At 56.5% G+C, this 57671-nt stretch carries 33 protein-coding genes, 1 tRNA gene and 1 CRISPR repeat array (1 of these 35 running past the window's edge); of the genes, 12 read left to right on the forward strand and 22 right to left on the reverse strand.

Features of this window, described 5'->3' with window-relative positions; all coding sequences use genetic code 11:
* Positions 1 to 122: 122 nt before the first annotated feature.
* The 7 genes from zapE (at position 123) to RWL87_RS05930 (ending at position 15732) form a co-directional block, all read left to right on the forward strand.
* The gene (gene zapE / locus RWL87_RS05900; protein WP_049354809.1) at positions 123 to 1178 is read left to right on the forward strand and encodes a cell division protein ZapE; all 1056 of its coding nucleotides are present in this window, start codon (positions 123 to 125) and stop codon (positions 1176 to 1178) included.
* Between the two features lie 375 nt (positions 1179 to 1553).
* Positions 1554 to 3391: direct repeats of the CRISPR family, unit length 36 nt; unit sequence ATTTCCCTTCCTTTTCGGAGGGACTTTCATTGAGGG.
* Between the two features lie 1713 nt (positions 3392 to 5104).
* Positions 5105 to 6715: a CRISPR-associated endonuclease Cas1 gene (gene cas1 / locus RWL87_RS05905; RefSeq protein ID WP_313969223.1), complete on the forward strand. Its 1611-nt coding sequence runs from the start codon at positions 5105 to 5107 to the stop codon at positions 6713 to 6715.
* Entirely contained in the window at positions 6715 to 7014 is a 300-nt protein-coding gene (gene cas2, locus RWL87_RS05910) for a CRISPR-associated endonuclease Cas2 (RefSeq protein WP_313969224.1), read from the forward strand. Before cas1 ends, cas2 begins: the two co-directional genes overlap by 1 nt.
* A 1970-nt stretch (positions 7015 to 8984) precedes the next feature.
* Entirely contained in the window at positions 8985 to 10283 is a 1299-nt protein-coding gene (cas7u, locus tag RWL87_RS05915) for a type I-U CRISPR-associated RAMP protein Csb1/Cas7u (protein WP_313969225.1), read from the forward strand.
* Between the two features lies 1 nt (position 10284).
* Positions 10285 to 11874: a type I-U CRISPR-associated protein Csb2 gene (csb2, locus tag RWL87_RS05920; RefSeq protein ID WP_313969226.1), complete on the forward strand. Its 1590-nt coding sequence runs from the start codon at positions 10285 to 10287 to the stop codon at positions 11872 to 11874.
* Complete coding sequence (gene cas3u / locus RWL87_RS05925) at positions 11867 to 14668, forward strand: type I-U CRISPR-associated helicase/endonuclease Cas3 (protein ID WP_313969227.1); 2802 nt, start codon at positions 11867 to 11869, stop codon at positions 14666 to 14668. Before csb2 ends, cas3u begins: the two co-directional genes overlap by 8 nt.
* The gene (locus RWL87_RS05930) at positions 14668 to 15732 is read left to right on the forward strand and encodes an aldehyde dehydrogenase (protein WP_313969228.1); all 1065 of its coding nucleotides are present in this window, start codon (positions 14668 to 14670) and stop codon (positions 15730 to 15732) included. Before cas3u ends, RWL87_RS05930 begins: the two co-directional genes overlap by 1 nt.
* Positions 15733 to 15899: 167 nt before the next feature.
* On the opposite strand, the gene RWL87_RS05935 is transcribed toward RWL87_RS05930, so the two are convergent.
* A complete protein-coding gene (locus RWL87_RS05935; RefSeq protein WP_313969229.1) occupies positions 15900 to 16652 on the reverse strand; it encodes a nicotinamide mononucleotide transporter in 753 nt (250 codons plus the stop codon).
* A 492-nt stretch (positions 16653 to 17144) separates the two neighbouring features.
* Between RWL87_RS05935 and RWL87_RS05940 the strand changes: the two genes are divergently transcribed.
* From RWL87_RS05940 to RWL87_RS05955, 4 genes are all read left to right on the forward strand, one after another.
* Positions 17145 to 18224 (forward strand): S-layer homology domain-containing protein, encoded by a 1080-nt coding sequence (locus RWL87_RS05940; protein WP_313969230.1) that lies wholly within the window; start codon positions 17145 to 17147, stop codon positions 18222 to 18224.
* Between the two features lie 369 nt (positions 18225 to 18593).
* A complete protein-coding gene (locus RWL87_RS05945; RefSeq protein WP_313969231.1) occupies positions 18594 to 21704 on the forward strand; it encodes a DUF5074 domain-containing protein in 3111 nt (1036 codons plus the stop codon).
* A gap of 572 nt (positions 21705 to 22276) precedes the next feature.
* Positions 22277 to 24469 carry an LPXTG cell wall anchor domain-containing protein gene (locus RWL87_RS05950; RefSeq protein ID WP_313969232.1) on the forward strand — a complete coding sequence of 731 codons (2193 nt, stop codon included), beginning with the start codon at positions 22277 to 22279 and terminating at the stop codon, positions 24467 to 24469.
* Positions 24470 to 24766: 297 nt separating this feature from the next.
* Positions 24767 to 24839: transfer RNA gene (locus tag RWL87_RS05955), tRNA-Glu, on the forward strand.
* A 205-nt stretch (positions 24840 to 25044) separates the two neighbouring features.
* On the opposite strand, the gene RWL87_RS05960 is transcribed toward RWL87_RS05955, so the two are convergent.
* The 10 genes from RWL87_RS05960 to msrA all read right to left on the reverse strand — a co-directional run bounded on the left by RWL87_RS05960 (position 25045) and on the right by msrA (position 33996).
* Positions 25045 to 25890: a DUF6318 family protein gene (locus RWL87_RS05960; protein ID WP_313969233.1), complete on the reverse strand. Its 846-nt coding sequence runs from the start codon at positions 25888 to 25890 to the stop codon at positions 25045 to 25047.
* A gap of 163 nt (positions 25891 to 26053) precedes the next feature.
* Positions 26054 to 26764 (reverse strand): DUF6318 family protein, encoded by a 711-nt coding sequence (locus tag RWL87_RS05965; protein ID WP_313969234.1) that lies wholly within the window; start codon positions 26762 to 26764, stop codon positions 26054 to 26056.
* A 207-nt stretch (positions 26765 to 26971) separates the two neighbouring features.
* On the reverse strand, positions 26972 to 27682 hold the full coding sequence (locus tag RWL87_RS05970) for a DUF6318 family protein (RefSeq protein WP_313969235.1): 711 nt from the start codon (positions 27680 to 27682) through the stop codon (positions 26972 to 26974).
* Between the two features lie 206 nt (positions 27683 to 27888).
* The gene (locus tag RWL87_RS05975; protein ID WP_311450174.1) at positions 27889 to 28656 is read right to left on the reverse strand and encodes a DUF6318 family protein; all 768 of its coding nucleotides are present in this window, start codon (positions 28654 to 28656) and stop codon (positions 27889 to 27891) included.
* A 98-nt stretch (positions 28657 to 28754) separates the two neighbouring features.
* Entirely contained in the window at positions 28755 to 29543 is a 789-nt protein-coding gene (locus RWL87_RS05980; protein ID WP_313969236.1) for a DUF6318 family protein, read from the reverse strand.
* A gap of 40 nt (positions 29544 to 29583) precedes the next feature.
* Positions 29584 to 30312, reverse strand: coding sequence for a DUF6318 family protein (locus RWL87_RS05985; RefSeq protein ID WP_294642908.1), 729 nt, complete (start codon positions 30310 to 30312; stop codon positions 29584 to 29586).
* A gap of 258 nt (positions 30313 to 30570) precedes the next feature.
* Positions 30571 to 31305 (reverse strand): DUF6318 family protein, encoded by a 735-nt coding sequence (locus tag RWL87_RS05990; RefSeq protein ID WP_313969237.1) that lies wholly within the window; start codon positions 31303 to 31305, stop codon positions 30571 to 30573.
* Positions 31306 to 31574: 269 nt separating this feature from the next.
* A complete protein-coding gene (locus RWL87_RS05995; protein ID WP_313969238.1) occupies positions 31575 to 32345 on the reverse strand; it encodes a DUF6318 family protein in 771 nt (256 codons plus the stop codon).
* 140 nt (positions 32346 to 32485) lie between these two features.
* The gene (locus tag RWL87_RS06000; RefSeq protein WP_313969239.1) at positions 32486 to 33262 is read right to left on the reverse strand and encodes a DUF6318 family protein; all 777 of its coding nucleotides are present in this window, start codon (positions 33260 to 33262) and stop codon (positions 32486 to 32488) included.
* A 212-nt stretch (positions 33263 to 33474) separates the two neighbouring features.
* Positions 33475 to 33996 (reverse strand): peptide-methionine (S)-S-oxide reductase MsrA, encoded by a 522-nt coding sequence (msrA, locus tag RWL87_RS06005; RefSeq protein WP_005507518.1) that lies wholly within the window; start codon positions 33994 to 33996, stop codon positions 33475 to 33477.
* Between the two features lie 98 nt (positions 33997 to 34094).
* Here msrA and RWL87_RS06010 point away from each other — a divergent pair, with 98 nt between their 5' ends.
* A complete protein-coding gene (locus RWL87_RS06010; protein ID WP_313969240.1) occupies positions 34095 to 35027 on the forward strand; it encodes a Nif3-like dinuclear metal center hexameric protein in 933 nt (310 codons plus the stop codon).
* Positions 35028 to 35174: 147 nt separating this feature from the next.
* Here the strand turns inward: RWL87_RS06010 and RWL87_RS06015 are convergent, their stop codons facing one another.
* From RWL87_RS06015 to RWL87_RS06065, 11 genes are all read right to left on the reverse strand, one after another.
* A complete protein-coding gene (locus RWL87_RS06015) occupies positions 35175 to 36803 on the reverse strand; it encodes an S-layer homology domain-containing protein (RefSeq protein ID WP_313969241.1) in 1629 nt (542 codons plus the stop codon).
* Between the two features lie 345 nt (positions 36804 to 37148).
* Complete coding sequence (locus tag RWL87_RS06020) at positions 37149 to 38720, reverse strand: gluconolactonase (protein ID WP_313969242.1); 1572 nt, start codon at positions 38718 to 38720, stop codon at positions 37149 to 37151.
* Positions 38721 to 38996: 276 nt separating this feature from the next.
* Complete coding sequence (locus RWL87_RS06025; protein WP_313969243.1) at positions 38997 to 40565, reverse strand: S-layer homology domain-containing protein; 1569 nt, start codon at positions 40563 to 40565, stop codon at positions 38997 to 38999.
* A gap of 367 nt (positions 40566 to 40932) precedes the next feature.
* Positions 40933 to 42468 (reverse strand): S-layer homology domain-containing protein, encoded by a 1536-nt coding sequence (locus tag RWL87_RS06030; protein ID WP_313969244.1) that lies wholly within the window; start codon positions 42466 to 42468, stop codon positions 40933 to 40935.
* A gap of 365 nt (positions 42469 to 42833) precedes the next feature.
* A complete protein-coding gene (locus tag RWL87_RS06035) occupies positions 42834 to 44795 on the reverse strand; it encodes a gluconolactonase (protein WP_313969245.1) in 1962 nt (653 codons plus the stop codon).
* A gap of 317 nt (positions 44796 to 45112) precedes the next feature.
* Positions 45113 to 47059 carry a gluconolactonase gene (locus RWL87_RS06040; protein ID WP_313969246.1) on the reverse strand — a complete coding sequence of 649 codons (1947 nt, stop codon included), beginning with the start codon at positions 47057 to 47059 and terminating at the stop codon, positions 45113 to 45115.
* 376 nt (positions 47060 to 47435) lie between these two features.
* On the reverse strand, positions 47436 to 48320 hold the full coding sequence (locus RWL87_RS06045) for an S-layer homology domain-containing protein (protein ID WP_313969247.1): 885 nt from the start codon (positions 48318 to 48320) through the stop codon (positions 47436 to 47438).
* A 452-nt stretch (positions 48321 to 48772) separates the two neighbouring features.
* Positions 48773 to 50608 carry an S-layer homology domain-containing protein gene (locus tag RWL87_RS06050; protein ID WP_313969248.1) on the reverse strand — a complete coding sequence of 612 codons (1836 nt, stop codon included), beginning with the start codon at positions 50606 to 50608 and terminating at the stop codon, positions 48773 to 48775.
* Between the two features lie 420 nt (positions 50609 to 51028).
* The gene (locus tag RWL87_RS06055; protein ID WP_313969249.1) at positions 51029 to 53146 is read right to left on the reverse strand and encodes an S-layer homology domain-containing protein; all 2118 of its coding nucleotides are present in this window, start codon (positions 53144 to 53146) and stop codon (positions 51029 to 51031) included.
* A 334-nt stretch (positions 53147 to 53480) separates the two neighbouring features.
* Complete coding sequence (locus RWL87_RS06060; protein WP_313969250.1) at positions 53481 to 56819, reverse strand: S-layer homology domain-containing protein; 3339 nt, start codon at positions 56817 to 56819, stop codon at positions 53481 to 53483.
* A gap of 262 nt (positions 56820 to 57081) precedes the next feature.
* Positions 57082 to 57671: the 3' end of an S-layer homology domain-containing protein gene (locus RWL87_RS06065; RefSeq protein ID WP_313969251.1), read on the reverse strand. The gene runs 1474 nt beyond the window's last position; only the last 590 of its 2064 coding nucleotides appear in the window; the start codon falls outside the window, past its right edge — the gene reads right to left on this strand; it ends in the stop codon at positions 57082 to 57084.

Consider the following 57671-nt stretch of genomic DNA (forward strand, 5'->3'; position numbering starts at 1 on the left):
GCCACATCCCACCCCCCCATGCCCGCAATGTGGCGGGCAACTCATGCGGCTCACGTGGGGTGTTAGACAGTACTACACTTAAAGCGGAAGTCACATCGCCGTCACTGAAGAAAAGAGTTTTTGTGCCCACCACGACCGTACATTTGACCGACCGCATCCCTCGCGTTTCTGCTGATGAGTTGCTGGCGGGTTTCCGCCCGTCTGAGCGTTTTGGTGAAGTGTCTTTTGATAGCTACATTCCTGATCCGAATCAGCCGTCGCAGGCTGAGGCTGTGCAGAAGCTGAAGGATTTTGGCGACAAGATTAATGGTGGCGGCGCTGGTGCCGGTTTCTTTGGTCGCCTGTTTGGTGGCAAGAAGAAGGATTCGACGAAGGCTGGCCTGTACCTTGACGGCGGTTTTGGTGTGGGTAAGACTCACTTGTTGGCGTCGCTGTGGCATTATGTGGATGGCCCGAAGGCGTTCGGTACTTTTGTGGAGTACACGAACCTGGTGGGTGCGTTGACGTTCCGTAAGACGGTTGAGGCGTTGAGCAGCTATAAGCTGGTGTGTATTGACGAGTTTGAGCTGGATGATCCGGGTGATACTGTGCTCATGTCTCGTCTGATGCGTGAGCTGGCGGATGCTGGCGTGAAGCTTGTGGCGACCTCGAATACGTTGCCTGGTGCGCTGGGTGAGGGCCGTTTCGCGGCTGAGGATTTTAAGCGTGAGATTCAGGTGCTTGCTTCGCAGTTTGAGGTGCACCGTGTGGATGGTGAGGATTTCCGTCACCGTGGCCTGCCTGCCGCACCGGAGCCTGTTGCAGACTCCGAGTTTGATGCGAAGGTTGAGGAAGTGTTCGGCGGCCAGACTGTTGGTGTTGATAACTTCGCTGACCTGGTGGAGCATCTGGCGAAGGTGCACCCGTCGCGTTACCGTCAGTTGATTGATGGCCTGGATGGTATTGCGTGGCGTGATGTTCACCCGATTACTGAGCAGTCGGTGGCGCTGCGTTTTGTGGTGTTGGCTGACCGCCTGTATGACAAGGACTTGCCGATTGTTTCTTCGGGTGTGCCTTTTGACAAGGTGTTTACTGAGGAGATGCTGGCTGGTGGTTATCAGAAGAAGTATTTCCGTGCGGTGTCTCGTTTGACTGCGTTGGCTCGTGAGGGCATGCTCGGCGAGGAGGCGGAGCGCTAGTTCCGCTGTTCGCCGGGGCCGAGCTTTGGCCGGCTCGGGTTTTGATGCGCTGTTCTTTCTAGTCCCGTGAGACTCGAAGCTCGCCCGGTTTGCATGGTTAGCTTGGTTAGTCTGGTTTACCTGAACCGCGCCAACCCCTCTCATACGTGAAGACCCTCGCCGGGTCGCTTAGGAAGCACCCGGCGGGGGTCTTTGTGTGAGCGAGAACCTGGTACGTGACGGGAACATGGCGTGTCGCTCGCATGGTTTCTTCCCTTGCCAGGGAGTTATGCGGGGGTAGATGTGGTTGGAGTGTATAATTTTGCGTGTAGCCTCCGCGAGGTTCTCGCGAAGCACCCGTTTCTGCGCATGGTTGCGGGCTATTTTCGGGTAGCTATTTCCCTTCCTTTTCGGAGGGACTTTCATTGAGGGCTAGCCAAGCCGAAAAGCTGGAATACCTGGGTATGCATTTCCCTTCCTTTTCGGAGGGACTTTCATTGAGGGGACAAGCCAGGCGACCGCCGCGCTAAGATTGGCCAGATTTCCCTTCCTTTTCGGAGGGACTTTCATTGAGGGATGAGCCCATCATCAGCGAAGACTTACCATCGGCAACATTTCCCTTCCTTTTCGGAGGGACTTTCATTGAGGGCAGTCCAAGGATTTGTCGCGCACCTACGCGGATGTGAATTTCCCTTCCTTTTCGGAGGGACTTTCATTGAGGGATTCCGTATGGAACACCGCGCCCGTGAAAATGTTCTTATTTCCCTTCCTTTTCGGAGGGACTTTCATTGAGGGGAGTAACCCCCTGGTGGAATCGCCCGCCGGGGGTTACATTTCCCTTCCTTTTCGGAGGGACTTTCATTGAGGGACCCAAAGATATACCCATGAGGTCTTAAAAGAGTGGCATTTCCCTTCCTTTTCGGAGGGACTTTCATTGAGGGACATCCGGTTCCTGATGCCCGGCCTTGCACTCAGCGAATTTCCCTTCCTTTTCGGAGGGACTTTCATTGAGGGTAAGACATACCGAGAGACCATTTTCCCGGTGTTCTGGATTTCCCTTCCTTTTCGGAGGGACTTTCATTGAGGGCCTTCGTTTCCTGTTTGCCAGCCAGGAACTTCAAAAATTTCCCTTCCTTTTCGGAGGGACTTTCATTGAGGGCGAAGATATCCGGCGGGGGCATCTTGACTGCTCAGATTTCCCTTCCTTTTCGGAGGGACTTTCATTGAGGGCCCCTCACCGGCCCGCTCAGGAACATGCATGACAGAGATTTCCCTTCCTTTTCGGAGGGACTTTCATTGAGGGCACGCCAGCGATTGCTCGACGCAGGACAACAGCACATTTCCCTTCCTTTTCGGAGGGACTTTCATTGAGGGAGTGCTTTGGCATGCCCACAGGTGGTGTGGTCTGCTATTTCCCTTCCTTTTCGGAGGGACTTTCATTGAGGGATGTAAGGTTGAACGGGGCGGGAAACCCCGAACCTTAATTTCCCTTCCTTTTCGGAGGGACTTTCATTGAGGGCATGCGTTCACCTCAGAATGTTGGCGAAGGTGCAACATTTCCCTTCCTTTTCGGAGGGACTTTCATTGAGGGCTACAGGACGTGCCAGACCAGCATTACGAGCTCAATTTCCCTTCCTTTTCGGAGGGACTTTCATTGAGGGCTGACTAATGTCAAGTTTTATTAGTGTGAAGTGCAATTTCCCTTCCTTTTCGGAGGGACTTTCATTGAGGGAAGTTACCTATCATCATCCGCGCGTGAGGAACCTATTTCCCTTCCTTTTCGGAGGGACTTTCATTGAGGGTGATCATCGGTCACGACATCGTGACGAATGCTTCCGGATTTCCCTTCCTTTTCGGAGGGACTTTCATTGAGGGTCTGCGTTTTCTGAGGTGTTCCAGCCGCCAGATTGTATTTCCCTTCCTTTTCGGAGGGACTTTCATTGAGGGATGCCGGTCACGGGGTTTGCAGCTTCGGCGTAACCATTTCCCTTCCTTTTCGGAGGGACTTTCATTGAGGGCTCAACGCCACGGGCTCCCCGCTGGCCATCTTCAATTTCCCTTCCTTTTCGGAGGGACTTTCATTGAGGGCCGCTACGCCTGGGTGGGCGGTGTCCATGATCGCGGCATTTCCCTTCCTTTTCGGAGGGACTTTCATTGAGGGTCAGATTCGCCGAGCATGCCCTCACGAGCCAACGCAGATTTCCCTTCCTTTTTGGAGGGGCTTTCAATAAGACAAGCTGTTGTGATGGCCCAGGATGACTGATAGACTTCTTGTTCTACAGCTTGAGATGTAGACTTTCATTGAGGCTATCGAACACTGCCGGGCGGTCCATCGCCAAACGTATTTCCCTTCCTTTTTGGGAGGGCTTTCATTGAGGCCATGCCGCGTTCTGACCGGGGGAGTACCACAGCTATTTCTCTGCCTTCGGGTGGGGACTTTCATTGAGGCTATGGCAAGTCGTTCTATATCCACGGTCACAAAGACATTTCCCTTCCTTTTGGGAAGTGCTTTCATTGAGGTGAGTACAACCTGGTCGTTGAGGGCACTCCGGTTGAATTTCCCTTCCTTTTTGGAAGGGCTTTCATTGAGGCGGCTACATCGAGAACAGCTGGTCGGGCATGATGGGTAATTTCCCTTCCTTTTTGGAAGGGCTTTCATTGAAGCGAAGATGCGGATTCGTTGGGGGTTGAGTCCGCCGCCATTTCCCTTCCTTTTTGGGAGGGCTTTCATTGAGGCTTTGGGCTTTCCTGAATGCCAAGCTGAACAAACAGCATTTCCCTTCCTTTTTGGAGGGGCTTTCATTGAGGCGGCTTCGCCTTTGAAGAATTGAAGGGCGGCGACGGATTTCCCTTCCTTATCGTAGGGGCTTTCATTGAGGCAATTGATGACGTGAAAGCTCACCCCGATAAGTACCAGATTTCCCTTCCTTTTCGGAAGGGCTTTCATTGAGGCTTCCTCGAGCGCGTACAGGCTCACCGCAACGGCACCGCCAATTTCCCTTCCTTTTCGGAAGGGCTTTCATTGAGGCTACGGTGCGCCGCATGTGATGCCGAGGTTGCAGGCGGATTTCCCTTCCTCTTCAGAGGGGCTTTCATTGAGGCCTCAAGGTACAGAAAAAGCGGTCCCGCGGTCATCTTGATTTCCCTTCTATTTCGGAGGGGCTTTCATTGAGGCTCACCGTAATTCTCACCAGCCAGCACACGCACCGTATTTCTTCGCTTTCTAGCGGAGACTTTCATTGAGGCTGGTCTATGGAAGCTCGCCAGGCGGATGCTGCAGGCTACATTTCTCCGCCCTGGGCGGGGACTTTCATTGAGTCATCGAGCGGCGGACCATTACGGGTGCGCTCGCGCGTATTTCCCTTCTTTTTTGGAAGGGCTTTCATTGAGGCGCTGAGCCCCAGACGAGAGACATTCAGACATGCCGATTTCCCTTCCTTTTTGGAAGGGCTTTCATTGAGGCGGCGTAGAGCTTGGAGAAGTGGCGCACAATGCAACTATTTCCTTACGATCTTGTAGGGACTTTCATTGAGGGATTTGGCACAGTGACAAAAGTTGTAAATTAACAACAATTTCCCTACTTTCCATAGGGACCTTCATCGAGGCGGGCTCATCCCTGCTTGCGTGGGAAACACTTCAACCTTCCCTACAATTTTGTGGGGACTTTCCCTAAAACCTCCCTGCTCCGTTCTTGGATCCACCACAGTCCAGGAACGGAGCTTTTCCTTTTTCGCAGCGCAGGAAGCAACCAGGCCAAAACACCAACCGCAAACCCCACCCACCAGCTGCTACCCACCTCCTCCACACCTCCAAGCAGAAAACTCAACACGCCGGAATAGCGTCATAAACTCGCTGATAAGCCAAAACACTCCGCCGCAGTGCTACCCTCAAAACCAAGCAGCCAAAGCTGACTGCCCACCATATTCGCTCACACCAAGGAGACACCGATGTCTACCCCTTACAGCGCAGGCGACGAACTTCCTATCTCACTCGTCATGCACACCGTGTACTGCCCCCGCCGCGCATGGATCGAATCCAATGGCGAAAAGACCGACACCTCACAAATGCAAGAAGGGCAATCCGCCCACAAACGAGTCGACGACCCCAAAACATCCCGCGGCACACAACAGCGCGCAGTCACCATCTCATCAAAACGCCTCGGACTCACCGGACGATGCGACGCCGTCGAACCCCAAGAAGACGGTACCACCCGCATCATCGAATACAAAGCGACACCCGTACGCCGCAACGCATCCGTCACACCAGCCCACAGGGTGCAGCTCGCCCTTCAGAAAATCTGCCTCGAAGAAGCCGGTGAAACAGTCAGCGAATGCGCGGTGCACTTCACCAACCACAACAAAACCGTGCCCGTCGACATCTCAGATGAAGACATCCGCACCGCAGAAGAATACGTACACACCACCCGCGCACTCATCGACAACCCGACAGCACCGCAACCCCTCGAAGACTCACCCCGCTGCAGCTGGTGCTCCCATATCTCCGTGTGCCTACCCGACGAATCCCACGGAAAAGAAAACATTACACGCGTCGTCGCCAGCAACCCCGACAGCCAAGTAGCGCACCTCACCACGCAAGGATCAAGAGCGACCGTCCAACAAGGGCGCCTCATCGTGCAGCACCTCGGCGAAACAATCAACAGCGTACCCCTCGAACGTGTGCACAGCCTTGTTGTTCACGGAAACATCGACGTTTCCTCCGCGCTTCTACGAGAACTCATGTGGCGCAACTGCACCATCATCTGGTGCTCCAGCACCGGCCGAGTCTACGGCTGGTCGCAACCCGGCACCGGACCGAATGGACTGGCCCGCGTGCAACAGCATATCCTTTCAGCACAGGGGCACCTGCCCATCGCGAGCGCCATGATTGCCAGCAAAATCTCAAACCAAGCGACCCTGCTGCGCCGCAACGGTCACGCTGCAGACGTATGCCGCACCATGCGAGACATTCAGAAGCACACACCGCAGGCTACCTCAATCCCGGAACTTCTCGGCCTCGAAGGTGAAGCCGCCTCGCTCTACTTCGGCAACTTCGCAGCCATGCTCAAAGAAGACGTGCTCACCGAACTCGGCTGGACCTGGGCCGGGCGGCAGGGGAGAGGCGCCAATGACCCCATCAACATTCTGCTGAACTACGCCTACGGGCTGCTCAGCTCAGAATGTATTCGCGCTATCCTCACCTGCGGGCTCGACCCGCACGCCGGGTTCCTGCACAGCAGCTCACGGAACAAGCCTGCGCTCGCGCTTGACCTCATGGAAGAATTCCGTGCCGTCATCGCGGACTCCGTGGTGGTGTCCCTTATTAACAGGAAGCAGGTCAAAGCGGCGCACTTCACCACGGTTGGCGGAAGCTACCGGCTCACACCCGAAGGACGGAAGACCGTCATCGCCGCGTTCGAGAAGCGCATGGCCACGGAGATTACCCACCCCACCTACGGGTACTCGGTGACGTGGCGCCGCGCTATTGAGGTGCAAGCCCGCATGCTCCTGGGCGTAATTAACGGAACCACCCGCGAGTACACGGGGGTGACCGTACGATAATGCGTGACGACGCCCGACGAACCCTCATCGCTTACGACGTGCCCAGCGACCGGCGGCGCGCCAAACTGGCCAAGCTCATTCTCAGTTATGGGGACCGTATTCAGTACAGCGTCTTTATTGTGGATGCGGCCCCCGCCAAGGTGCGGCGCATCAAAGACGAGGTTCAGGAGCTCATCGATCCGGACGAGGACTCAGTGCTCTTCTGCGACCTGGGGCTGCTGGCCCGCCTTGACGAGCCGACCTTCAGCTACATTGGCCGGGCGCGCGAGGTGACCGAAGCGGATGCGCTCATTCTCTAGCCGCGGGCTGCTCATTCGCTAGCGACGCGCGGCAGGGGAGCGGAGGAATGACGAGTTCGATTGCGGACTGGTAGTAGAGGTGGGGATAATGGCCTTTGGAGGCTTTGTCTGTCTCCGTGAGAACCTGGCACGTGACGTAATGTTGGCGTGTCGCTCGCGTGATGTTTTGGCTTGTCAATAGTGTTTAAAGGCCTGATTGGCTGAATGCTTGTTTGGGTATACGTTTATTTCCCCGCCTTCTGGCGGGGACTTTCATTGAGGCTTGGTTGCAGTCGTCACAGTCGCACCTGCTTCCGAATTTCCCCGCCTTCGGTCGGGGACCTTCATTAAGGTGACCGAGTAATCGACCATTCGATTCGGTGGCGAGAATTTCCCTGCCTTCGGGCGGGAACTTTCATTGAGGTTTTGCTGAAATGGGAAATGTTTAAAGCTGCTCCGGTAATTTCCCCACCTTCGGGCGGGGACTTTCATTGAGGCTTCGATGAGCCAGAGGATGCATCGCTTGCTGAGCATTTCCCTGCCTTTGGGTGGGGACTTTCATTGAGGTCTGGTCGCTGAAGGGCTCCTGCAGCGCTCCATGAACATTTCCCCGCTTTCGGGCGGGGACTTTCATTGAGGCAGAAATAGAGCTAAGCGCAAGCTGGAGACATTCTCGAATTTCCCCGCCTTCGGGTGGGGACTTTCATTGAGGGTGCGGGCTGATGCCTCCTTCAACGATGACCGCAAATTTCTCCACCTTCAGATGACGATGCTGCGGTAGGCATAAATATTGCGTGATGTACACTTTGGATACGTAATCCGCGAGAATCTCGTGCTACAGCAGTCTTTGTTGCGCCGTAACATGCTAGTTTTAGCTAGCTATTTCTCCGCCTTCGGGCGGGGACTTTCATTGAGGCTACAACGTGGGCGCGGTCTATGAGAACCGTCCTGCTATTTCCCCGCCTTCAGGTGGGGGTCTTCATTGCAATTCTGAATATGAATCGGGAAGTCGCACGCGGGTTGCGTAACTCCGGTTTAGAAACCAGATTGGTTTCTAAACCGGAGCTTTTCTCTTTAAAACATGAATATGGGCTGATGTGGCGCCTACTGCCAACTCCTCATGTCAGATGTCTGGGTCTGAAATGACCAAATCGGATGCGCGTAATCTGTAGTAGAGCTATGGTGAAGTCATGAGCAGAGAAGAGAGCCGATTGCGTCGTAGAGGAGAGGTAGGGATAATGGAGGAACAGCTGATATTTTAGAGGCTTCTCATGCTTTTTCCCGAACAAATCTCTACCGCGCTGTATGGTCAGAGCTTTCATTGAGGGATTAAATTTTGTTCTGGAAGCCTTTATCGCTGTTATCTCTCCTGCGATGGAAATCGCTGGAGCCTTCTTTAAAAACTTGGCCCTTCGCTGGTGATTTTACTGGCGGAGGGCTAAATATTTATATATTAAGTTTTGTTTTGGGAGCACGAGGGTATTTGTCTATATGCAATCTTAATGCTATGGTTGAGACATCAATTGGCTCGGAAGTCCACACAGCAACTCCGCTGGAGTGATATGAGCCCTGGATATTTAGGAGGTCTAATGGTAGAAGTACCGCCCCCAAGAAAAAAGCCGTCTACCACGACGGAGTCGCAGTAGACGGCTTTGAAGTATGTTGATACCGCTATAAACGGAAGTCAAGTTTTGCTGCAACAAAACAAGACTTGAATCAGTATATCGGCGACGCGGAGTGGATTTCCAATCCGTATCGAATACTGACCGTTTGTGTGGCATCCCGCCAGCCCCTCCTCCAGCTACGCCAATCTCACCTGAACAATGAGGTGAGTGCGGTGTGGGGAGGGGGGAGCGGCGCTCCGAATCAGCAGCGTGACGAAAACGCGCGCATCATTCGAAAAAGACAGGTAGCTTAAAGCTACACAAGAAAAATCGTGCACAACCCACGCACCGACGCGAGATGTGCACACACTACCTAAGGAGACAATCATGTCCCAGAACAACATCACCCTCGCCGACCTCATCGAGAACGTCAAGCTCGGCGGTGGTTCCGTCATCACCTCCAGCACCGAACTCGAACCCGCAGCAGGCCCTCACGCATCCGTGGCGCCCGCCAAGTATGTTGATGGCAAGGGGCAGGCTGCTAAGTCCGTTTTTGTGTACGAGACCCGCTACATCGTAGAGAAGCCTGAAGACCAGGACGAACCCAAGAAGGAAGAAGCCAAGACTGCTGAGAATGCTGTCAAGGGCAAGCCTCAGACCGTTGTCCTCATCGACAGCAAGCAGTCCGAACTCAACCGCGCAGAAGCCGCCATCGAACAGGGTCGCCAGTACGGCGATGAAGCAGTCGTCAAGATTCCCCGCGCCGTCGTCACCTACCAGACCGAAAACGGCCCCTTCGAATACACCGACATGGAACTCTCCCACCGCGTCTTCGACGGCCACTTCCGTGCCGGTCGCGTCGATGGTAAGCCTATCACCGAAAACGACCACTACCGCGCGTTGCGCAACTGCACCCCCGCAGACATGAGCGCACTGCTCAGCACCGCCCCCGCAGCACTCCTCTTCGGCGCATGGGACTCCACCCGCAAGAGCAACCAGGTCCGCCTGCGCAGCGCCCTCGTTGGTGAAATCATCGGCGTTCTCGCCGATCAGGAGCGTAGTGGCGAAGAGCAGCAGGCACGTCGTAGCGGTGCTCGTGTTGACGCTGTCGCTGCTAGTGTGCAGCTTGCTCCCAAGGATATGGAATCCTTGGTCAACGACCAGGAATCAGAACTGAGCTCGGGTAATATTGGGGCACGTCGTAACGATATCAAGAAGGCCAAGGCTGACGCCCGTATCTCCGCATCCCCTCTCGGTCTGGGTAGCATCCCGCCTTCGGTTGAGGAAATTGGCGGTGTCGCTTGCCGCCGTATCATCCGTTCCTGGGTTCTGAGCCTCGCTAGCCTGCGTCAGCTGCGCTTCGGTCAGGACGAGACCAAGAATGTTGCCGCGCGTGCACTTCTTGCCGCACTCGGCCTCAACGCTATTGCCCGTTCGGAGCGTGAACTCTACATCCGTGCCAACTGTGACCTGATCGAATCTGCCGCACCCGTTGTCACCCTCGACCAGCGTTTCGGCGAGAAGAAGCCCTTCGCACCCCTGACCGTTGAACACACCGACCAGCTGCTCCTCGAGGCTATCGAGAATGCCAAGAAGGCTGGCGTGGCTGACTGGAATGGCCAGACTTTCAAGGTTGAAGGCAACCCCATCATCATTAAGAACGCCACTGCGGAGGATGCTGAATAATATGACGAACCTCGGAATTCTTGCGAGGTTCCCGCTCGGCGTATACCAGGGCCACAAGGCAGACGGAAGCCCCGACGCCTTCCCCGACCCTGCCCGCTTGCAGGCCGCGCTCCTCAGCGCGGCCGCGCAGGGACCTCACGCAATTATCGAAAACGGGCAGCTCGCCCCCTCGGAAGAATCACTCAAAGCTCTCAAATGGCTTGAAGAGAACCCCCCGACCGGGCTACAGCTTCCCGACATGTGCCCCGTGTACCGCTCACCCAACAAGATGAGCCGATTCATGTACCGCGAGGTAGCGCGCTCCACCAAGGATGGGCGGCAGACCGAACGTCGCGCCGTATCCGACGGCTGGGCTGTATCCGACACCATCGGCTGGCAGTACGATAAGGTACCCGCAGACATCGCGGAAACCATCACCCAGCTCTGCGGCGAAGTACCCTCCCTCGGAGAAGCCAGCAGCTTCACCGCCCTCTACACCGGAGACGTGGAACCCACCCACACCATCGACACTAAGTCGGGCCCCTTCGAAGCAGGCGGCATGCCCGTCCGCGTACCCGTACCCGGTCGAATCAACGCGCTCATGCGTGCTCATGCAGAAGCGTACCCCGCCAAGGTTCCCACCAAGGCAGGCGACAAGACCGCAGCGAGCGACACGATGCGCCCCTCATCGGTACCCACCGCAGGCCTGGGATCCATCAAGTACCAGCCTGTGGAGGCTGAAACCTCCACCAGCCCCTGGGAATACTTGTGGCTCCTCGAAGTAGACGGTGAAGAGCTGAAGTCCGAACAGTACGTCAAGGCAAGCTCCCTGCTGCACAAGGCTCTCGTAGCTGCCGCAGGATTCGGGGCGCCCAGCCTCATCACCGGCAGGTACCCCAAGGGCCACAAGCCTGCCAACAGCCTGGCGCTGCAGTACCTGCCTTCCCGCTACCTGCCCGACTATCTGCGTCGTGAGGTGAAGTCTCAGGGAGTCCTGCTCGTCTTGGTCCCGGCAAGCGCCCCGACCGATGAAGCAGTAGAACTCGGTATCGCACTCAGGAGCGTAGAAACCCTCTACGCTCAGGACTTCCCGCGACTCACCGTGAAGCTTCGCCAGAAGCGCCTGCCCGCGCAGGGTTTCTGGGATGCCCCCAAGACCGGGTACAAGCGCCTGTGGCGTACCCTCAGCGCGGCCGTTCCCGAATCGCGCGTTTTCAACCGCCCGAAGAAGACCGAGACGAAGGCCTGGACCTTCGCTGACGCTGCTCTGCTTTCCATGGCTTACGTGTGGCGTGACAGCTTCGAGGCGCCCGAGGCTGAAACCTCACGTGAACGAATCCGCAGCTTGAGGGACCAGGTCGAGGAAAAGGCTGAGGCCAAGGTCCTGGAAGCCCACCGTGTAACCCAGAACCCCGCCGCCTACGCCTATAAGCTGCCCCGCACTCTGCCCGCAGAGCCGTGGCGCGGCATCGTAGACCTCGGCAACCTGGCAACGGACACGACCCTCGTAGCCATCGGCCAGTCCCGCCATATGGGCGGCGGCCTGCTGGTTCCGTTCGACGTGCCCACCGAAGAATACGACCGCCGCAAGAAGGAGGAAAAGCATGACTAGCCCCGCTACCATGCTGCCCTCTATTACTCGTGATGAGTTCGGTGAGTTCTTTGCCGCACTCAATGGAGGGTACGCGCCCTTCAGCTGGCAGGAAGAGGTACTCGACCACATTTGCGAGCACGGCGTATGGCCGGAACGCATTAACGCGCCGACCGGCTCCGGCAAGTCCTCCGTGGTTGATATCCACCTCTTCGCGAATGCGCTCGCAGCGGTTGGCGCCGCGCCGCGCGTTCCCCGTCGCCTCTGCGTGACCGTGGGACGCCGCGCGCTGGTCGACAGCCAGGCAGACCGTGCCCGTGAGATTCTCAAATGTATGGAGGACGCGCTCGCTGATGGATCCGGTGAGCCCGGTATTCTGCGTAGGGTTGCTGAAGCTCTCCAGAGCTTCCAGACCCACAACGACGAGAAGGGGAGCAAACCCTTCGAGACTGGTCACATCCGTGGCGAACTCTCGAACCGCAGCCTGCCGGTGACCGACATTTCGGCCTGCGCAATCATCGCCGCAACCCCGGATATGTACGGTTCGCGAGCGCTCTTCCGCGGCTACGGCAGCACCAAGGCTGCCCGGCCGCGTGAGACCGCTCTGCTGACCATGGACACCGTCATGGTGCTCGATGAAGCACACATGAACCGTCAGCTGCTGCACACCACTCAACGTATTGCCGAGTTGCAGAAGCGCGAGGTCAACCTGGGTGTTCCCACCCTGCAGGTGGTTGAGACGACCGCTACCCCCTCCACTGAGGACAGCGATTCGACCACGCTGGGCGTTGACATTGAGGCTCTCGACAGCCCGAATGATAAAGAGCTGCACAAACGTGTCTACTCGCATAAGGAACTGGTGCTCCACCCCATTGATAAGTGGGATGGTAAGCCCGGTAACGCTGCGACCGTGAACGCCGCTGTGGACGCTATTAAGAAGTTCCTTGCCCACCGTGAGGCGGGTGAAGACTCCAAGAAAGCCCATACTGTCGGTTGTATCGTCAACCATGTGCGGACGGCTATCTCTATCAAGGAGAAACTCACCACGGACAAGGTGCTTGGAAAGGATGAGGTTGAGCTTCTCGTAGGACGCATGCGCCCCTCGGATCTGGAAAAGCTGCAGGAAGATCACAATAAGCTCTTCACTACCGCAGGCGATAAGTCCGTGAAGGTTGTTGTTGCCACCCAGACTCTCGAAGTCGGTATTGACGTTGACTTTGCTGACCTGGTGACCGAGCTGGCTCCGGCTTCCTCCTTGGCGCAGCGCTTCGGACGTGTTAACCGTCTGGGCCACCGTACGGATTCCAAGGTCGTCGTTATTGAGCCTGCCAGCGGCGACTCGGTCAAGAAGGACGCGCCTCCCTACAAGGCGGTCGACCTGAGCAATGCGTATGGTTGGCTCGAGGCTCTCAACGATGCTGAGAGCCCGTCGGTGAACCCCGCCGCAATGGTGAAGAACCCGCCGGTGCAGTCCTCCCCGGAGCGTCTGCTCTACCAGCGCCCGGAATGGCCTGACCTGCTGGAATTCTCGCGTACCGATGAGAACCCCTACGATGAGCCGGACCTTGACCTGTGGCTGCACGACTCCCTGGATGCAGAAACCGCGATGGGTGGTGTTATCGTGCGTGATAACCTGCCGAGCAACTCTTCTGCCGCCATGGAGATTCTCAAGACCAGCTACTTCGCACCGCGCGACAAGGAAACCTTCCCCGCGAATCTGAAGATTCTCAAGGAGATTCTGGACTACCAGGACGAGCACGGCGTGAAGCCGCGTAAGTTCCTTTACCGTCAGGGTGAAATCTCCCTGTGGCAGGACGCTGACCACGGCGATGAGAGCAACCATTCGTTGGCTCCCGGTGACGTTCTGATTCTTGATACGGGTAGTATTCCGTTCACGAACCAGGGCATTGCCGTGACTCAGCGTGAGCTTCCCTCCACGAAGGACAAGGTGGAGGCTGTGCCCTTCCCCGATGGCGCCGAGCTCTACGTGTACGAAAAGTGCGCGGACCGTGAGGAAGACTTCAGGGAATACCTGGGCCTCTCACCCGAAGAGGCAGCAGAATTGCTTGACACCCAAGCTCCGGACGGCGAGAAGAGGATTGCTTCTGAACTTACTACCGAGGCTGAGGACGGTCAGGAAGTTATCTCCTGGTACGCCAAAGTGACCAATGCGACCGAGAAAAAGTCTGTTGAAGGTTCCGATATCGCTCAGGAACTGGTGCTGGCTGCCCCCGTTTTTCTGGACGACCACCAGAACGATGTTGCCGAGCGTACCCGCCAGATTGCCGAGAACCTCGGCCTGGCACCGGAATTCTCTGAGGCCCTGGAACTGGCGGCAAAGTACCACGACGAGGGCAAACGCGACCTGCGCTTCCAGCAGATGCTCGGTGCAGATGCGGAGACGGGCGCGCTCGCAAAGAGCGGCCACCGTTCCGTGGCTGAGGCGTACCGCGCCCGTAGCCGCAGCGCCCTGCCGAGGGGCTGGCGTCACGAGCAGCTGTCCGCGCTCATGGTTGCGGCCTCGCCCGAAAAGGTGGGGGAGCACCGCGACCTGGTATTGCGCATCATTGGTTGCAGTCACGGTCACGGCCGGTTCTCCTTCGCCCACGACGCAGACTTCCTGCTCAAGGAAGGCTACCTGCCCGAGGGAACGGACTATGAGGCGCTCAAGGAACAGGCGACCCGACTCTTTAACGTCGGCTACTGGGACAACCTCATGGAGCAGACGAGCCGCACCTACGGCCCGTACGCTACCGCCTACCTTGAGGCCGTCGAACGCGCAGCAGATGCCCAGATTTCACGGGAGGGACACTAATGGCAACGTTGACTATTGCCGGTGACTACACCTCGGCGCTGACCCATTTTGCCCTCTACGGGCTGTCCCTGATGGTTGAGCAGAAGCACCCCGGAACCGTTACTGTCGGTTGGTCTCAGGAAGGTCAGCCGCGCGCCCAGATGCATGCTGAAGGCGTGTCAGAAGAAGAAATTGCCGAGTGCGTGCACTCCTACGTTTCTTCCCTGGCTGCTGATGGTAGCTGGGTGAACGTTGACCAGTCCTACGGTGTGGGTAAGGAAGCCGCTGTTTTCTCCCCGTTCTCCCCGCGTATTCGCGGAATTGACGCGGAGAAGTACCCGGATGACTGGGCCTCGCACCAGAAGACCCGACAGGCTCATCTGGATGCGCTGATGGAACGTGACGACCTGCTGTCCCTTCTGTGGATTGCTGGCCTGGGCGAACCGGCATACTGGCGTTTTGAAACCAAGGCGCCTCGCCCCGACCACGGTGCATCCCGCTGGGAGATGAAAACTCGCAACAAGGGTCAGGAGTTCGTCAAGGACCGTCTGCGCCTGATGTGTGCGGATCTGGCCACTTGGGAACCTTCCGCGATGCTCAGCGGTATTACCGGGCAGACCCTGCACGACTCGTTGGATAAGAAGCCGGATTCCCGAACCGGAACCGGTTTCACCGTCCCGCAGCCGACGGACACCGCGCTCGCCTTCTGCGCGCTGGTGGGTATTGCGAATTTCCCGGTGATTCACCAGATTCACCGAATTGGTGTAACCCCCGGTGCCTACCCGTACAACGCTTTGCACCCGCGGCTCATGGTGCTTCCGGTACCCTCCGGAAGGGTTACGCCCGCCCGGTTGCGGACCGTGTTGCGTAGCCACCCCTACCGTAGGGTGGTTGACGAACTCGGTAAGGCGATGGACCGCGGTTCTTTGAGCACTGACATTTTCGTGTCTGAGTTGGCGGATGAGAAGGCGATTCTTCGTGAGAAGGGCGTTCAGGCCTTTGTTGCTTTTCCCATCGCGAAGGTGGGTAGTGATTCGGCACCTGAGCGTCAGGTTCTGAAGGGTAGCGCGATTCCGTTGGGCTAACCTAGCCGCTTACCCATACTGGTAAATAACGCCGGCAAATATGCCCGCAAAATGCAGGGGAGGGGCCCTCCGGTTGAATCACCAGAGGGCCCCTCCTGTCTGTATCGTTGAGTGTCTACATATCGCTGAGCGGATATGCGGTAGCTAGTGCGCTAGGGAACCACCCCTTACGCCACCGCCACGGTGCCCTTGGCTGCGGTGCCGCTTCGGGTCCACAGCAGGAGCGCTGCCACGCTGTTGATGATGTAGAAGATGTACTTGCCGACGTTTGCGAAGTTGCCCTGGGTCAGCGCCTTAATGCACTGCACGGTGTTGTACACGGCCCAGAACTGCCACTGCATCGTGAGCTTGAGCGCGTTCAGAATGTTGGCTGACAGGGACAGACCAAACACCACGGTCGTAATCCAGAACAGGAACGAGGTCTTGCCGCCGTAGCCAATGTAGTTCGCAATCAGGGAGAACGCGAACGAACCCGCCACAATACCACCAATAATCAGCTGACCCTTCGCGCCGGTCGGCGGTTCCATTGCCTTGCCGCGTTCGGAGTTCTGCCACCTACGAATCGCGAAGGTGTACACGATGAACGTGACCGGGTAGGTGATGATCGCTGCCTTGTTGCCCATAATGTAGTCAATCGCGCCAGACAGCGCCGTGTTGATAATGCCGAGCACGTTGCCGATGTTTGAGAGGCGGCCGGTCAGGCGGGTAGACATCATTGAAATACCCACGTTAATCACGGAAATTACGCCGAGGGGAATGAGTTTCGTGATTGGGCCCCAGTCGACGTATTTGTCGAGGGTGGTGCTCAGGTATCCTGATGCGACTGCGATGGCGATAACCAGTGCCACGCCGAAGAGGTCGGCGTACTTGGACTTGGCGAAAAAGAGGAGGGCCTTCTCAGAGAATTCCTTGGCCTCCATGGGTAACTCCTTTGTTGAGGATATAGAAACAGTGATAGGGTACCAATAACTATAACTCTTTGAAAAGGGTTCGGAACGGCGTGTCGCACATAAAACCTCAGAATCCCACATATTCCACATCCAGGAACGCCTCGGCGTACAACAACCCGAAGTTACCCCATCAAAAACCCATACCAACTTCCGGCAAACCATGCCAGATAACGCCCCTATCTCGCCGAACACCGAAAATGGGCGTAAAATCACCGCCGTTTCATCTTCGCTTTAACAGAAACCTTAAGGTAGGCTAGATGACTGGGTCAGGGAACTCGTGCCGGTCTCACTCACCGTGCATCCGCCCGACAGACACCCGCACCCCGCACGCTGCGTCTCACTCACGCACGCCAGAGGGGGAGGGAACCCAACGTATCGGCCTCACTCACCGTTTACGCCGCTGTCCGCGCGTCCTGCCACCCGTAACTCACTCAACTCAAACAAGAACTGAATAGGACAATCATGCCCTTGCTTACCCATCGACTCTCACGACGATTCTTCGTAAAGGGTGCTTCCGCCGCTGCCGCTGCAGGCGCACTGACCCTGCAGGCACAGGCCGCTCAGGCAGATGAAGCACCCACCAACATTGCCCCGGCAACTGAGGAAACTAAAGGCCCGCGCCTCGTCATTCAGTGCGCCACCATCACCGAAACCGGTATGACCGTCAACTACACTGCACACGGTCTGCGCGAATTCCTCACCGAAGGCACCACCCTGACCGTACGCCACGGCTACGTTCGTAACGACTCTTTCGAAACTCTGCGCTCCTGGCCGCTCACCCCCGAATTTGACGGTGACGCTGACAGCTTCAGCGGTAGCGACCAGTTCCCCATCGAGCTGCTGCAGGGTGAGGGCGTTGATCACGCCCTGCAGCTGGATATTTGCTCCGACCCGTGGGGTCAGGAGATTACCCACCAGATTGCTGCACGCATCCCCGTGGCTGAGACTAAGATTCTGAAGACTTCTTTCGAGGATGTTCCGGATAACCACCCGTTCGCCGAGGATATCCGCATGGCGAACCAGAAGAAGTGGCTGATGCCGAACCCGCAGACTGGCGCGTTTGAGCCGGACCGCCCCGTGACCCGTGAGGAGCTTATTGCTCTGCTGAACCACGCGGCCGGTCACGCTGGCGTGAGCGAAAACTCTGAGGTTGCACCCTTCGCGGATGCGGCAGGCCGCCCGACCGCGAACGCTCTGCACTGGGCTCGTGACCGCAAGATTACCGAGCCGCTCACCGGCGGCGACAAGATTGACCCGACCGCACCGGTCTCCCACGAGGAGTTGGCGGCTGTGCTGTTCCAGTACAACGCGGAGGTTCAGTTGACCGAGATGAACGAGGCTACCGGTTCTCGTTTCCGCGACGTACTCGGTGCCGGTACCCTGCACCGTTACGTTGCGTGGGCTGGCGCGAACGACATCGTGATCGACGCTTCGGGTGAGTTTAAGCCGACCGCGCCGACTACTCGCGCGGAGCTGGCTCGTTTCATTCGCCGCTACAAGCTGCAGAACCTGCTGTTCACTGACTTCTCGTACGTTTCCTAATTCTCGTACGTCTTCTAAATTTAGCTAACCCCGGCACCGCGCGTGCCTGTTGGGGTTCGTGAAACCCCCGTCTTCTGGCTTTTGCTGGAGGCGGGGGTTTTGTTGTGCGGGTTTAGTGACAGGTTGTGCCTGGCATATGAAATTTTGCGTCATATATACCTGAAATCTTGCAAAATCCTGTGCGCTAAGTAAGTATTACCTAGAAGGTAAATTAATGATTGCCTTACTTAATACTGTGTGAAGACTAGTTTCCTTGCTCGTGGGCCCACGAAACCCACAGCAGAGAGCAAGAAAAACGCGGCGCCTCACCGCCCCTCAAGCAGGGGAGAGGCGCACCTCCACACACCACCCACGAAAAAGGACATACATATGAACCTCGCTTCGAGCAAGGCATTCAAGGGCCTCGCCGTTGGATCGCTGGCACTGGCAATTTCAGGTGTTGCCACCATCCCCGCATCGTTCGCGGCAGAATCCACCCCGGCGGCAAGCCAGAGCACTGACGCTCGCACCATCACCGACAAGGCGATGGCTAAGATCACCCAGGGCCTGCCCGGCCAGTTCCAGGTCGCATATTCCAAGAAGACCAACAAGATTTGGGTTGCGGGCACCGCTGACCGCGACGAGCACGTTTCCACTATTGCTCGTATTGACGCGAACTCCCTGAAGATTGAGGCTGTCGCCGAGTTGCCCATCGTCAAGAACGACAAGGGCTACTCCTACGAGGGTGCGTACGGTATCACCGTCGATGACGAGGAAGGTACCGTGTGGGTGACCAGCACCCGCGATAACTCCGTTGCCGTGTACGATCAGGCGACCATGAAGCAGCTGTGGACCAATGCGGGTCTGAGCAAGGACGACCCGAACTGGATTGAGCACCCCCGCGAGGTGCGTGTCGATCACGAGTCGGGTAAGGCTTTCGTGACCGGCCGCTTCTTTGTCTCGGCTATCGATCTGAAGACCAAGAAGGTCGAGAAGATTCAGCTTGAGGGTGCACCCGATGGCGGTACCCGCTACATCAGCATGAACATTCTGGTGGACGGCGGCAAGCTGTACGTGCCCGAACGCACCGGCGGCAAACTCTTCGTGATTGACGCCAAGACCTTCAAGGTCGAGAAGACCATCTCTGTGAAGGGCGATAAGGACGGCGAGGTTCGCCCCTCTGACGTGGCTATTGACCACTCGCAGAACGAAATTTACGTCTCTTCGCAGGGCGTGAAGGGCGAGAACTCCGGTGTATCTGTGTACGATGCGACCACCTACGAGTTCAAGAAGTTCATTCCCTTCGGCACCCAGGCGCTCTCGCTCGATAACGATGAGGCGAACGACCTGGTGTACGTGACCGACTTCGGCACCGGCAAGGTCGGCGTGATTGACGGCGGCGCAGCAGACAAGCTGATTGCCGAGGTCGCCATGAACGGCGGCAAGGCAAACGACCTGGTCGTACTGCCCAACGGCTCCGTTGTCGCTGTCGACAAGCAGGCTGGCGCAACCGCAACCGTGCCCTACGTCCTCGACGGCACCACCGGCACCGTCAGCACCTCCAGCCAGGTCACCAGCAAGCCTTCTAAGGACAAGCAGGGCAACGAGGTTCCCGCCAAGACCTCCGAGATTCAGGCGAACTCCATCCTGAAGTTTAAGGTCACCGCAACCGCAGGCGACAACTCCGAGGTCAAGCAGGTCACCCCCGAAACCCGCGAGTTCCAGGGCTACCCGGCAACCGCCACCAAGACCAAGGCAACTGACAACAACGCCACCACCCCCTCCACTGAGGCACACCGCACCGTGGACGCAAACGGTAGCGTTGCGAACATCATTCAGGGTCTGCCCGGCCAGTTCCAGGTTGGCTACTCCAAGAAGAACCACAAGCTGTTCGTACCCACCGTGGGTGCGCGCGGCGGCCTCGCCTCCTCCCTGGCACGCGTGGATGCAGACACCCTCAAGACCGAGGCATTCGCCGAGCTGCCCGTGAAGAAGAACGACAAGGGCCAGTACGGTTACACCTCCGCGTACGGCGTGACCGTTGATGACGTGGACGGCACCGTCTGGGTTACCAACACCACCGACAACTCCGTAGCAGTGTACGACCAGCAGACCCTCAAGCTCATCTGGACCAACGAGGGCGTGAAGGAAGACGACCCGAACTGGATTGAGCACCCCCGCTCCGTTCTGGTTGACCACGAGTCCGGCAAGGCGTTCGTGACCGGCCGCTTCTTCGTATCCGCTATCGACCTGAAGACCAAGCAGGTTGAAAAGATTCAGCTCGAAGGCGCACCCGACGGCGGCACCCGCTACATCAGCATGAACCTGTTCCTCGACGGCGGCAAGCTGTACGTGCCCGAGCGCACCGGCGGCAAGCTCTTCGTCGTGGACACCAAGACCTTCAAGGTTGAGAAGACCATCCAGACTCAGGGTGAGGATTCCACCGTTGAGGTTCGCCCCTCCGACGTTGCTGTGGACCACTCGCTGAATGAGATTTACGTTTCTTCCCAGGGTGTGAAAGGCGTCAACTCCGGTATCTCCGTGTACGACCTGACCACCGGCGAGTTCAAGAAGTTCGTCAAGTTCGGCACCCAGGCGCTCGCTCTGGAGCACGATGAGGACCGCGACCTGGTGTACGTAACCGACTTCGGCACCGGCAAGGTGGCTGTCTTCGACGGCCGCGCTGACGAGGTCATCGGCGAGGTCGAGATGAACGGCGCAGCCGCGAACGACGTGACCCTGCTCAAGGACGGCTCCGTACTGGTCCTCGACAAGAAGGACCGCGACGAGAAGGTGACCCTGCCCTACGTGCTCAACGGCACCACCGGCGAGATTACCACCGCCAGCGAGTACACCACCCTGCCCGGCAAGGACCGCCAGGGTAACGACGTTCCCGCATCGGTTCAGCAGCTGAAGGCTAACTCCATTCTGAAGTTCAAGGTTGGCGTGAAGGACACCGACGCGAGCGCAGCTCCGGTGGGTATCACCCCGACTTCGCTGGACTTTGCGGGTTACCCGACGGTGACCGGTGTGAAGGCTGAGGAGTCGAAGCCGGCTGACCCGAAGGCTGAGGACAAGAAGCCTGCAGATCCGAAGGTAGAGGACAAGAAGGCTGAAGATAAGAAGTCTGAGGACGTTAAGTCTGAGGATAAGAAGTCTGACGCTAAGTCCGAGAACACCGCAGAGGCTAAGGATCAGACCTCCAAGGACCAGACTTCTAAGGATCAGGCATCTCAGTCTGACTCCAAGCCCGCTCCGGATGCAGTGAAGGCTGATAAGTCCGGTTCGGCTGTGAAGAACGGTGGTTCCTCCGCAGGTGGTTCCGATAATTTGGGCGGTGGCTCCTCGGTAGCTAAGAGCGACGCAGGTTCCTCGCAGGCTGGCTCTTCGCGTGGCGCTCTGGCGAACACCGGTGCGAACGCTGTGATGCCGCTGGTTGCTTTCGCTTCTGTGGCTCTGATTGCGGGTGTTGCCCTGGTGATGCGCCGCCGCAAGGCATAGCGTTTAGCTCTCGGGCTTAAATGCTCGATATAACGCGTGAAAAGGCGGGTATTTTCTCTTTCGGATTCTTCGAATCTGGGGGAGGGGTACCCGCCTTTTGTGTGCCCGCTTGGGCTAATGCTGGGTAGGTGGTTTTAGGACATATTTATATATGTGCACTTGCCTGTAAAAATATAGGTTTTGAATGTCGAGAAAATGTTTAACCCGTGGTGAATCTCGCTGGCGCGCCTCACCTAAACATTTACATTAATGTGTAAATATAAAAGCATCACAATACCCCTCGCGACCTGGGTTTTTGCCCGCAAGAGCAAGGAAAAACCGGGGAAGCGCCTCAACCTTCACGTGATACTGAAGGCGAATTAGGGGATCACTCATAAAAACACAAAACACGCCCACGTCGCTGCTTGTATTTTCCTGGGAAAACATTGAGGATTAGAAGGTAGGTAAATTTATGCGTTACCTGCATTTCTGCTTTTCGTGCCGTCGAATATGTCACCGCATATTCACGGGTGTCTCGTTAGCATTCGCATGCGGCATGTGAGCACTTCCGTTACACATTTGAAGGACACACATTGAACCTCACTCCCTCCTCGGGCAAAGCACTGAAGGGGCTCGCCGTCGGCTCCCTCGCGCTCGCAATCTCCGGCGCAGCCATGATTCCTGCCTCCTTCGCAGCACCTAACACCGCAAACCAGACCGCGGCCCCCAGCGCATCGGCTCCTTCCACCGCATCGCTGAGCCGCGTTGTCGACACCTCCGCGTCCGTCGCGCAGATTACCCAGGGTCTGCCCGGCCAGTACCAGGTTGCCTACTCCAAGGCGACTAACAAGATTTGGATGGTCGGCGTGGGTGCACGCGGCGACCTTGCCTCCACTATTGCTCGTGTCAACGCAGACACTCTTCAGATTGAAGAAGTAGCAGCGCTTCCCTTCGAGCTGGATAAGAACGGCGAATTCGGCTACATTTCCGCGTACGGCATCACTGTTGATGACGTGTCCGGCACCGTGTGGGTTACTAACACCACCGACAACTCCCTGTCTGTCTTCGACCAGAACACCATGGAACAGATTTGGACTAACCACGGTATCGCCGAGAGCGACCCGAACTGGATTGAACACCCCCGCTCCGTGCTGGTGGACCACAACTCCGGCAAGGTGTTCGTGACCGGCCGCTACTACGTGTCTGCAATCGACATGAAGACCTTCGAGGTCACCAAGCTGCAGCTGGAGGGCGCCCCCAACGGCGGTACCCGCTACATCGGCATGAACATGACCGTTGACGGCGACAAGCTGTACGTGCCCGAGCGCACCGGCGGCAAGGTCTTCGTCATCAACACCAAGACCTTCAAAACCGAGCAGGTTATTCAGACCCGCGGCGAGAACTCCTCCGTTGAGGTTCGTCCCTCTGACGTCACCATCGACCACTCCGAGAACGAAATGTACGTTTCCTCCCAGGGCGTGGACGGCGTGAACTCCGGTATCTCCGTCTACGACCTGACCACCGGCGCGTTCAAGAAGTTCGTCAAGTTCGGCACCCAGGCGCTGTCCATGGAGAACGACGAGAACCGCGACCTGGTGTACGTGACCGACTTCGGTACCGGCAAGATCGCCATCTTCGACGCTAAGACTGACCGCGTGATCGGTGAGGTTGAGATGAACGGCGGTAAGGCTAACGACCTGACCGTCACCGCGGACGGCTCCGTCATCGCAGTGGACAAGCAGGACATCGCTAACACCACCGCGGCAGTGCCCTACGTGCTGAACTCGAAGACCGGTGACGGCTCCATGACCGACACCTACACTTCTAAGGCGACCGTGGATCGTAACGGTAAGGCTGTTCCTTCCTCGCAGCAGAAGCTGGTTCCGAACTCCATCGTGAAGTTCTACGCCGAGGTTTCCGAGGGTGAGTTCACCTCCACCGCGACTATTAACCCCGCTAAGGTTCCCTTCCAGGGCTACCCGAAGCAGGCTACCGCAGTGCTGATTGACCCCACCCTGAACTTCGCTGAGGGCACCGTCGACATTACCCGCCCCTACACCTTCCACGTGTCCGGCTACGACTTTGAGAAGCCCCCGGCAGAAGGTATTCGCCTGTTCCTCGTCAAGGAAGGCGAATGGTCGATGGGTTTCGACAAGCTGACCGATAGCGAACTGGCAAGCATCCAGAAGGTGTCCACCATTGTTCCGGCGAGCGCGTTTGTTTACAACGCACGCACCGGCAAGTACTCCTTCGACGCAACCCTGCGTGTTCCCGCGAACACCATGCAGTACAGCCAGGGCTACATGCTCGGTACCGTCACCGCTGGTTCTGACGTGGCTACCAACCGCAATTACGACTCGGCTGTTTCGCTGATTGTCAACGACGCGAAGGACGCCGGTAACGCAGATAACCGCGATGAGGTTGACGAGCCGGCATTCCCGACCAACGCCTCGGCGTCGCCTTCCGCATCTGCTGCAGTAGCAGAGAAGCCTGCGGCTGATCAGTCTAAGGGTGAGCAGCCGAAGGCTGAGGAAGCTAACGACCAGCTGGGAACCACCGCGAAGACCGCGCCGCTGAAGAACTCTTCTTCGGTGAAGTCGGAGTCCCAGCCTAAGGGCTCTAGCTCCGATGCTCAGGTGAGCGCTTCGGCTACCAAGTCTGCGCCTCAGAGCAAGGGCTCGCTGGCTAAGACCGGTGCCCAGAACGTTCTGAGCCTGGCTGCTGTCGGTGCGTTCGCGCTGATTGCCGGTGCCGCTGTGATGGTGCTTCGCCGCCGTAAGGCATAGTTTCTTGCTCTAGTTTGAGCGGATGCGCCCCGTACACTGTGCGGGGCGCATTTTTGTACCTTGGTGCCATTTGTGCCTGAAAGGAGGTGGGCGCGGCGGAGGTGGGCGCGGCGGAGGTTCTGGATGTCTGTCGGGGGAGTGCCTGGCATAGCTGGAAAAGAGCCTATGCTGAGCGCCTTGCACTCAGTGTAAAATATGTGACTCATTTCACCACTTTTCGATTTGGTTGTTTCTGGGAACCTCTGTATAGTTATATGTGTTGCCAGGGAGACCTGGTGAAAGAGATGTAAATCTCACGGCCCCATCGTATAGCGGCCTAGTACTCCGCCCTCTCACGGCGGCAACACCGGTTCAAATCCGGTTGGGGTCACACTAGGAAATAAACCCTCAGTCTTCTGACTGAGGGTTTATTTGTTTATCAGGCACAAAACTGAGTCTGGATTCGATGGTGCCGCCGTGAGCCTCTCAAAGAATAAAAGCGAAAAGCCACATGTGTTTCGAAAAGCAACCATAATGGTGGCTTTTCGAAACACATGTGGCTTCTCGGCGGTATAAGGGAGGCTGTCCTCCTGGATTTACTGTGCAGATGCCTCAGTAGAAGCAGTCGTAGCCTCCGCAGACGCAGAACCCGCAGCCGAAGCGCTCGGGCTCAGCGACGGAACCGGCGAAGCAGAAGCAGTACCCGGAGCGCGACGCACCATACGCCAAGTGCCGTCCTGGTAGTGCGCCACAATCTGACCAGCCACCGGCTTACCCGGGTACTTGAATACCTCGGTCAGCGGCTGCACACGATCATTGGTCTTGCTGTACACGCCAGCACCCTCAGCGCCATCAATCACCATCTCGGTTGCCCAAGTGTAGTAGCCGGTGCGGGTGTCCTTGGTCGGGCGGTCAGCGGTCAGCGACAGAACCATCGGACGCTCCGAACCAATAACCCAGCCGCTCTCCGAAGCGTACATGCTCTGGAAGAACTCAGCCACAGTCGAGTAGTCGCCGGTGTGGTCAATATTCGTGAAGCGGGTACCGTCACCGGTCAGCAGCAGATAGTTCAGGGTAGCCTGCCAGTACGCAATGAACGCGTGCAGGCCCTCAACACTGTTCTCACGCAGCTTCGCCGGCTCCACGGGGATCGCAACGTTCACTGCCTTGTGCTCCTTGGTGCCCGGCTCAAAAGTGCCGGTGGAGGAGTAATCGGCAAGAACGACCTCACCCTTCATGCTGGGGCCGGGCTCAACGGTGGTGGTTGCCTCCGCCGTGGGGGAGACGGATGCGGTAGCGCTCGCGGTCGCCGAAGACTCGGTAGTGGATGCGCTTGCGGTCGCCGAAGACTCGGAGGAGTTCGAGGAACATGCGGCAAGAAGCGCGGCGGTGCCCAGACCCAGTGCGGTCAGGGCGGTGCGGCGGGTATACATGGTAGACATGGGGCTCTTTCTGAGGTGAATAAAGTATGTGCCGGTATTGAACTAATTCCAGAATATCGCAGGGGGGCGGTCAGCCCAATGTTGTGTGCGCCTCCATGACCCTAAAAGCGGCGGGAGATGACGAAAAACACGGGCTCTCGCTAAGGCAGTAATATTGTTGCTTCTACGCCGGAGAAGAACTGCTTGCTGTAGGCTGGGGTGAATTCGTTGCGTTGCTTCCTCCTGCAGGACCGACTGTCCATGCACCATTTTGGTGTACCAACTCAAAAATGATTTTGCTGGGACCGTCTGGGTTATTTGTGTAGGCTAGCGAAATCTCCAAGCCCTGTGCCGTGGTGTGGACTACGGCCCTACTGTGCATGTAGGTCGTAGCTTTCCAATGGTAGCGGTCTTCGTCAATCTTTTGAGGAGATTCCTCTGTCAACTGGTATAGACAAGGTGTTTCGGTGCCGTATAACCAGCCGCTGCCTTCTGCATACATTTTTACGTATGCCTTCTTCATCTTTTCCCAGTATTGGTCTACGGTTGCGTCTACAGACTTTAAAGGCTCAATATCCCCAGAAATCATGAGATAGTTCTGAGAAGCCATCCAATATCCCAATGCTGCATACATGCCGCCCTTTGTCTTGTTGCTCATGTTTGCAGGGCGTACGGGTTTGCGCGGATTCTCGGCTTTCTTCTCATGGGTTGCCGGAACGTAAGTTCCTTGCGACTCGTAGTTGTTGAACTTCAGCTCGCCCTTATAGATACGCTGAGCGTCGAGCACACTCGGGTCGCTGAGCGGGCGGATATCGCTAGCACAGGCGGTCAAGGAGGCGAGCGCGGCGGTGGCGGCGATGCCAAAGGCGGCGCGTCGGGTCACGAAGGTAGACATAAGGTACCCTTCAATAGATTATCGGTGTATCTATTTCAGGGTACCTTAGTGTATTTGGGTATGTTTATGATTTTTTCGTTGTCAAACCTTGGAAAATGCTACAAAAGATACGTTAGCTAACGAAAAGCACCGTTTACTAGGGGGAAAAGCCATTATCTTCCTATGGCTGCCGTTTCCCGCGTCGGTATCTTCCTATACCGCTGCGTCCTAAACGCTGAGGCCAGAATCGCTTCCGCCCGAGGATCCGGGAGAAGTCGTCGAGGAACTCTTCGTCTCAACGGTGACCATCCACGCATCGTTTCGGTATTTCAACACAAAAGTGACCTCATCATTACTGGAATCACCGCTCGTCTCAGCCAGACGAATGTCCCTGTCCTCGGGCACGTAATGGAGAACGGCATCCTTATGGCTACGGGCAACACCCTTCCAGCGGTACTGCTCATCGTCAACCTTCTGCGGGGTCTCTTCGGTCAGGTCAGCCACGAGCGGCGTCTCGGTGCCGTACATCCACCCCTCATTCTTTGCGTACAACTCTACGTATGCCTTCATCTTCTGCACGTAGATGCCGTCCAGGTCCACGTCCTTGAACGGGGTAGCGTCGCCAGTAACCGTCAGGTAGTTCAGAGCTGCGACCCAGTAGCCCAGCGCCGCATACATGCCCGAGGTCGTCTTTGACTTTATATTCACGGGAGGAACGGGCATAGGCGGATTCTCCGCCTTCTTCGTGCTGCTTGCGGGGTGGTACGTTCCGGTGGACTTGTAGCTATTGAACTTCAACTCGCCCTTGTAGGGACGCATCGAGTCAACCACGCTCGGGTCCTCCAGCGGGCGGATATCGCTGGCGCAGGCAGTCAAGGAGGCGAGCGCGGCAGCGGCAACAACGCCCAGGGCGGTGCGTCGGGTAACGAAGGTAGGCATGGGAACCCCTCAATAGTTTGTTCGTGTGCTTTTAAGCGTACCCGAGCAGATTTATTGACACGATCAAAGCCGGCACCTGCTCATCTGGGGGAATAGTTCAACACGACCGTACGCAGGCCATACAAACAAAAAGGGGAAGCCCCCGCACGCAGCCTCAACTGCATTCGAGAGCTTCCCTCATCACTATAAATGACTAGGAACGCGGGTTAGGCACTAGCGCTACTCGCCTCTGAAGAGGGGGAATCAGCTTCTTCATCACTGAGTAAGAACCAGGCGCCATCCTTATAGTCAAACGGAAAATTGGTTGCCTCGCTCTTGGTCGATCCATCAACCAGAGGAACAGGGTCATGACCCTCAACGTGAGCCTTTGCATTGGGATCATAGATAATGCGTCCGAGCCAATCGTAACGGTTGGGACCGCCCTCAACTTTTTTGGGAGCATCAGTCAGCAGCTGAATGGTAACCGGCGCATCCGTGTCATACACCCAGCCCTTACCGGAAGAGTAGATAAGAACAGCATTGGCGTGATCGTTCGCATAGCGGCCTTCAGGGTCAGCCTTCTTGAGCGGTTCGAAATCGCCGGTCATGAACATGTAGTTGAAGCTTGCCACCCAGTAGCAGAGGAACTGGTACATGCCCTCAACGGTCGCCTCGTTCATCTTCTCCGGAACAACAGGCTTCGGCACGTTCTGCGCTTTCTTCTCAGCCGTGGCAGGAACGTACTCGCCGTTCTTCTCGTACTTGTCGAGCTTTACGGTACCCTTGTACGACTTCTTAGCGGAAGACGACGCAGATGCTGAGGCGGATGCGCTTGCAGACTCAGAAGCGCTGGCACTCGCCGAAGCCTCACCGGAAGGGGAAGAAGAGCTATCAGCCAGCGGACGGATATCGCTAGCGCAGGCGGTCAGCGCTGCAGCCGCGCCGGCACCGGTAGCGGCAGCTAGCGCGGCGCGTCGAGAAAGAAAAGTTGCCATCAGAAATCCTTAAGTAATGTGTGGGGTTATGAGACTAAGTCCTAGAGCCTATGTGCGAGGTAAATCCCCGCCCATAAGACGAACTGAACAAAGATGCTCTAGGCGTTCTTGGAGCTAGCCTCATCGGATGATTTAGCACTCGGGCTTGCAGTGCTTTGCCCGCGTACCTTGGTGGGGTAAGTAAACCACTTGCCGTCCTGATACGACAATTTCAGGTTGGAAAGCTCAGGCTCCATGGAAGTGTTCTGGTACATAGGCCTGTTGCCCTTACCCTCAACATGCATCATCGCATTAGGGTCCTTGGACAGCGTGATACGCCAGTAATAGAGAGGTTCGCTGCCTTCCACCTTCTCAGGTTGCGGGGTCATCATCTCAGCCTGAAGCGCATGCTCCGAACCGTAAAACCACCCCTCATTGGACTCATAAAAAGTCACGTAATCATGGAAAGACTTCACATCCCTGCCGGAGGGGTCAGCCTGCTTCAACGGCTCATCGTCACCGGTGAGCACCAGATAGTTGACGCTGGCAAGCCAAAAACTAAAGGCAGAGTAGGCACCATCAATGCTGTTCTCATGCATATTCGCCGGAGGGAGGGGCTTGGGCACGTTCTGCGCCTTGTGCGTCTCATCCGCGGGAACGTACTCGCCCTTCTTCTCGTAGTTGTCGAACTTCACCGGCCCCAGATAAGACTTCGCAGAAGAACCACCCGCAGAGGCAGAGGGGCTAGCAGAGGCGCTAGGACTTGTGGAAGAGGAAGCCTCACTGGAAGGAGCAGAGGAGCTATCCGCCAGCGGGCGGATATCGCTAGCGCAAGCAGTCAACGCCGCAGCCGCGCCGGCACCGGTAGCGGCAGCTAGTGCGGCACGTCGAGAAAGGAAAGTCGTCATCAGAAATCCTTAAATAGTGCGTATCAGAAGATGAAGAAATTTAGCTGTTGTTGTCCAGAAGCATGCGCCACATGCCTTCCTTGTACTCCATGATGAACTTCGTCGTGCGAGGAATCGTCTTTTCTTCCTCAACGATAGTCGCATCAGGCTCACCCTCAATGTGGTACTTAGCGGCAGCGTCATACGCGACGGTCACAAGCCACTCGTAACGGTCCGGCTTATTAGCAACCGGCTGAAGCTCATTCTCCGCAATCTCAATCTTGTACGGCTGATCCGAACCGTAAATCCAACCCAGACCCGACTCATAGAGCTTAATCATGGTCCTAGAGTTGCTCAAAAAAGCCTTCGCCGGATCCGCCTTCATCAGCGGCTCAACATCGCCGGTCAGAATCAGATAATTCTGGGAAGCAAGCCAATAACCCATCAGCGCGTAGGCGCCCTCGGGGCTGTTTTCCTTCATCTTCTCCGGGATCAGAGGCTTCGGCACGTTCTGCGCCGGCGCATTCGCAGTCGCAGGGATGTAGGTGCCGTTCCGCTCGTAGTTATTGAACTTAATCGGACCAACATACGAGCCGGGAGTGTGATCATCAGTAGGAGAAGGCGACGCCGAAGCGCTCGCAGAAGAGGACGCCGCACCAGAAGCCGCACCAGAGGAACCGCCGGAACCCTGCGACAGCGGGCGAATATCGGTAGCGCACGCAGCCAGCGCCGTAAGGATGCCGGTCGCACCCACGCCCAGGAGAGCACGTCGAGTGAAGAAGGTAGTCATCGGAAGCCCTTCGTTGGAGCCAATACAGAGCAAATTACGCCACACACCGCGGCAGGCATACGCACCCCGTACAGACCTATCAGTACGTCAATGTATATATTTTTAAGGTTACCCGAGAGCCACCACATAGCCCCGCGACCACCTCAATTGTTCAGAAAATTAAGACCCCACATCCAGCGTTTTACCAGGTGCGGGGTCTTATCACATAAGAAATCACTACGAGAGCGAGCCCTCAGCAAGGCGGCAACTAGGCGGTAGCTAAGCGGCGCTCGACAGCTCCCACTTGCCGTCCTTGTACTCCAGGCGGAACCTCGCCACCCTCTTCTTCGATTCATCAGCGCTCGTTGCCTTCTCAGGCTGATTCCTATAATGCCGCATCATCTTCGGGTCCATGTAGGAATAGCCCTCCCAAATAAAGCGGGTATTGTCGCTACCCGGCACCTCACGAGGAGCATCCGTCAGCAGCTCAACAATATACGGAGTTTCCGTACCGTACACCCAACCAGCACCCGACGCATACAGCTTGATCGTGCTCTGATACTTCTCCCAACCGTAGCCGTTGTAGTAGATATGTTCAATCGGGGCCGGGTTACCCGTCATCATCAAATAGTTCAAGCTCGCCAGCCAGAAACTCAAGAAAGCATACGCACCATCAACGCTGTGCTCCTTGATATTCGCCGGAGGAACAGGCTTCGGCATATTCTCAGCCGGATTCGTAGCGCTCGCCGGAACGTACTCGCCGGTCTTCTCGTAGCTATCGAACTTCATCGGACCTTTATAGGACTTACCCGAAGACGGAAGACCCGAAGCCGCAGAGGCACTCGCAGATGCCGATGCGGAAGCAGTCTCGGAGGCGGTCGCCGCCTCCGACGGAGAAGCCGAGCCGGTGCCGCCAGCCAACGGGCGAATATCACTAGCGCACGCAGTCAATGCAGAAAGCGCACCCGCAACAGCAACACCCAGGGCAGTACGTCGAGTGAAGAAGGTAGTCATCGGAAGTCCTTCGTCGGATCCATCACCCACAAAGCCGTCAGCACGAGGCTCACAACCTGCAGGTAAAGACCACATGTAGTACGTCAATGTATATACGTTAAGCGTACCCGAGGCACCCTCCGGCAACCCCGACCATCCGCCGGGTTTTCTCCTGGGTGTTCCCTGGATTTCCGCAGAGTTTTAGCAGCGTTTCGGCACAAATAAACCCCGCCCACGGTGCATTACCGCAGGCGGGGGAGAAGCCTATTCACGCTGTCAAAGGCAACGGCCTAGACAGACGAAGAGCTACCAGAAGAAGCAGATGCAGAAGAGCTCTCCTTGCCGGTCAGCATAAACCACTTACCGTCCTTGTACTCCACAATAGCCTTCATCAGCTTGCCGTTCGGGCTCTCCGCCGTCTTAAAAGGCTGATCCGACTTACCCTCAAGGTGAATCTTCGCATCAGGGCTGTAGTTCATATAAGCCGGCCAGTAGTACAGGGCACTGCTACCGGAAGGCTTCTGTGGTGCACTACTAATCAGCTCAATAGTAATCGGGGTATCCGAACCGTACAGCCAGCCAAGCTCGTCCCCATACATCACCGCGTAATCCTGCAGCATGTCAACGTAAATATCCGCAGGGTCCGCCTTCTTCATCGGCTCAGTGTCACCGGTCAGCACTGCATAGTTGAAGCTCGCCAGCCAGTAACCAATGAACGCGTACATGCCGTCAACGTTCTGATCGTTCATGTTCGCCGGAACGAGAGGCTTGGGCACGTTCTGTGCCTTCTGAGCGGCGGTCGCCGGAACGTACTCGCCCTTCTTCTCGAAGTTATCAAACTTTACGAAGCCCTTATAGGACTTGCTGGAAGAAGCAGAAGCCGAGGCGCTAGCTGAAGCACTAGCGGATGCACTTGCGGAAGCGGAGCTTGACGCTGAGCCATCAGCCAGCGGGCGGATACTACCAGCACACGCAGTCAACGCAGCAAGTGCACCGGCACCGGTCGCACCCAGCGCCACGCGGCGGCTCACGCGGGTAGATATGAGGGAAGGGCTCGTCATTATCAGCCTTTCAAAAGAAGTCAACAAAGGAAAGAGAGTGAGTTGACACCCTTATCATACCCTAAACGCGCAAATAGATATCAAATATCGCTACTTGTATCCTTTTGCAGAGAAAAGATCAAAAAGCTGCAATTAGTGCACTAGGAAGCCGAAGGGCTCGCAGAATCCGAGCTCTTATCAGCATCCTTATCCTTCTGAGTGCTCATAAACCAAGCACCCTCCTTATACTCCACAACAATCCGCATCGCCTGGCCCTGAGAATCCTCAGCCCCCACAAGGGACTTATCGCGGTTATCGCCCTCGGTCAGATGCCTCTTCGCATTCTGATCAACCAGGGAACGAGCACGCCAGAAATAACGAATACGGTCACCCTCAATCTGCGTGGGAGTATCCGTCAACAGGTACACAGACATCGGCTCACTCGTGTCATAAATCCAGCCGCGCCCCGTCTCATAGAGCTTAACCATCGGCTCAAGCTCCTTATAGTAATCGCTGCTCGGATCCGTCTTCTTCAACGGCTCAATATCACCCGTCAGCGCCAAATAATTAAAACTAGAAATCCAATAGCCAATCAGTGCATAAATACCGTCAACGCTCAGCTCCTGCACCTTCTCCGGCATGATCGGTTTGGGTACGTTCTGCGCCTTCTGCTCAGCCGTAGCAGGAACATACTCGCCGTTCTTCTCAAAGTTATCGAAGGTGACCTTACCCTGATACGACTTATTCGCAGGCTGTAGCGCCGACGAAGCAGACGGGCTTGCTGAAGCACTCGCGCTCGCCGAGCCAGACTCAGCAACATCAGCTGGCGGATGCACCGTACGCGCACACGCAGACACCACAGCGGCAAGACCAATACCGCCCACACCCAATACGGCGCGGCGGCTCAAAGCGATGGACTTAGAAGAAGAGCTAGTCATCAGCAGTCTTTCGAAGAGGTCAACAGATGAGGGAGAGTGAGTCGACACCCCCATCATACCGGGCGCACCTTATAGCAACCCTAAAGCACAAGTGAATAGCAAATAGCTTGGGACAACTGGGCACACATGAAGAAACCCCGCGGCCGTTATTCCGAATACTTTCGAAGAAAGAACAACAGCCGCGGGGCAAAACAACTGGAGGGGCGTACAACCTAGCGGAGCAGATGCGCAAAATTACGGCGCGCATGAGCCACCTTCGGGCTCACCACAAACGCACAATAACCCTGCGCCGGATTCAACGCGTAATAATTCTGGTGATACTCCTCAGCCTCATAGAACACACCCAGCGGCTTAATCTCCGTAACAATGGGGGAGGAATACAGCTGCTGAGCACGCGCCACCGCACGCTCAAACGCCTCACGCTGCTGCTCATCAGCGTAGAAAAGCACCGAACGGTACTGCGAACCGGTATCCGCACCCTGACGGTCCCAGCTAGTCGGGTCGTGGCTCGTGAAGAAAATATCCAACACCGTATCCAGATCAATCACCTGCGGGTCAAAGCTGAGCTTCAGCGCCTCCTGGTGACCGGTCGCACCCGAACACACCGAACGATAATCAGGGTCGGGAGTCTCGCCACCCGTGTAGCCGCAGACGCTCGCCTCAACCCCGCGGAACTGGCGGTACACCGCATCCAGGCACCAGAAGCAGCCGCCGGCAAGAACAACATCAGTCATGATTCCTCCTCGAACTATAAATCCACACTACCTGAAGAACACCGCTGAGCCGCATAATATTCCCAAGTTACCGCCGCGCTACCTGCCACAATAGAGGTATGACTGAAAAACTAGAAACCCCCACCCTCGCAGAAGTCGTTGACGCCTTCCACACGCTCTTCCCGCCGCAGCTTGCCGCCGGATGGGATGCCTCCGGCCTCGTTGCGGGTCGTGCCGCCGCTAAAGTGAGCACCGTCCTCTTCGCGGTAGACGCCCTCACCGCCACCGCTGAAGAAGCCGTAGCCGAAGGCGCGCAGCTACTCATCACCCACCACCCGCTGCTGCTGCGCGGCGTAAAGTTCATCCCCGACAGCGACTACAAGGGCAACGTGCTGCACACCCTCATCGAAGGCGGATGCGGCCTGCTCGGCGCGCATACCAACGCCGATGCTGCCGTCGAGGGTGTGAACGAAGCACTCTGCGACGCTATCGGCCTCATCGACCGCGAACCGCTCACCGAAGCGCAAACCCAGGTACTCGACGGGCAGGAACACGCGGTAGGTACCGGCCGCCTCGGCACCCTGCCCGAAGAAATCACCCTCAAGGAGCTTGCAGAACGCCTCGCTGCGGCACTGCCCGCAACCGCCGGTGGCCTGCGCATTTCCGGACGTGCCGACCAGCCGATTCGCCGCGTCGCCCTCTGCGGAGGCGCGGGAGATTCCCTCTTCGACGCAGTACGCGCCACCGACGCGCAGGTGTACATTACCGCCGACCTGCGCCACCACCCCGCCAGCGAATTCCGTGAAACCGCACGAGTCGACGGCAGCAACATTGCCCTGATCGACTGCTCCCATCCGGCCAGCGAATCGCTGTGGTTGCGTTCGGCAGCCGACCGCCTGCGTGCCCTGCTCGCCGAGCGTGGCTACGGCATCGACACGAAGCTGTCCGCGCTGAACACCGACCCGTGGGACTTCACCATCTCCACCGGCGTGGCAACCGGTCAGGATGCGCACTCGGCAAGCACCGCCGCAGTCCCCGCCTGGGAACTCTAAGGCGAGAATTCTAGGGGCGAGAACTCTAGAAGAATCCGCGCGGATTCTCTCACCGCGTACTCAGTGCGTAAGAGCCCGGGCACCTCGTCCGTTGTGACGAGGTACCCGGGCTAGAACTGGCCCGGTCTACTTAGTTACCTGGCCTACTTAGTTAGCAATGCGATACAGGCCGGTAGTGATAGGGTTCAGCACACGATGCCGGTAATAAAACAGCATCCAGTCCAACTCAATGCGGGTCACAGCATGATTCGGTTCAAACATGCCAGTCTCGGGAGTAATAACATTCTGCTGGGTAGCCCACAGAATCTCACGATAGAACGCGGAATCCGGCGTAACATCCGGGAAGGACGAAACACCCGATACTTCCGGTGAGCCAGACGCACGGTAAATCATTGCGGCAACGGTTGCATTCGTGAGACCGTCCTCCGCGTGGAACTTTCCGTCGGGCCCGCCGAAGGTAACGCCCTTTTCACGAGCCCAAATGTAGGCGGCGTAGTTCGGGTCGTCCGTCTTCACATCCGGCCACGGAGAGACTTCAGGGAGGTCCACCTTGGGGCTGCCCTTCATCTCATAAAGGGCGGAAGCCAGCTCACCGCGGGTGGCGGGCTGATTCCGTTCCTCGTCGTTCAGCGACGTTGAAAAGTACATACGTTCCTCTACGGGTACGTAAGCATTCGTGAACCGCTGGACACCCTCAAACTTCAAATCCTGGTGCGCCAAAAGAACGCCGCGGTGCTCCGGGGCAAAACCCACCATCGGGGTGATGAGAGTCTTATCCGTCTTGCTGGGGTAACCGTAGTCGCTCCACGCCTCAATGACGTACTGCTTGGACGGATCCAGCGTGTTCGCGGGAATCTTGAGATTGACGAAAGCGAAGCCTCCCTCCAGGCTCCTCTCATACTCATCATCGCCTTGGATGTAATGCTTCATCTCGCTCATGAGCAGGACGGGGGAACCCGTGCCCTTCTCGCGAATGACGTACATCATGCCCTCAACGCCGGGGATGTCAGTCCCTACGAAGCCCTGACCCTGAATCAGCAGTTCCTGGTCCTTCGTGGTGTCCTTCAAAGCGTCGTATTTCAACTTAGGTGCGAAGGTATCGAAGTGATAATCATTGGTGCTCAGACCGTGATGCGTCACGACGTTCTTGCGAGCCCAGATATCCTGAACGGTTGACTGCGGCTGGCCCTGAGGCTCGGCGAGGACGCCAACCTCGTAACGCACCTTGTCCAGAGTCATATCCGGGAAATACTCCGTGAGGGTGTAGTAACTCGGCAAAGTATTAGCCTCAACCTTCAGCGGAGCGACAAAGGTGCCGTCCTCGTCAATGGTGAAGTCCTTGCCCTCTTCAAACCGCAGAAGAGTGTCGGTAATCTGCAGAGCGTTATAGGGGACGTTCTCCTCGGGCGCGATGTAGATGACCACCTTGCCGTGCTGCTCGCGCCACTCCTTGGTGAAGCCGGTGCCCACAACCGTAATTTTACTGTCCTCACCGGTGTACAGGCCGTCGCCCTCTTGCTTGAAGACGTCACGGCCGTCCTGGTAGTAGTAATCCTCATAATCAACGGTGAAAGACGGCTCATCCGCGACATCCTGAGTTGCAGGGGTGGGGGTATTGGCAGTCGGCGCGTTAGCAACGGGCGTGTTTGCGGCGGGGGCTGCGTCCTGGGCCAGCGCCGGGGTCATCGGCAGGACCATCGCGCTCGCCAGTACGAGCGCGCTACAGTTGCGGGCCGCATGGAAGAATGAAGGCTTAGAGTTCGGAAGCGAGGACATGAGACATCCTTAAAGTTGTTTCTCCGGGGCTACGCGAGCTTACCGGCAGGCTGAGAATCTACCGTCGAATCTGCGTACGCCCGATGAGAAAAGTGGTTGAAAATCCCCCTCGGTTTCGGGGATATCCTCACCCTATCAAAGCGTTGAACGATTGTCAGGAAACACTCAAGGAATACTTTAAGGTTTCGAGAAATCTCACACCGCGGTAGCTGTTAAAAGCTGAACCCCGTGCTCCCGAATAGAAAACCATTCGGGAGCACGGGGAACCACAAAGCTATCCGATGCACCACGCCGCACGCGCCCTCACGGTAAAACCCGAGGGAGACGCGGGCGGGCTAAACGACCTTACTTAGCGCGAGCCTGGAACGCCTCAATCAGAATTTCCAGCTCACCATGAGTCACCATGTGCTGAGCATCAAAAGCGCCGCTAGCGTTCAGCACCACCTTGTTCTGCTGAGCCCACAGAATCTCGCGGTAGAACGCCGAACCGGGAGCCACATCGCTGTAGGGGGAGTTGCCCGTCACTGCGGGCGAACCAGTCGCACGGTAGGCGAACGCCGCAACAGTAGCATTCGAAATGCCGGCATCAGCATGGAACTTACCGTCCGACCAGCCAAAAGTAATGCCCTTCTGACGAGCCCACACGTAGGCGGGGAAGTTCGGGTCGTCGGTCTTCACATCCGGCCACGGGGAAGTCTCGGGCAGCTTCACCTCGGGAGTACCCGCCTGGATGTACAGGGCAGCTGCGAGCTCACCGCGAGTTGCGGGGGTCTTCAGCTTCTCATCGGAAGGATCAGGCTTCTGGTTGTCGTCCTTCTTGGGATCCTGAGCGTTGGGCAGGTTTGCATCCTTGTAACCGTTCGTGCCGTTCAGATCCAGGTCCTGCCATGCGAGCAGGGTACCGCGGCCCTCAGTGGACTTGCCCACGACCGGCGCGAGCAGCTCGCCCGTCTCGCTGTAACCGTCGTTAGCCCAAACCTCAATCACGTACTTCTTCGAAGCATTCAGAGTGTTTGCCGGAAGATTCACGGTACCGTTCAGGTTGCCGTCACGGTACGCCGAAGCCTGGGTGGGGTGGTCAAACTCGATAATGTCGCTGGTTGCCAGAACCGGGGTGTTCGAGCCCTTCTCGCGAACCACGAACTGGACACCCTTAACGGAGTGAATATCGCCGTTGAACCCCTGGCCACCAACGTTCAAATCCTGCGACTTTGCGGTATCAGCCACAGCGTTGTAACTCAGGCGCGGTGCGAACGGCGCAGGCTTCTCACCCAGAGTGTTCAGCACCTGAGTGCTTACCACGTTCTTGCTGGTCCACAGCTCCTGAGCGGTCAGAGGCTTCTGGCCCTTCTGCTCAGAAACCACGTGAATCTCGTAGCGGACATCGTACTTGGTGCCGCCGGTCGGATCGTGGAAGTTGTCATCATCAACGAAGTAGTAGGCGGCAAGATCGTACGCCTCAACCTTCAGGTCAGCCTCAAAAGTGCCGTCATCGGCAACGGTGAAGTCCTGACCCTCCACAAAGCGCAGCATCTTCGAAGTCGGAATCTCGTAGCCAGACGGTGCGTAGTTCGCGGGAGCAATGTACAGCGCCACAGTGCCGTGCTGAGCACGCCACTCCTTGGTGTACCCCGCACCCTTCACATGAACGGTACCGCCCTCGGTCGTGATGAGGAAGGGGTTCACGCCGTCGTACTTGTAACCGTCAGGGATGGAAACGTTCAGGGTCGGGGTATCCGCAGCGTCCTGGTGAGCAGCCTGCGGGGTAGCGGCAGCAACGGCTGCATCAGCGGCAGGAGCCGCATTCTGAGCCAGCGCCGGGGCCATCGGCAGAACCATGGCACCAGCCAACGCCAGCGCGCCGCAACCCTGAGCTGCGCGGAGGAAAGAGGACTTAGAGTTCGGAAGCGAGGACATAATACATCCTTAAAAGTTGTTTCTCGTGGAGCTGTGCCGGCTCACCGGCGGGTAGGGAATTCGCCGTTGAATCTGCACACACCCTATGAGAAAAGTGGTTGAAAGCCCCGTCGGTTGCGGGGACATTTTCACCCTATCAAACCCTCAGGTAGATGTCAGAGAACACTCAAGGGAAGCTTGAAAGTTTTGAGGCGTTTCACAGGTTGATCAGCCGGTAAAAGCTGAACCCCGTGCACCCGGTGAGAAGAAGACTCTCAGGATGCACGGGGTTATGACTCAGACTAGAACCAGCCCACCATAGTCAGTGCGGTTCTGAAAAATGAACATCATCTGCTCCAGCTCACCACGATTTACCATCGTGGTCGCCTCAAAAATACCCCTCTGCGGGTTAATGACACCATGCTGAGCAGACCACAAAATCTCACGGTAGAAGGCGGAACTCGGATTCACATCCGTAAACGAAGAAACACCGGAAACAGCTGGGGAACCTGCTGCACGGTAGGTGAACGCCGCAACAGTAGCGCGTGAAATACCTGCATCCGCATGGAATTTACCATCAGACCAGCCGAAGCTGATGCCCTTCTCACGAACCCAAATGTACGCAGCGTAGTTCGGGTCGTCTGTCTTTACATCCGGCCACGGGGAGACTGCAGGGAGGTTCACCTTGGGGGCGCCAGCTTGAAGGTACAGTGCCGCAGCTAGCTCACCGCGAGTAGCGCGCTGCTGCTGTTCCTCATCGCTAAGCTTTGAGAAGAGGTGCTTATACTTGGGCTTGGGTAAAGATACATTCGTGAATTCCTCAAGACCTTCAAACTTCAGGTCCTGACGGCCCATAAGGACACCGCGGTGCTCCGGCGCGTATCCCACCATCGGTGTAATCAGAGTCTTATCCGTCTGGCTGACATAGCCATAGTCGCTCCATGCTTCAAGGACGTACTGCTTAGACGGATCCAGAGTGTTCGCGGGAATTTTGATGGTTTTGTAAACAGCATTTCCCCACAGCTGAAGTGTGCCATTGCCACGATCGTAGTAGCGCTCCATCTCGCTCATGAGCAGGACGGGGGTGCCGGTGCCCTTCTCTCGAATCGTGTACATGACACCCTCACGGCCGGGGAGTTCATTCGCGCTGAAACCCTCACCCTCAATCATCACCTCCTGATCTTTCGCGGTGTCCTTCAGGGCATCGTACCTCCAATGGGTCCCGATAATTTTAGGATGGCGACGGGCATATATCGGCTGGTGGATAGCCACGTTCTTACGAGCCCAAATATCCTCAATGGTTGGCCAGGGCTGCCCCTCAGGCACAGTGAGGATGCCAATCTCATAACGCACCTCTTCCCAGCGGAAATTCGGGGCATCATAACGGATGGGGTCGTAGAAAGTATCCAGGTCGCCATATCTAATCCTCAGCTTTGCCTCAAAAGTGCCGTCATCGGCAATAGGGAAACGCCAACCTTCTCCAAAGAAAAGCACCGACGTTGAAGGGTTAGTGTTACCAGGACGATCTTTTGTAGCGGCAATATAAAGGACTGCCTCGCCGTGCTGCTTACGCCATTCCTTGGTGAGACCGGTGCCCCTCACCGTAATTTCGTTGTACTCATCGGTGTACAAAGCCGCACCCTCCCCATAATCAATGGTGAAAGACGGGCCATCCGTGACGTCCTGAGAAACCGGGGAAGCGGTATTGGCAACCGGTGCGTTAGGGACAGAAACGTTAGTGACCGGCGCTGTATCCTGAGCCAGCGCCGGAGTCATCGGCAGAGCCATCGCGCCAGCCAACATGAGCGCGCAACAACCCTGCGTTGCACGGCGGAATGAAGACTTAGAACTCGGAAGTGAGGACATAAAGCATCCTTAGGGTACGTCCCATTGGATGTTTGCAATTCCTGCAGGATGATTTCCGGCCGATTCTTCACCGTCGAAGTTGCGCTGACCCAATAAGAAATTCGTTGATTATCCCCGTCGGTTTTGGGGGTAGCCTCAGCATATCAAACCCTTAATGAGAAGTCGCGAGAAATCTCAAGGAATAGTTGAAAGTTTTGAATTCTGTGCCGCAATGATTCCGCGAGCACCCAAAAATAGGTGCAGAAAAAAGCAGAGAAAACGGGCATAGAAAACCCCGTGTTCCCGAATAGAAAAACCATTCGGGAACACGGGGTATTCAGCTTAGAACTAGGCTGCCTTACTTAGCGCGGTTCTATCTGGCACCGTTCTACTGAGCGCGGTTCTGGAAATTGAACAGCATCTGCTCCAGCTGACCACGATTCACTAGGTCCGTCGCATTAAAAGCGCCGAAATCCGGAGTAATGACATACTGCTGAGTGGACCACAGAATCTCACGGTAGAAAGCGGAACTCGGATCAACATCCGTGAACGAAGAAACACCAGAAACAGCCGGGGAACCCGCTGCACGGTAGGTAAACGCCGCAACCGTAGCGTTCGAAATGCCGGCATCCGCGTGGAACTTACCATCAGACCAGCCGAAAGTAATGCCCTTCTGGCGAGCCCACACGTAAGCGGGGAAGTTCGGGTCGGTGGTCTTCACATCCGGCCACGGGGAGACCGCCGGGAGGTTCACCTTGGGGCTACCGGCCTGAGCGTACAGCGCCGCAGTCAACTCGCCGCGAGTAGCGCGCTGCTGCTGCTCCTGGGAGGTGAGCTTCGAGGTCAGGGTCTTGTATTCTCGCGTGGGCGCAGTAGCATCCGTGAAGTTCGGAACGCCCTCAAACTTCAGATCCTGACGAGCCATAAGAACACCGCGGTGCTCCGGCGCCAAACCCACAATCGGGGTGATGAGGGGCCTGTCCTTCTTGGTGAGGTCGTAGTCGTAGTCGCTCCACGCCTCAATGACGTACTGCTTAGACGGATCCAGGGTGTTTGCCGGGATCTTGATGGTGCGGTAAAGAGTGCCTCCCTCCAGGCGGGTTACCCCATCGGGACCTTCATAGTAAGACTTCATATCGCTCATCGCCAGGACGGGGGTGCCGGTGCCCTTCTCGCGAATCACGTACATGGCACCCTCGCGGCCAGGCAGCTCCTCCCCAACGAAACCCTCCCCCTTGACCAGCAACTCCTGATCCTTCGTGGTGTCCTTCAGGGCATCATACTTCCACTTAGGTGCCATGACTTCAGGATGGTAGGCGCGGGTGTACATCGGGTGGTGGGCGATAACGTTCTTGCGAGCCCAAATATCCTCAATGCTCGACTGGGGCTGGCCCTTAGCCTCGGTCAAAATACCCGTCTCGTAACGCACCTCATCCAGGGTGATACCCGGGAAATAATCAATGGGAGTGTAGAAGCTCTCCAGAGCCTTAGCCTTGATGGTCAGCTTCGCCTCAAAAGTGCCATCATCGGCAATGGTGAAGTCCTTACCCTCTTCAAAACGGAGCATCGACGTGGAAGGCTCAGCGTTACCGGGGCGGTCCTTCGTAGCAGCAATGTAGAAGACAACGGTGCCGTGCTGCTCACGCCATTCCTTGGTGAAACCGGTACCCTTCAGAGTCACGGTGCCACCCTCGCCGGTGTACAGAATGCCGTCATAATCAGCGGAGTACGTCGGCTGTGCCGCGGCGTCCTGAGCTACCGGCTTGGGGGTCACAGCATTTGCCGCCGGTGCATTAGCAACAGGTGCCGCATCCTGGGCGAGTGCCGGAGTCATCGGCAGAACCATAGCTCCAGCCAGCACCAGTGCGCCGCAACCCTGCGCCGCACGGAGGAAAGAAGACTTAGAGTTCGGAAGCGAGGACATACATCATCCTTACGGGTCGTACCCATCGGGATGATGCGGTTTCATAGGGTTTCTGGGGTGAGAAATCTCCGTTGAATCTGCGCCAACCCAATGAGAAAAGTGGTCGAATATCCCCATCGGTTTCGGGGACATTTTCACCCTATCAAAGGGTTGAACAGATGTCAGGAAACACTCAATGGAGACTTGAAGGTTCTGAGGGTTTTCACAGGTTGACCAGCCACTAAGAACTGAGAACCCAGCACGCTAAACTCAGCAAACTAAACCCCGAAAACAGAACCCCGCGCTCCCGAATAGAAAACCATTCGGGAACACGGGGTTATTCGTGCGACTAGTGTCGACAAGCAGAGCCAGTTTAGCGGGCCAGCTTATCGAGTCTGGAAAGCAGTCAGAACAGTTTCCAGGTGGCCGCGAGTCAGCAACTGCTTAGGAAGGAAATAGTGACCACCGTACACAGTAGGCAAATTCTGGCTCGCCCACAGAATCTCACGGTAGAACGGAGCACCAGGCTTAACATCCGCATAGGGAGAATCGCCCTTCACCGCAGGAGAACCCGCCGCACGGTAAGTGAACGCCGCAACGGTAGCGTTCGAGATACCAGCGTCCGCGTGGAACTTGCCGTCCGACCAGCCGTAGCTGATGCCCTTCTCACGAACCCAAATGTACGCAGCGTAGTTCGGGTCGTCAGTCTTCACATCCGGCCAGGGCGACGTCTCAGGCAGCTTCACCTCGGGCGCGCCAGCCTGAAGGTACAGAGCCACCGCCAGCTCGCCGCGGGTAGCGCGTTCCTTGCGCTGCTCATCGGTCAAGCTAGGCTTCTTATCATCAGTGTTGGACGCATCAGAACCCTTAAAATTCAGGTCCTGAGAAGCCAGCAGAGTACCGCGGCTCTCGGGTGCCTTACCCACCACGGGAGCGACAAACTCGCCGTCCTCGTAACCGTTGTTACCCCACACCTCCACGACGTACTTCTTCGCCGGATCCAGAGTGTTCGCCGGGACCTTGACGCTACCGGACAGCTCACCGTTCACGAACTCAAAGGCTCGGTCGTGGTGGTTGTACTCAATAAGGTCACTGGTTGCCAGAACCGGGGTGTTCGAACCCTTCTCACGGATTACATACTGAACACCCTTGGGGGAAGCAATCTCACCGTAGAAGCCGGTACCCGAGAAGTAAATATCCTGATCCGCGGTGGTGTCGCCCAGAGCCTTGTACTCCACCTTGGGAGCAAACTTCTCAGGGCGGTACGCCTGAGTCTGCACCGCAATACGTTGCACCACGTTCTTACCAGCCCACAGGTCCTTAACCGTCAGCTGGGAGTCGCCCTGCTTCTCAGCAACCAGGTCAACCTCGTAACGCACCTCGTAACGCGGGATACCGGGGAAGTAGTTGCGAGGCTCGTAGTAGTTCAGCAGCGCGCCCGGCTTGACGGTCAGCTGAGCATCCAGGGTGCCATCCTCGGCAATGGTGAAGTCCTTACCCTCCTCAAAACGGAGCGGCGTACCATCAGCGGGCAGAAGGCTACCATCGGGAACGCCCTGAGAAGCGGCAATATAAACTGCTACGTTGCCGTGCTTCTCACGCCATTCCTTCGTGAAACCCGAACCCTTCACGTGAACGGCGCCGCCCTCGGAGGTGTACAGCAGCTGAGCCTTGCCGTCGTACAGAACCTCGAACGTCGGGGTAGACTCCTGGGTGGCCTTAGCGCCCGGAACATCCGCAGCCTGCGAACCATCAGAACCATTGAAGTTCAGCGCCTGAGAAGCGAGCAGGGTGCCGCGGCCCTCGGGTGCCTTACCTACGACAGGGGTAATGAACTCGTCGCCCTCGTAGCCGTTGTTGCCCCACACCTCAACGGTGTACTGCTTCGCCGTATCCAAGGTGTTAGCGGGAATCTTAACGTTACCGTTGAGGAGCCCATGCTGGTACTGGGACGAATACTCGGGGTCGTTGTACTCGATGATGTCGCTAATAGCCAGGACGGGGGTGTTCGAGCCCTTCTCACGCACAACAATCTGAACACCCTTCGGGGAGTTAATATCGCCGTTGAAGTCCCAACCTGAGAAGTTCAGAACCTGATCGTTACCGGTATCCTTCAAAGCGTTGTAGCTCCAATGAGGAGCGAACTCATCAGAAGTAGCAACAGGATTCTCGCGGACGCGATCATCCGGCAGGGAACCAGCAACAGCCGCCGCAGGAGCATCCGCGGCGACATTCTGAGCAAGCGCAGGAGACATCGGCAGAATCATCGCGCCAGCCAACGCCAATGCACCGCAACCCCGTGCTGCACGGAAGAAGGACGAAGCCTTGAAATTCGGAAGAGCGGACATAATCATTCCTTATCGGTCGAACCCATCGCGCCAATGCAGTTTCTAAAAGGGGAGTGAGAAATCTTCGTCGAATCTGCGCCAACCCAATGAGAAATGGTCGAATATCCCCGTCGATTCAGGGGACACTCTCACCCTAGCAAAGGGTTGAACAGATATCAGGAAACACTCAAGAGAGGCTTGAAGGTTCTGAGGGTTTTCCCAGGTTGACCAGCCGCTAAGAACCCAGCATGCTGAATTTCGAAAAACAGAACCCCGTGCTCCCGAACAGAAAAACCATTCGGGAACACGGGGTTATTCAGAGGGCTATCTTAGCGAACCTAGAAAGCCATCATCAGAACCTCCAGCTCACCGCGAGTCACCGTATGCTTGGGGTCAAACGTGCCGCTGGTGCTTAGCGCAACCTTGTTCTGACCAGCCCACACAATCTCACGGAAGAACGCAGAATCCGGGGTCAGATCAGTGTACGAGTGCCAGTCATGATCAAGGGTAGGGGAACCCGCCGCACGGTAGGTGAATGCCGCAACCGTAGCGTTCGAGATGCTTGCCTCCGCGTGGAACTTACCGTCAGCCCAGCCGAAAGTAATACCCTTCTGGCGAGCCCACACATAGGCGGCATAGTTCGGGTCGGTGGTCTTCACATCCGGCCAGGGGGAGACTGCCGGCAGATTCACCTTGGGGTTACCAGCCTGAGCGTACAGTGCCGCAGTCAACTCGCCGCGGGTAGCGCGTTCCTTACGCTGCTCATCGGTCAGGCTGGGCTGCTTACCCTCATCAGCGTCAGACCCCTTGAAGTTCAGGTCCTGAGAAGCCAACAGCTCACTGCGACCCTCAGGTGCCTTGCCCACCACAGGGCCGGCATTCTCGCCGTTCTTGTAGCCGTTGTTAGTCCAAACCTCCACCACGTACTTTTTCGCCGGATCCAGAGTATTCGCCGGAACCTTCACGACGCCGCGTACCTTGCCGTTCTTGAACTCAGAAATATGGCTAGGGTGGTTATACTCAAAAATGTCGCTCGTCGCCAGAACCGGGGTGTTTGAGCCCTTCTCACGAATCACATACTGAACACCCCTGGAGAAGTTAAACTGGCCGTAGAAGCCGGTACCCAAGAAGTAAATGTTCTGATCAGCGGTAGTATCGCCCAAAGCCTTGTACTCCACCTTGGGGGCAAACGGGCTGGGGCGGAATGCCTGAGTGTGCAGCGCACTATGAAACAGCACGTTCTTGCCAGCCCGCAGATCATCAAGGGTCAGCGGGGGCTGCCCCTGTTTCTCGGTAAACATGCCAATCTCATAATTCACCTCGTAACGCTTCTCGTAACTCGGAGCACCGGGGAAGGGGACGCGAGGCTCGTAGTAGTTCTGCAGCTCACCGGGCTTGACCCTCAACTGAGCATGCAGGGTGCCGTTTTCAGCAATGGTGAAATCCTTACCCTCCTCAAAACGGAGCAACACATCCTTAGCAGGCAGGAAATCACCGTCGTCAGGAACACCCCGAGAAGTAGCAATGTAAAACACTACTTTGCCGTGCTTCTCACGCCACTCCTTGGTGTAGCCCCAACCCTTCACGTGGATGGTGCCGCCCTCAGCTGTGTACAGATACGGATCCTCGCCGTCGTGCCGGTACCAGAACGTAACCTTCTGCGGGGTCTTACCCGGAATATCCGCAGCTGTCGTGCCGTCAGAGCCTTCGAAATCCAGCTCCTGGGTAGCAAGCAGGGTACCGCGGCCCTCGGGTGCCTGACCCACGACGGGGGTAATAAACTCGTCGCCCTCGTAGCCGTTGTTACCCCACACCTCGATAACATAATCTTTTTCTTTATCCAAGGTGTTTGCCGGAATCTTCGCCGTACCGTGGATGTAGCCGCTCTGGTAAGCGAAAGCCAGATTCTCGTGATTATATTCAACGATGTCGCTAACCACCAGAACCGGGGAGTTCAAACCCACCTCTCGCACAACAACCTGAACACCCTTCGGGGAGTTAAAATCACCCTCAAACCCCCAACCCCAGAAGTCCAGAACCTGATCCTTATCAGTATTCTTCAACGCGTTGTAGCTCAAGTGAGGATAGAACTCATCAGAAGTATCAGTGGGATTCTCACGGACGCGATCACCCGGCAGAGAACCAGCCGCTGCAGGAATATCTGCAGTAGCATTCTGGGCAAGCGCCGGAGTCACCGGCAGAATAATCGCACCCGCCAGCGCCAGTGCACTGCAGCTGCGAGTTGCATACAGGAGTGAAGACTTAGAGTTCGGAAGAGCGGACATAAACATTCCTTATCGGTCATGTCCATTGCGCCGATGCAGGTTCTAAATAGGAATGAGAAATCTCCGTTGAATCTGCGCCAACCCAATGAGAAGTGGTTGAGTGTCCCCATCGGTTCAGGAAACACTCTCACCCTAACAAACCTTCAAGTAGAAATTGGTACGTTACTCAAGAAAAACTTGAACCTTCCGAAATATTTCACTGCGTGCATGATGCCGCGCACAGGAAACCCAAAACCCAGGCGGCCCCAACCCCCAGACAGCCCCGCGCACAGTCCTCAAAACACAAGAGGCCCCGCACTCCCAACAAGGAGCACAGGGCCGCCAAACACACTAACCAAACGCTAAAGCAAAGCGTCAAAAATACGAAGTGTAAAAACTAGGAAGTGCGGAAGTACAGGTACATCATCATCGCAACACGACCACGAGACGTCTGAGCCGTCGGCTCAAAAGCATTACCCTCAGACACCGTCGACACACCATGGCGAGACGCCCACACAATCTGACGGTAGAACGGAGTCGCAGACGAAACATCGCTAAACGGGGAAGTACCCGACATCTGAATCTTCTGCGCACCATCAGCACGGTACAGAAGCGCCGCAGCGGAAGCATTCGACAAGCGCGCCTCCGCATGGAACTTACCATCAACCCAGCCGGACGTAATACGCTCCTGACGCGCCCACAGGTACGCATCATAGTTCGGGTCAGATTCATCAACATCCGCATACGGCGAATGCTCCGGATGGGTCACTGCCGGCGAACCCGCCAGCTTATAGAACATGGTGATCAACTCGCCACGAGTCACCGGATCCTCAGCACCAAACTGGTCCTCAGAAACCGGCTCCATCGTCTGGGTGCGAACAGCCCAACGGATACCCGCATAGTACGCAGAATCCTCGGGCGCATCAGCAAAAATAGTGTTCGCATCCGGTGCGGTCACGGACGGACGCAGAATCTTCGGGCCCTGAGTCGAAGAACTCGACGCCAGAGGAGAAGAAGTGGAAGGCGCCGAAGCAGCTACCGGCGCAGCAGTATCCGCCGAAGAAAGACGCGCCTCCGACGAATCATAGAACGAGAAAAGAGGTGAGAACGGCAGGTACAAAACACCCGCCAGCGCCACAGCGCCAACAGCCAGCTCAATGCGGCGGCGCTTACGCTTCTTAGCGGCATCCTGAGAAGAAGTATCGTGGGTGCCCTCCGGTGCCAGCAGAGGCGCAGAAGAATTATGGGCAGTATCAGTCGACTGCTTAGAATCCTGGGACATAAATCCTCAATGTGGTTGATGTTTCGGTGTGTGATGAGCTCCCTCGCACAACAAACGCCCAACCGGAAACGGGCGCGCACCAAGGGGCGCAACAGTCCTAAGCATAAACCACAGCTTGAAAAATATTAATTTACACTCCATGGAACAAATGTGAAAAAGGGGAGTGGTGCACCCCAAAAATCCCCCCAATAGCGGGTACCGCATGAGGCGCGCCCCACATGCGGTACAGCCCACATTAGCGTGTTAACCGGTAAAAATACCCCGAAAAACCGCGGAACAGCACCGGACAACAGCCCCGCACACGCCCCTACAGATACCCTACAGGCACCTTATAGCCACCATGTAGAGGGCACAGAAAAGCCGGGCCAGCGGGACGAAACCAACGTTTCATCACCGCCAGCCCGGCTCAATCATTGCGGGTTAGACGCTAATCCCAACGAACCAGCTGGACCTTAGCGAACCTTGTAGTTCATCAAGAAACCAGCCAGCTCACCACGGCTCACCAGCGCAGACGGGTGGTACTCAGAACCCGGGAAAACCTGCAGCTTCTGCTGCTTAGCCCAAGTGATCTCGCGGTAGAACGCAGAACCGACCTTCACATCGGTGTACGGCGCCTCAGCCACAGCAACCGGCTTCTTACCATCGAAACGGTACAGGAACGCCGCAACAGTAGCGTTAGAGACAGACGCATTCGCGTGGAACTTACCATCAGACCAGCCGAAAGTAATGCCCTTCTGACGAGCCCAAATGTAGGCGGCGTAGTTCGGGTCATCGGTCTTCACATCCGCGTACGGGCTAGTCGCCGGCAGATCAACCTTCGGGGAACCAGCCAGACGGTACAGCGCAACAGTTAGGTCGCCGCGGGTCGCGTCATCGTTAACGCCGAACCAATCCTTCTCGCGAGAATCAATCAGCTTCTGATCAGCAGCCCACAGAACAGCCTTGTGGTTCGCGTGAGCAGCCGGAACGTCAGCGAAACGCTCACGGGCCTTCTTGTTCGCAGACTCACCAGTCAGGGTCAGGTAATCGGCAGCGATGCGCTCGCGCTGACCATCTGCGTAGTTAATGGTTACGAAAATAGCGTAGCGGCTATCCTCATCCAGCTTGGTGCCGTCAACATTAACGGTGGTCTCAAACGCGCCGGTTGCCACACGGTCAGCGTTCAGAGTGATGCTATCCAGAGCCTCACCGGTCGGGTTGCCGTCAGCCTCAGCCTCAGAGAACAGAACGTTCACGGTAGCGCCAGCCGGAACCTTGAAGTCCTTACCCTTCACACGGATAGTGGTCGAAGAGCTCAGATCAACCTTGTCAGTGCTCAGGGACACCGAAGGCGAAGCAGTCTTAGCGTTCTCGCCGTTCACCGGAACAAACGCCTGAGTGCTCAGCGCCTGGTTGTTCGCCTCATCGTTATCTTCCGGGACGTTGAACTCGAAAGTCTGCACAACGTAGGAGCTGCCGGACTTCAGGGTGCCTGCCGGGATGTCCAGAACGGTCGAGAAACGGCCGTTGGTGTAGCCCATGTACTGGCCGAAGAAAGCAGAGTAAGAGGTGAACTTAGCCTCCGACTGAGCCAGTGCCGGGCCGGTCGCCTTGCCGGTTGCAGGATCAACCGCACGAACCGCCACAATTAGCGACTCGCTACCGTTGTACGAAATGTTCTGGAAACCGGCACCGTTCACGGTGACCTTAGTGTTCTCAGAAGCATTCACCGACGAAGCGTCGTACGACAGGGTCGGGGAATCAACGGCGGGAACGTCCGCGACCTTCAGTTCAGCACGAACCTCATCCGCGGGAATCCAGCCGTCTTCAGCGTCATCGCGGTAACCGAGCACAACATCGAAGGACGAGCCATTGGCCTCCAGATAGTTAGCGCCGATAGAAGCGGTCAAGTTCACGGTGCCGTCAGCCGCGAAAGCGGAGGCGGGAACATCCTGAACGTAGAAGGGGTAATTACGCGGGTGGTGCGGCGGGAAAGCAACGCCTTCACCCTTCGGAACAACGTACAGGCGGAACGACTTGCCCTTGACGAAGTCCTTAGAGAAACCGGAGCCGCTAACGGTCACGTTGCCGCCCTTGAGAATGTCAAAAGTGCCGGAGGTAACCTGCAGACGCTGAGCACCCTGAACCTCGCCCTGCGCAACAGCCTGAGCCGCTACCGGAGTAGCAGTAGGCGCCGCAAACGCGGGGGAGAGGGGCAAGAGCATGGCGCCAGCCAGGGTGATGGCACAGCCGCTCTTAGCCATGTTTTTGGGTAGCGCAAAGCGCATGTGGTTGGGAAGTGAGGACATTGTAATCCAATCAGTTTTTATCGGTGTCACGCATCGAGTGTGGTGCGCATAAACACCGTAGCAAATAGTTAAGACGTGCTGGAACCTGAAAGGTCATCAGCGCGAAAAATGTCTGTGTGTTTTATCGCATGTCTTAAGGTGAAGTATAGCTTTAAAAAGTATGTGCATGACGTGGAAAATATGCCTAAATATTGTGCTGATAAGCACAAACGCTGGTCACTGTACAAAAAAGAAAGCGCAAAAAACCCACCGCATTCGAAAAATTCGCACCTATGCAACCTCTGCAGGTTGAGAATATTCACAATGCGGTGGGCAAGGCAACATAAAAGTCACCCACAATAAAAGTGGCACATAAACAGAGCCATAAAGTCGCCTATTTGACGAAAGCTACCCAAAATAGTTAACACCGAGAACGGGACACTATGTGAGACGGCTGCCGCCGTGCTCCATGCGGTACAGCATCGTAGCGAGTTCCGTGTGCCCAATAAACGACGGCACATACGCCTCATAGGTAGACTGTTCACTGATGTAACCCCAAATGTGCTGATCAATCGCCCACTGGGACTCCTTACGGAACGAGTAATGCCAGCCAAGAACAGTATTCCACCCGCGTTCAGAAGAACCACCAGGCAGGCTACTCTTCTTTGATGCCGAAGAAACAGGACGAGGCTTCGCCGCAGGAACCTTACCCTGCGCCCTCTGATACCTATACAGGAACGCCACCGCCGAAGAATTGTAAACCTTCGCATCCGGGTGGAAATTACCATCAATCCAACCGAACGTAATGCTTTGCTGACGAGCCCACACAATCGCGGCATAGTCCGGGTCGCTAGGCTGAACATCCGGATACGGGCTGGCCTCCGGAAGCTCAACCTTCGGCGAACCCGCCAACATATAGAGAGCCACCGTCAGATCACGGCGCGTCATATTCTCAGAATAATAGGACTCTGACTTGGGAAGCTGCTGAGCCTTGTACCACCTCTTCGCAGCCTCACTCTCCTCAAACGCGTTCACCACCAAACCAATGTCAGTAGAAACAACCTGCTGCACAGAATCCGCGGCACCATCCTGACCGGGAAGAACCTTCTCCACCACCAGCTTGTAACCGCCCTGATAATTCAGCGCCTCACCGGGAACAGTGAGCGTCGCCTCCGTGTAACCGCTCTGGATACGGTCAGCCGCAATATCCTGCTCCAGCGCCTTCTGACCCGTCAGATTGCCAGAAGCATCCGTAGCCTGCAGCGAGAAGCGGTAATGACCCTCGGTGAGGTTCGGCAGATTCACGGCACGCACCTGCAACGTGTTCTTCTCCCAATAGGGGCTCACCTGCGGTGAATCAGAATAATATTGGTCCCTCTGCTGCGGCTCAACACGCAGAACCGGGGCGGCATCCTTCACCTCGGTGTTCGAGTTGGGTGAGCGCACCGGAATAAACGGGGCAACATCCGTCAGGAGGCTACCGGGGACCTTCTCCTCATCCGGATTCGGGAAGAAGCCGCTGTAGACGCCAATCATGTACGACTTGCCCGGCTGCAGAGTGCCCGCAGGAATTGTCACATCCGCAGAGAAATAGTTGTTCAGAAAACTCCAGCAATAGTATTCACCGCAATCCGTATAACGAACTGCATGAGTGAAAACAGGCTTGCCCACCATCAAACCCGTGGCGGGGTCAACCTCATACAGCATCAGATATGCCGGGGCACTCCCCGGCTCAACAAGTTGCTTAGAGAGAATGTGGTAGCCCTCAATCTTCAGTTGCGTATCAACCCAGGGGTTATCGACCGCCGGCATGCTGTACACATAAGTAGTATGATCCGGCTCAGGGTCCTGAGTCAGGCTGAGCGGAGTGCGGGCAGTAAGGCGGGGGTCCTCATACTCATCGGCGTTCGGCTCGCGCTCGCCCGCTGGGTAGTAGGTCAGCACCACGTCAAGGGCAGGCGAAGGGGTAGCCCGGATGGTCTGCTTCTTGACCTCGAAGGTGAAGGTGAGGCTCCCGTCCGGGTTGTCGCGGACAATACCGTCATCTCGAAGATGATCAACCTTGCCGCGGTACAGAGGATATTGGGTTGCCTCGCCGGTACGGGACCACTCGTAACCGGTACCACGGTTCACGAGACCGAACTGGAAGAGCTTGTACTTCTTACGGAACTCGGGGGTCAACGGGGAGGTCGTCACGGACACCGTGCCGCCCTGAGAAATATTGAGAGTGCCGGTGGTGACCTTCAAATCAATCTTGTCGGCATCGCTGACGCCAGTGGCTGCGGCACCTGTACCTGAGGCGGCGGGGGCAGCAGCTACGGGGGTTGCCTGCAACGATGCGGCAGGGGAGGCAGAGCTCACCGCATCCGCTTGAGCAGGCTCCACCTGTGCAGGCTGGTTCGGCGCCGCCAATGCTGCCGGGGTAATACCCACAAGCGGAGTCATGCCCAACAGCAGGGAGAAGCTAATTGCCTTCTTGCCCCGGGTATTTTGAAGGCGGTTTTTCTGGGCAGGCGTCTTAGCGCCCTGAGCTGTGGTTGGTTGGAAGAAAGAAGACACGGTTATCCCATCTAATGTTCTGCACTGTGCTTTCTATACCGCGGCTTTACACGGTGGTTTTTGCAGGGTGGTTTTCTGCACAGTGGCATTCTGTACGGTGATTGAAGTGAGTGAGGGAAAAAGCTGAGTGGAAGGGGAGAAATAAACGGTGAAAACGAACGAAAAGTTGAGTAGAAAAAGGGGTGCATCATTCGCCTGAGCGAAAGTGTTGGCGGGCTGAAAAGCCGGGCGAATCAGCCCGAAAATTTCAGCCCGCCATCACCGATTGTAAAGCAACACAACAACATGCCGTGTTGCCGCAGGAGGCGACTCTCAAATAGCTACTTCACGGCAACTACTTGAGACGACTGCCGCCGTGCGTCATGCGGTAGAGCATCAGTGAGAACTGCCAAGAGGAAACAGTATCCGAGCTGAAATTCTCACCGTGGCCTCGATAATATTCTGCGTATCCCCAGATAATCTGCTGGGTAGCCCACAGCGATTCCCTCCAGAACGCAGTATCCATACGCTCATACTCGGGCCAGTGCACCCGCGAACGTGAATCCCGTGTGGGAGACTCCTCCGGTACATTACTGCTATCTGACGTATCGCTCTTCGGTACAGGCGAAGACGGCAAACTGCTCGACTCCGGCGAAGACGCAGGGGTTAGCGCTCGTTGGTACCTGTACAGGAACGCCACCGTCGAGGCAATCGAAAGGTTCGCCTCCGGGTGGAACTTACCATCGACCCAACCGAACGTAATACCCTTCTGACGAGCCCAAATGTACGCGGCATAGTCTGGATCATCCGGGGCTACATCCGCATAAGGGCTGGTTGCAGGCAGCTCAACATGAGGTGCGCCCGCAAGACGGTACAGCGCCACCGTGACATCGCGGCGACTCAGCACAGCCTTATGCTCATCCAGAAGAACCTGCTGTTTAACCCACTCAACAGCCGCTTCCTGCTCCGCAGTGTAGCTTACAAAGAGCTCAAGGCCCTCAGAAGTGACCTGCTCGACCGTATCTGCGGCACCGTCTTTGCCGGGGGTTACCTTCTCCAGAACAACCCTGTAAGACCCCTCATAATTCAGAGCGCTACCGGGAATATTCAGCTTCTCATCCGTAGAACCATTCTGAAGGCGCTCAGCAGGAATGACCTGTTCCAGGGCCTTCTCGCCGGTTGGCTCGCCAGAATCATCCGTTGCCTGAACCGAGAAACGGTAATGACCAACGGTAAGCTTCGGAAGATTCGAGACTCGGGCGGTGAGGGTATTCATATCCTCGTACGGGCTGATGCGCTTATTCAGAATGTACAAGTCCGGACGCGCTACAGGCTGGTCAGGGTTAGGCTGCGTAGACCGCACGGGAAGGAACTCAGCGACACTGGTCAGTAGGCTACCGCTGTACTCCTCCTCGCCAGGACGAGGCAGATTAGAACCGTAGATGCCAATCATATAGAGCCTGCCCGGCTTCAACGTACCCGCCGGAATCGTCATCTCCGTGCTGAAGTAACGATTATGGAATCCGCCGCAAAGTTGTCCGCAACTTGTCAGCGGAATTATGTCGGAGAAAACAGGGCGTCCCATAATCTTTCCGGTGGCCGGGTCAGCCTCGTAGAGGGTGAGGTATGCAACCGATTCATGACCGCCTACCGCATGAGGATCGAGGATATGGTAGCCCTCAACCGTCAGAGTGGTATCCTGCCACGGCTTATCGATCGCCGAAATGCTGTAGCGGTACGTTGGCTGAACAGGCTCAGGGTCACGCACTACCGGCAGAGAAGCTCGTGCCGTAAGACGGCGGTCTGTCGACTCCCAACGCAAATCCGGCTCAGCTTCATCCGACGGGTAGAACGTCAACACGACATCGAAGAGAGTGCCCTCGGGTACATCAAAGATTTGCTTGCGAACATCAAAGGTGAACGTAATGCTTCCATCAGGGTTTTCATGAACCTTCCCCTGATTTCGAAGGGTAGCGACTCTCTTACCGTACTGGGCTTCAGGTAGCTTACTGCCGTAGCTTGACCACTCGTAGTCCTTCCCTCGCTCCACAATGCCGAACTCGAAGAGCGTGTACTTCTTGCGGAACTCAGCACTCAGCGGCGCGGTGGTCACAGAGACAGTGCCGCCCTCAGAAATATTGAGGGTACCTGAAGTGACACTCAAACGCACTTCATCAGATGCGGGAGGATTTATCGGGGTCGGAGGAGCAACCAGCTGCACGGGCGCAGTGACTGTAAAAATGTGACTACCCTTCTGATAAAGAGAATCTGAGAAAGCTACCCTCAGCTCTGCCTCAGAACCAAGGTACACATTCTGCAACTCCTTGATGACTGCAGAGTCAATTTCAAGTTCTACGGTGCGGGTACCGTCAGGGTTACGGACAACAATAATGTCATAATCAAAGTAAGGAATGTCAGTAATTCCGACGATAGTCTTTCGAGCGGTTTTACTATAAATGTCGACGGATTTGACGTAATACCCCAAATCAACTTCCGGGGAAATGTTAGAAATAGTAACTTTATATTTCCCTGCATGGTACGGATCAAGCGTCTGAGGAGACAGTGAAACCTTCGGAAGGGTATTGCGGTACGTATTGCTCTGGTAAGGCATTTTCGCGGGGTTCTTACCCACAGGAATGAAGGGGAAATCGCGCGCTACAGCGTTAATGCCGAAGGGAGAAGAATCAACCCCAGAGGGATAAGATCCAACCACGCTCAGATAATACCCCTTACCAGGCTTTAAAAAACCGGCAGGAATCGTAATCTTACGCTGAAAACGACCGTTAGGAATCAGACCATGAAAAACCCGCTTCAAGTACGGAGAATCTGCAGGAACTAAATCCTCGAAATCTAAATAACGATGATAACTTTCAGGATTATTCGGGTCGATTTCCACAAGGGTGAAACGCAGCTTATTCATCCCGTCAAAAACCGAACCCGTCATATTGATTTCAATCGGTTTTCCGGAATTAATCTGCTCCTCAGAAATAGAATCCACATCATAGGTAATAGAAGGCAAAGCAGACTGCGGGAAATTACTCGTCACGGCGAGTGCTGTGCGAATACGGTCCTCAGTGCTCCACTGATAGGGGTGTGCGTCATCCAGCGGACGGTAGGTCAAGATAACTTCGTACTCCATGCCTGCAGGTATACCGTTGGAGGATACTTCCAAGTCGGCGCTGAAAGTTCCGTCTGCTGAAAGCCTCGGAACATCAAAGCGCGGCCCCTGGTATGTGGGCTCCTGGTAAGGACCGACATAGGTAGAGGAACCCTTGGGCGCAATAATGAGGCTACGCAGCTCATGGTGTGCCAAGAATTCGGGAGTGAATCCAGTACCCTCAACATGCACCGTGCCACCAGTCTCAATTTTTAACGTGCCACTGGTGACACGCAAAGTCGGTAGCGAACTGGTCTGCTCGCCCTGGGCTACAGGATTCTGCTGGTTTTCTGTCTGGCGCTGGTTCAAAGCTGCGGCGGGGGAGGCGGGGGTCGCCTGTTCCGAATCTGCCTGAGCAGGTGCAACCTGTGCCGGTTGCACCGGGTGTTCGGGCGCCGCTAGCGCCGCAGGAGTAATACCGGCCAGCGGGCTCAAGCCCAGCAGCAACGACAGGCTGAGTGCGCGGGCGCTCGCCGGGTGGCGCGGGGTATAGGAGTGCGGCGGGGCGCCTCGTGGTGTGAAGAATGAAGACATCATTATCCCATCTACAAAAAACTATACGGTGAGTGAAGCGAGCGAACAGGTGAAGTGTGAATAGGTGAAGCGAGCGAAAAGGTTGAGCAAATCAAGGGTCGGGAAACCGGGGCGCTACTCGCGGGAAGACTCCCACCGGGTAACGCTCCCGAATCCCCTCACCGGTGCCTGTAAAGGATGCTAGGGGCGGGACAAGTCTAGCTGTTGAGCCTGCGGGAACAACAACTCGAAGAACACAGCTCGCCAGACCCCTCACGCACCGAAACTAACCAAGACGACTACCGCCGTGCGCCATGCGGTACAGCATGACCGAGAACTCCGAAGAGGAAACAGCATCCGAACTGAAACCCTCGGCGTAGCGGTGATCATAATCCGTATAACCCCAGATGAACTGCTGAGTAGCCCACAGCGACTCCCGCCAGAATGCAGTATCCGTACGCTCATAATCGGACCAATGCGAACGCGAAACCCGGACGGGAGAATCACCCGGCACGCTACCGTTCTTGGGCACAGACGAAGACGGCACACTGCTCGACTCCGGCGCAGGAGCCGGGGCAACCATCCGCTGGTACCTGTACAGGAACGCCACCGCAGAACGTGTCGAAAGGGCTGCCTCCGGGTGGAACTTGCCGTCCGCCCAGCCGAACGTAATACCCTTCTGACGAGCCCAAATGTACGCGGCGTAGTCCGGGTCGTTCGGTGCCACATCCGCGTAAGGGCTGGTTGCAGGCAGCTCAACATGAGGCGCGCCCGCGAGGCGGTACAGCGCCACCGTGACATCGCGGCGGCTCAACACAGTCTTGCTCTCATCCAGAAGAGCCTGCTGCTTAACCCACTCGACAGCAGCCTTCTGCT

It is taken from the genome of uncultured Rothia sp. (genome assembly GCF_963555405.1).
Taxonomy (GTDB): domain Bacteria; phylum Actinomycetota; class Actinomycetes; order Actinomycetales; family Micrococcaceae; genus Rothia.

What these genes read in the sequence shown, in the direction of transcription:
- RWL87_RS06010 (WP_313969240.1), top strand. Translation starts at nt 34,095, where the DNA reads ATGACTGAAAAACTAGAAACCCCCACCCTCGCAGAAGTCGTTGACGCC.
- RWL87_RS06015 (WP_313969241.1), bottom strand. Translation starts at nt 36,803, where the DNA reads ATGTCCTCGCTTCCGAACTCTAAGCCTTCATTCTTCCATGCGGCCCGC.
- cas7u (WP_313969225.1), top strand. Translation starts at nt 8,985, where the DNA reads ATGTCCCAGAACAACATCACCCTCGCCGACCTCATCGAGAACGTCAAG.
- RWL87_RS06025 (WP_313969243.1), bottom strand. Translation starts at nt 40,565, where the DNA reads ATGTCCTCACTTCCGAGTTCTAAGTCTTCATTCCGCCGTGCAACGCAG.
- RWL87_RS06060 (WP_313969250.1), bottom strand. Translation starts at nt 56,819, where the DNA reads ATGATGTCTTCATTCTTCACACCACGAGGCGCCCCGCCGCACTCCTAT.
- RWL87_RS05960 (WP_313969233.1), bottom strand. Translation starts at nt 25,890, where the DNA reads ATGTCTACCATGTATACCCGCCGCACCGCCCTGACCGCACTGGGTCTG.
- cas2 (WP_313969224.1), top strand. Translation starts at nt 6,715, where the DNA reads ATGCGTGACGACGCCCGACGAACCCTCATCGCTTACGACGTGCCCAGC.
- RWL87_RS06035 (WP_313969245.1), bottom strand. Translation starts at nt 44,795, where the DNA reads ATGTCCGCTCTTCCGAATTTCAAGGCTTCGTCCTTCTTCCGTGCAGCA.
- csb2 (WP_313969226.1), top strand. Translation starts at nt 10,285, where the DNA reads ATGACGAACCTCGGAATTCTTGCGAGGTTCCCGCTCGGCGTATACCAG.
- RWL87_RS05990 (WP_313969237.1), bottom strand. Translation starts at nt 31,305, where the DNA reads ATGACTACCTTCTTCACTCGACGTACTGCCCTGGGTGTTGCTGTTGCG.
- RWL87_RS05965 (WP_313969234.1), bottom strand. Translation starts at nt 26,764, where the DNA reads ATGTCTACCTTCGTGACCCGACGCGCCGCCTTTGGCATCGCCGCCACC.
- RWL87_RS05930 (WP_313969228.1), top strand. Translation starts at nt 14,668, where the DNA reads ATGGCAACGTTGACTATTGCCGGTGACTACACCTCGGCGCTGACCCAT.
- RWL87_RS06020 (WP_313969242.1), bottom strand. Translation starts at nt 38,720, where the DNA reads ATGTCCTCGCTTCCGAACTCTAAGTCCTCTTTCCTCCGCGCAGCTCAG.
- RWL87_RS05935 (WP_313969229.1), bottom strand. Translation starts at nt 16,652, where the DNA reads ATGGAGGCCAAGGAATTCTCTGAGAAGGCCCTCCTCTTTTTCGCCAAG.
- RWL87_RS05985 (WP_294642908.1), bottom strand. Translation starts at nt 30,312, where the DNA reads ATGACTACCTTCTTCACTCGACGTGCTCTCCTGGGCGTGGGTGCGACC.
- RWL87_RS05995 (WP_313969238.1), bottom strand. Translation starts at nt 32,345, where the DNA reads ATGACGAGCCCTTCCCTCATATCTACCCGCGTGAGCCGCCGCGTGGCG.
- RWL87_RS06040 (WP_313969246.1), bottom strand. Translation starts at nt 47,059, where the DNA reads ATGTCCGCTCTTCCGAACTCTAAGTCTTCACTCCTGTATGCAACTCGC.
- RWL87_RS06000 (WP_313969239.1), bottom strand. Translation starts at nt 33,262, where the DNA reads ATGACTAGCTCTTCTTCTAAGTCCATCGCTTTGAGCCGCCGCGCCGTA.
- RWL87_RS05980 (WP_313969236.1), bottom strand. Translation starts at nt 29,543, where the DNA reads ATGACGACTTTCCTTTCTCGACGTGCCGCACTAGCTGCCGCTACCGGT.
- RWL87_RS05945 (WP_313969231.1), top strand. Translation starts at nt 18,594, where the DNA reads ATGAACCTCGCTTCGAGCAAGGCATTCAAGGGCCTCGCCGTTGGATCG.
- RWL87_RS05940 (WP_313969230.1), top strand. Translation starts at nt 17,145, where the DNA reads ATGCCCTTGCTTACCCATCGACTCTCACGACGATTCTTCGTAAAGGGT.
- RWL87_RS06030 (WP_313969244.1), bottom strand. Translation starts at nt 42,468, where the DNA reads ATGTCCTCGCTTCCGAACTCTAAGTCTTCTTTCCTCCGTGCGGCGCAG.
- RWL87_RS05970 (WP_313969235.1), bottom strand. Translation starts at nt 27,682, where the DNA reads ATGCCTACCTTCGTTACCCGACGCACCGCCCTGGGCGTTGTTGCCGCT.
- RWL87_RS06045 (WP_313969247.1), bottom strand. Translation starts at nt 48,320, where the DNA reads ATGTCCCAGGATTCTAAGCAGTCGACTGATACTGCCCATAATTCTTCT.
- cas1 (WP_313969223.1), top strand. Translation starts at nt 5,105, where the DNA reads ATGTCTACCCCTTACAGCGCAGGCGACGAACTTCCTATCTCACTCGTC.
- msrA (WP_005507518.1), bottom strand. Translation starts at nt 33,996, where the DNA reads ATGACTGATGTTGTTCTTGCCGGCGGCTGCTTCTGGTGCCTGGATGCG.
- cas3u (WP_313969227.1), top strand. Translation starts at nt 11,867, where the DNA reads ATGACTAGCCCCGCTACCATGCTGCCCTCTATTACTCGTGATGAGTTC.
- RWL87_RS06050 (WP_313969248.1), bottom strand. Translation starts at nt 50,608, where the DNA reads ATGTCCTCACTTCCCAACCACATGCGCTTTGCGCTACCCAAAAACATG.
- RWL87_RS05975 (WP_311450174.1), bottom strand. Translation starts at nt 28,656, where the DNA reads ATGGCAACTTTTCTTTCTCGACGCGCCGCGCTAGCTGCCGCTACCGGT.